Genomic DNA, 56,108 nt, shown 5'->3' with positions numbered 1-56,108 from the left:
AGTTCTTGTTTTAGCTCTTCTTCTGTTTTCGCATCTTCATCAGGGCGATCGCGGCCGATTTCAATAGCACGAACGACTCGTGAAACTTCCCCAACTTCCTCGGTTAAGAAATTTAAGCGAATAAAGGCATTATACTGTGACCAGCTTCGTTTTTCGTAAAATTCCTCAACCCATCTTTGAAATGCAACGATATCCATTTCTTCCTCATCTCCTCAATATGTTGTACAATGTCAATTGTATCATAACAATATATAGTTTCGGGGTGTAGGAATGAGAAAGATTTGTGTGTTTGCAGGTTCTAATTTAGGGGAGAAACCAGAATTCAAAGAGCAGGCAATTCAGTTAGGTAAAATGTTTGTTGAGAACGAGTATGAGCTCGTATACGGTGGTTCGTGCGTTGGATTAATGGGAGAAGTAGCAAACGAAGTTCTTCGTTTAGGTGGACGTGTAACAGGTGTTATGCCACGCGGTCTATTCCGAGGAGAAATTGTGCATACAGGATTAACAGAATTAATTGAAGTAGAGACGATGCATGAACGTAAAGCGAAAATGGCAGAGCTTGCAGATGCTTTTATTGCGCTTCCAGGCGGATACGGAACGTTTGAAGAACTATTTGAAGTTGTATGTTGGTCACAAATTGGTATACATAATAAGCCGGTTGGTTTATTAAACATAAAAGGTTTTTACGGACCAATTCTGCAAATGGTTGAACGTGCAGCAGAAGAAGGATTTATGAATCCATCAAATAAAGAATTGATCGTTTCAGCTGAGACGGCAGATAAACTAATTCATGCAATCCAAAATTATGAGCGTCCTGTTTTGGGAACGAAGTGGAAGCAACTATCATAGCAAATACGGAAACACATGTCGTTTTAATTTAAGATGGCATGTGTTTTTAATTTGGTTAAATATGTTAATGTTGAGATGTGATGTTTTTTGGAAAAGGAGAAATTGATGGAGGAGTTTGTGTATTTACGTCCTGTTTTTAAAAGTATTTTAGCAGCGTCTATTCTTGTTATGCTAATCGTTTCAATACAGAAGAAAGAGCTAATTAATGAATTTTCGCTTTGGTTTATTTCGATATTGTGTATCGGTGTTTCGGCGATAACACTCTTTATGATTGGCTTTATTGTTGATGAGTATAATTTGGCTGGAGATCCACAATCGTTTTGTATGTTTATTGCGATTGGTTGTATTAGTGGCCTGAATTTCATTATTTATTACAGAAGGCAATAAAAGAGGCATTCCATATTACTTTGGAATGCCTTTATCATTTTGATTGCTTTGTTTTTTATACAGGTACCAGCCACCCCAGCCGCCACCAATTGCTACGACAACGAGGAAAGCATAGTCTTTAACCTCGACACGTATATTGAAAATATTAGCTATAAGTAAGAGAATCCCAACTGTTATCAACGCAAAAAATGCTCTAATTAAGTAGTCTTTCAACTGAACCACTCCCGTCATTTAAGTAGTAAATGATGAATTTGGAAAAGCTTTTTTGATCTATGATACTAAAGGGTGTTTCCTATATTTTAACATAGATGAGATTGTAATATATTGATAAAAGTAGGGGAGAGGGGCGCTGATATTGTCTTGATTTGTCGGCAAATTGATATCCTTTGTCGAATCGTTGATATATTGCGGGTAATGATTGATATAATGAAAAAATCGTTGATATATTGCGAGTTATGATCGATATATTTGAAAAATCGTTGATATAATTTCGTGTACCGTTAAGTGCGACCATTACATAAAAAAGCGACTCTAAACGAGCCGCTTCCGCTTTTAAGTCTATTATTGATTCAAGAACGCACGTAGCATCCAAGCGTGTTTTTCTAGTTCTGTGTAGATACCTAGTAGTAGGTCAGATGTCATTTCATCGTCAGAGTCTTGAGCGATTTCCATGCCTTTTTTCAGTTCGACTAGCATCATTTCGTAGTCTTTCATGATTGCTTCGACCATCCCTTCTGCAGTTTCTCCGTATGCTGCTTCTTGAATAGAAGATAGTTCTAAGTATTCTTTCATTGTTGCTACTGGTTTGCCGCCAATTGCTAAAATACGTTCTGCAATTTCATCGATGTGAGTAGCTGATTCTGTGTAAAGTTCTTCGAATTTCTCGTGTAATGTGAAGAATTGAGGTCCTTTTACATACCAATGGAAGTTGTGAAGTTTTGTGAATAAAACGCTCCAGTCTGCTACTTGTTTGTTTAATACTTCGATTACTTGTTTGTTCATTATGATCAATCTCCTTTTGAGTTGTTATGTGATATCAATTACTAATTTATAATTATTATAATCTAGTAATCTCTATAAATCAACCCTTTTGCTGGAATTAATTTGAACAAATTATGAACTGTTGTAAATAAAAGGCCCTATTACGGTGAAGTAATAGGGCCTTTGTTTGAGATATGGCTCTTGTTCTAAACGAGCCGCTTCCGCTTTTATTTGTTAAACAGCCTTTTGTTTTTCTTCTACATCCTGTCCATCCCAGCACTCTGTATTCTTTAAGCCAGGGATAGAGTTTGCAACGAAGACAGGATCTTTGCCTTGTTTCTTTTGCTTCAAATAGTCTACTAATGCAGCGTAAGCAAATTTGCTAAGGAATGAGATGGCAATTAAGTTTGTGAATACCATTAGTCCCATGAATAAATCAGCTAAACTCCAAACTGTTTTAAGAGCAGCGATTGATCCGAAGAATACCATTCCGACAACTGCAACACGATAAATCATTAACCATGTTTTGCTTTCTTTAATGAATGCGATATTTGTTTCACCATAATAGTAGTTTCCTAGAAGTGAACTGAAAGCGAATAGGAAAATAATAATCGCTAAGAAAGTGCTTGCCCACGGTCCAATTTGTGAACTTAATGCGTTTTGTGTTAATTCGATGCCTTCTAAATTTGATCCTTTGTAAAGTCCAGAACATAATACGATAAATGCTGTTGATGTACATACTAAGAATGTATCTACGAAAACGCCTAACGCTTGAACAAGTCCTTGTTTTACAGGGTGAGATACATCAGATGTTGCGGCTGCATTAGGAGAACTACCCATTCCTGCTTCTGTAGCGAATAAACCGCGCTGAATACCGAACTTGATTGCTGCTCCAATACCACCAGCGATGGCTTGGTCTAAACCGAATGCACCGTTAAAGATTTCCATGAAAATGCTTGGTAACATACTGAAGTTGTTAATAACGACAAAAATAGCCACGCCGATATAAACGATTGCCATTGGCGGAACAATCATTTCTGTAATACGTGAAATGCTCTTAATACCACCAAAAATAATAACTGCAACTAATAAGGCTAATAGAGCTCCTACGATCGTTCGCTCTAGTCCAAAAGCATTTTCAAACGCTATTGTTACTGTATTCGCTTGAACTGAATTGAAAATTAATCCGTACGCAACTGTAATAAGAAGTGAAAACCAGACGCCCATCCAGCGTTTGTTTAACCCTTTTTCCATGTAATATGCTGGTCCACCACGGAACCTACTTCCATCTTTTACTTTATAAATTTGCGCAAGTGTACATTCTACGAAACTAGTAGCTGCTCCGATAATCGCGATAAACCACATCCAAAATATTGCGCCAGGTCCACCCATTGAAATTGCTAATGCTACGCCAGCTAAGTTCCCAATACCGATACGTGCTGCTGCACTTAAGCAAAATGCTTGGAATGGGGAGATGCTATCTTTCTTTTTTTCTTTTCGATTAAACCCTTTACTAATTAAGCTGACCATCTCACTGAAATGAGTAATTTGGACAAATTTTAATTTAAAAGAGAAGTAAAGACCGAAGCCGATTAGCATTGCAATAAGAATATATGACCATAAAATATTATTCGTTACCTCAAGGAATCTGCTAAAGATATCAACCATATAATACACTTCCTTTTTTTCGTAATAAGAAAATTATATGCAAAAAATATACGAGAATCAATTTTTCTAAAAAATTATGTTACTTAAGTCATTTTTGTGTTATGATTATGTTACATCGTAATATTTTTAGAATTATTTACATTTTAAAAAACTAAATTTAAAGCGAGAAGGTGGGGATAATTTGAAAGAAGATTCTTTATTGAAAGTAAGCCTTGAGAGTTTGAAAATGAGAAGTAATATATTTTTTATCATTACATCTTTAAGTATCTTTTTAGGGTCCACTTATTATTACAATAAAAGATTTCCAAATCACAAATATCCTGAGTGGTTAGAATTTCTAAAGCTGATTGGATGAATAAAAGACAGAAAAACAGAAAATTAAAATAAATAAGTTATGGAGGAGCTAAAAATGAATATTAGAGAAAGTGAACTTCCGGGTATTGGTTATAAGTTTCAAATCGTTACGAAAGGTAACGAAAAGATGGTAATTGTTATTCATGATGATGGACGTAGAGAAATGTATCATTTTGATTCAGACCATGAAGAAAGCATCTCAAGTATTTCACTACGTGACTCAGAGGCAAGACAAATTGCAGCAATATTAGGTGGAATGGTATATAAGCCTAGGGCGTTAGAAAATGTTGAGATGGTTTTTGAAGGTTTAGCGATTGAGTGGTTCAAAGTGGAGAATACAGCTCCAGCAATCGGAAAAACAATTGGCGATCTTGAAATAAGAAAAACATATAGCGTAACGATAATCGCGGTTATGAAGAAGAACATGAAGAAGCTATTTAATCCAGGACCAGAAACAGTAATTGAAGAAGGAGATATGCTGGTAGTTTCAGGTGAGAGAGAAGAAATTAAAAAAATCATTAATGAATTACTTTCAAATAGGGGGGACTGATTAGATGGATACGTTAATTTTTGAAGTTGGTACAGCTTTAGTTTTAGTGGCAATTGCAGCAGTAATTGCTGGAAAATTTAAGTTCTCAGTAATTCCTTTTCTAATCGTTCTTGGAATGTTAGTAGGACCGCATGCACCGACAATAGGTGTTATCGATCTCAAATTTATTGAAAGTGCAAGTGTAATTTCCTTCCTTGGACGGATTGGGGTTCTATTCCTTCTATTCTATCTAGGATTAGAATTTTCAATGAAAAAACTAATTAAATCTGGACGCTCTATTGCGATTGGTGGAACGATTTATATTTTAATTAACTTTTCACTTGGTTTGTTATACGGATTTATAATGGGATTCCCATTACTAGAAATCTTAATTATTGCGGGTATTATTACGATTTCTTCTAGCGCTATCGTTGCTAAAGTGTTAGTGGACTTAAGAAGAACTGGTAATAATGAAACCGAATTAATTTTAGGAATTATTATGTTTGAAGATATATTCCTTGCTGTATATTTATCAGTTGTTTCTGGTTTAGTACTTGGGGATCATGCTTCCTTCTTAGGTGCTCTTACTTCAATTGGAATTGCTTTAGGATATATGCTTCTATTCTTTATAGTAGCTAGAAAGGCTACGCCGTTATTAAATAAATTGCTCAACATTAGCTCAGATGAAATCTTTATTATTGTAGTATTTGCTTCGTTATTCTTCATTGCTGGTTTTTCAGAAACAATTCACGTTGCAGAAGCAATTGGAGCACTTCTTCTAGGATTAGTTTTCTCTGAGACAGAGCATAGTGACCGAATTGAACATCTTGTTGTTCCATTTAGAGACTTTTTCGGAGCTATTTTCTTCTTCAGCTTCGGGTTAAGTATTGATCCGTTCTCATTAGGCGGAGCGATATGGTTAACATTAGGCGCTGTCCTTCTTACGATAATCGGTAACTTTGTAGCAGGAATGATCGCAGGAAGACAAGCTGGATTATCTCATAAAGCATCAACAAATATCGGATTAACAATCGTTTCAAGAGGAGAGTTCTCCATCATTATGGCTAATATCGGTATCGCCGGTGGTTTAATGTCAGTACTGAAACCATTCTCAGCACTATACGTGCTTATACTATCCATTTTAGGCCCACTTTTGACAAAAGAGTCGAAGAATGTATATAAATTCTTAAATAAAATCTTTAAGTGGGATACGAAAACTAACTAAATTAAAAAAAATAAAAGTACAAGATATTTCCTGCTTGTACTTTTATTTTTGTAATGAAAACAGTAAAGAGAGGTAAATGATGTTAGGAGAGTTGATTCATTCGGTTTTAGTTTTTTTAGAAGGACTTGGTTATTGGGGAATTATGCTTGGATTAATGCTAGAGGTTATTCCAAGTGAAATCGTATTGTCTTATGCAGGTTATTTAGTATCAACAGGAAGCATTACATTTTGGGGCGCTGTCGCGTTCGGTACAATTGGTGGTGTAATTGCACAACTATTCATTTATTGGATTGGTCGATATGGGGGAAGACCTGTTCTTGAGCGATATGGAAAATATATTTTAATTCAGAAGAAACATATTGATTATGCTGAAGATTGGTTTAATCGTTATGGAACTGGCGTTATCTTTACCGCACGTTTTATTCCGGTTGTGCGTCATGCTATTTCGATACCAGCGGGTATTGCGAAAATGTCACATGCTAAGTTTATTACGCTAACTACATTAGCTGTTATTCCGTGGTCCATTGTGTTTGTATATTTAGGTTTTAAATTAGGAACAGAGTGGGAAAGTATTAATAAAGTTGCGGGGCCATATGTGAAATACTTTGCACTTGCTGCTATTGTTTGTGCAATTAGTTATTTTGTATTAAAAAAAATGATGAAAAAAAAGTGATTACAGAAAAGGAATCTATGTCGACGTAGATTCTTTTTTATTGGCATTTTTTCAAGGATGAAAGAATACGTTTAATATTTACCATATTGTGGCATACATATAGAAAAAGGGTGCTTGGAAAGGGGAATAAAGAGAAATGGAACTCCAGTTTGAAAATGTATATCAACAGGTAGAGAATTGGTATGTGTTGGATTCGGAGCTTCCTTGGGATGTCAAAAAGTTGAGAGAGGATTTGTTTTCTCTTATTGAAGTATGTAAAACGCCCGTTATTTTTTGTGATACGTGTGATGCAAACGATGTGCTTCTATCATTAGGAGAAGAGGAAGAAGAGTTCCTATTCCCAGTAGGTGGTTTTTATCATAAAGAAAAGCAATTAATTTTCGTTTGTATATGGGAAGAGTATGAGCAAGTTCTCAAAACGCTACTGCATGAATTCCGCCATGCGATGCAGCATAAGAGAGATATATTGTATGTGGGAAGTGAACGGTACGAAGAGCGATGGATTGAAAAAGATGCGAGGAAGTTCGCGGAGAGGAAATTGGATGAATATAAGAGTAGAAAGTTAATGTAAAGCATAGTGGAGAAATAGCGCTGTGCTTTCTTTGTACTTATTAAAAATAAGTATTTGACTTTTATAAAGTTTAGTTCTAAACTAATGGTATGAAACAAGCGAGGTGATGAAATGAAAACAGAAGATAGACTAGGGCTACTATTATGGTTTCGTTTATCACGTTTTTATAATAAGAGTATTCGTGAGACGAATCAGCATTTGAAGAAATGGAATGTATCTGCCGCCCAGTTTGATGTGTTAGCTCAAGTTGGAGGACATGATCGTTTAACGCAGCAAGAACTTGGAAATAAGCTATTTGTTACGAAAGGAAATGTAACGCAGCTTTTAAATAAAATGGAGCAGCTTGAATGGATTTCGCGTGAACAAGAGGGTACTACGAAATATATTTCTTTAACAGAAAAGGGAAGAGCTTTATATGAGGAAATCGTCCCACCTCAAGAAACGTTCCAAGCAGAGAAGTTTCATAATTTAAATATAGAGGAACAAAAGCAATTATTAACACTACTAAAAAAGTTACAGTAAGAAAAAATTTTAAAATAAATCTCGAATTCGAGATAGTATGAGGTGAAGGATATGTTTAGAAAAGTTGATCATAAAAATATGGGCAGAGCAAATCATGGCTGGTTAAATACACATTTTCATTTTTCTTTTGCCAATTACTATAATCCAAATAACATGAACTTCGGAGCGTTACGTGTTATTAATGATGATCTAGTAGCGGCACAAACTGGTTTTGATATGCATCCGCACCGTGATATGGAGATTATTTCTTACGTTGTAGATGGTGCTTTAACACATGAAGACAGCATGGGAAATCGCGGAACGATTGAGCGTGGACATGTTCAATATATGAGTGCTGGCACGGGTGTATTTCATAGCGAGCATAATTTAGGCGATGAAACGCTGCGTTTATTACAAATTTGGATTTTACCAGACCGTGCGGATCATAAACCAAACTATGGTGAGTTTAAATTTGATTGGAGCAAGCGCGAAAATGAATGGTTTCATATGGTATCTTCAGTAGAAGGAAATGCACCAATTCAAATTCACCAAGATGCGAATTTATACTCCTTATCATTAGAGGCTGGAAAAGAAATTCATTTTCCAGTGAAAGAAGGCCGTCAATTGTACCTTGTACAAATTGAAGGAAGCAGTGTAATCAATGGTGAAAATCTTGTTATGCGTGATGCAGCAGAAGCGGTAGAAGAAGATATTCACATTCAAGCGAAAGAGCAATCACACTATTTAGCAATTGAATTGAAAAAACAATAAAATGCGTAAAAAAAAGAGGACATCCGATAGGATGTCCTCTTTTTTTGATTGGAATTGTCTGAAAAATGTTTCTCAAATTTTGGGTAGAGGTATCAGCTGTAAAAATCAGAATTTTATAAAAGTGTCAAAATTCTTTATGGGAATGGGGAATGTTATAGTGAAAAAGCAAGTCATTTCATCAGCATTAGCGTTAACTGTTATCGCCGGGGGATTTGGAGCGTTTGGGGCAACGACAACGAAAGCGGAAGAACAAAAAATTCAATATCATCAAGAATTTAAAACACCTGCATACATAGGTGAAGAATGGAAAGCACCGGAAGGGCTAGATAAAAAAGAGACGGTCTTTCAATACTTAGAGAGTAAGAAAGATATGTTTAAATTAGCAGGAAATATTGAAAAGCATTTTAATATCGTTGGGGAAGAAAAAGACGCTGAATCTGATACGACACATGTAAAGCTAGTTGAGAAACATAATAACATTCCTGTGTACGGTTCTGATCAAACTGTTACACTTGATAAAGAGAATAATGTAAAAGCATTCTTCGGACAAGTTATTCCGAATTTAGATGATAAAAATATTCCTGCAGCTGCAAGCATTACTGCGGAACAAGCAGAAACAATTGCTAAGGCAGATATTGAGAAAGAAATTGGTAAAGTAAAGAGTTATGACGGTGTGAAAAAAGATTTATTTGTATATGAAAAGGACGGTAATTACTACCTTGCATACTTAGTTAAGGCATCGATTTCAAAACCAGCTCCAGGATATTGGCATTATTTTGTTGATGCAACGAATGGAAATGTTATTGAGAAATATAACGCTGTAGATAACATTACTGGATTTGGTTATGGAGTATTAGGTGCTAGACAATCATTTGAAATTGCTCAAGATACGAAAACAGGACAATTCAACTTGTTTGATGGTAAACGAGGACAAGGTGTTCATACATTTGATGCAGAGAATATGGACGAGAACTGGTTTAATTTATTCTCACAATGGCTTGGATATACAGGAGAAGAAGTTGAAAGTAAATCTAAGTTCTTCGAAGATAAAGCTGCAGTTGATGCGCATGTAAATGCAGGAAAAGTATATGATTACTACAAAAAGACATTTAATCGTAACTCTTTCGATGATAAAGGTGCGAAGCTTATTTCAACTGTTCATGTAGGGGAGAGCTGGAATAACGCAGCTTGGAATGGTGTGCAAATGATGTATGGTGATGGCGATGGAAAAACATTCATTCCATTATCTGCTGGACTTGATGTTATCGGTCACGAATTAACGCATGCTGTAACTGAACATACAGCAAACCTTGTTTACAAAAATGAGTCAGGGGCGTTAAATGAATCGTTATCTGACATTATGGGTGTTATGGTTGAGAAGAAGAGCTGGGATTTAGGTGCTGACATTTATACACCTGATAAACCAGGCGATGCACTTCGTTCATTAAAAGATCCAGCGTCTATTCCAAACCCATTAAAACCAAGTGAAGGTTACCCAGATCACTATAGTAAACGTTATACTGGAACAGCTGATAATGGCGGCGTTCATATTAACAGTAGTATTAATAATAAAGCTGCTTATTTAGTATCTGAAGGCGGAGATCATTACGGCGTGAAAGTAACTGGAGTGGGCCGTGAAGCGACAGAAAAAATTTACTACCGTGCGCTTACGAAATATTTAACTGCAAACTCTGACTTCAAAATGATGCGTCAAGCTGCTCTTCAGTCAGCTGAAGATTTATATGGTAAAAACTCTAAAGCTGTACAAGCTGTAACGAAAGCTTATGATGCAGTAGGCGTAAAATAATAAGAGAAAAAAACCTGACTAGAGTGTCAGGTTTTTTTTCTTTATCCCGCTAGTCGCGAATGCCTAATGCGATTTTCGCCATACGTGACATACGTTCTTTCGACCACGGTGGATTCCAAACGACATTTACTTCTATTTCATTAACTTCAGGTACGTTCGTTGATAATACTTTTTTAACGTCTGATACGATTTGCCCAGCCATTGGACAACCGATAGAAGTCATAGTCATCGTAATGACAGCATTATTATTTTCATCTGCTGTAACATCATACACTAATCCAAGGTTAACGATATCAACACCTAGTTCAGGGTCAATAACAGCTTCTAAATTGGCAAATAATTTATTTTCAAATGCTTCTTGTGACATAAGCAGCCCCTCCTACAATTTAATGATATCGATTCTCATTATAACGGAAATGAGTATAATGTGCAGGAAATGAGCTCAAAAAAATATCCCTCTTTGAAAGGGGGATATTTTTTTGAAAATCTATTCTGTTTTAAAATGAGATACGAGTTGATCTAACTCTTCAACTGTTTGTTTCATTTTTCCAGCAGTTACTGCCATTTCATTCATAACGATAACTTTTTTTTCAGCAGATTGTGCCGTTGCGGCAGTTTCGCTGGATACTTCAGTCGAGATAGAAGCGATGTTATTAAGTGAAGCGTTCATTTCTTCAGCACTTGCAGCCATCTCTTCAGCAGTTGCTGATATATCTTGCATCTGAGTAGATACTTTATTTACTTGTTCTACAATTGTTGAGAAAGAAGTACCAGCTTCACGAATAACATTAATGCCTTCAAATGCTTCAGAACGGCCTTGAGACATCATAGAGCTAGCAGTTTCTGTATCATTTTGAATTTGATGTAGTAATTGATTAATGTCTGTTGCAGCTGTTTTAGATTGTTCAGCAAGTTTTCGAACTTCGTCAGCTACGACAGCAAATCCTTTTCCTTGCTCGCCAGCACGAGCTGCCTCAATAGAAGCATTTAAAGCAAGTAAGTTTGTTTGCTCAGCAATATTAGAAATAGATTGTACAGCAGTATCAATATATTTCGTATGAGTGATTAGACGTTCAACCACTTCTGACGTAGCATTTACAGCTTCGTGTATCGTTGTCATTTGTGAAACAGATTTTTGGATAACGGTACTTCCATCGCTAGCATGTTCAGATGTGGCAACAGCAAGTTCCGCTACAGATGAAGCAGATTCAGCAATACGCTGAACACTTACTGCCATATCGTCCATTGCAGTTGAACTTTCTTCCATACTAGAAGTTTGTGATTGAATACTTGCATTTAAGTTAGACATCGAGCTTTGGACTCTTACTGTCGCCTCACGTGATGTATTCGTTTTTTCTAGCATATTTTCAGAAGCAGTTTGTACTTCCACTGATGTTTTTTGAACACGATTAATGATATGTTGTAGGTTTTCTAACATTTTATTAAATGATGTTGCGATAGCACCGATTTCATCGTTGCTATTTACTTGTAGACGTGCCGTTAAGTCACCTTCTTGAGAGGCTAATTCTTTTAGCTTCGTGTCAATTTGTTGAATTGGTTTCACAAGTTTACCAGAGAACCACCATGCAAGAATAATTGCAGCGACAATACAAATAACAAGTGATAAGAAAATAACATATTCGATTAAGAGTGCAGATTGGTCAATTTTTTCAATAGATTGTTCACGTAATTTAGCTTGTTCATTACTGTAATTTGTGAAGTCACCAATTACTTTATAGACAGTTCCGTTCTCTGAAGAAGCTACTTGTAAAGCTTCTTCCCATTTTTGTTCTTTTGCAAGAGTGAATACTTTTTCTTCAACGAACTTTCTCCAAGTAGACCCTAATTCCATTGTACTTTTTACGGACGAAGAAGCATTTGGATTAGAAAGAAGTTTATCTTTTGAATCCTCAAGACGTTTACTCATCTCATTAAACTTGTCTAATTCGACTTGATCATGTTGTAGTAAATAACCTCTTAAAGCAGAGAGCTGTACTTGATAAGCGTCTCCACGCTCTTTCAATTCTGTTGCCAGTGGAGAAATTTCTTTTTGTAATGTTTCAGCTTTACGAGATTGGTCGATAGCAAAAAATAAAATAAAAGCTAAGGCGATACCAAATAAAGCGCAAATCGTTCCCATCATGAACATAAGTTTTTTTCTGATACTTACAAAATTCATATGATAAAAAGCCTCCTTTGTGAAATCTTAGTATTAGAATTAATTAATGTAAAAAATTGAAAGAAAGCTTTACTCCAGTTGGAATAAAGCTTTCTTATTTCCTTTAGGAATTATAGCAGACGGAATGAGAGATAGAAAGAGATATTTTAAAGTGAAAAAAGAGAGACTGTAAAACTTTCTTTCTTATACCTTTGAGCTTGTGTCATTTTCACTTTAAGCGTTTGTTTTGAAATGAGAAACGAGAACTTCAAGTTCTTGTACGATTGTTTTCATTTCAGATGATTTGTTAGCCACGATACTCATTTTGTTTACTTGATCACCAGCCGAATGTGCTGTTTGTGATGTTTCTGCAGCAACTTCGTTTGAAATAGAAGCGATATTATTTAAAGCTGCGTTCATTTCTTCAGAGCTTGCAGCCATCTCTTCAGCAGTTGCAGACATTTCTTGCATTTGCGTAGAGACTTTGTTAATGTGGTTAACAATTTCTGAGAATGAAGATCCAGCGGTACGAATAACCGTAATTCCTTCAGAAGCCTCTGCTTGACCTTGTGTCATCATGTCATTTGCTATTTTTGTATCAGTTTGAATTTGATGCAGTAAATGGTTAATGTCAGTTGCGGCTAGTTGAGATTGTTCAGCAAGTTTTCTAACTTCATCGGCAACAACAGCGAATCCTTTTCCGTGTTCACCAGCACGAGCTGCTTCAATAGAAGCATTTAAAGCAAGTAAATTTGTTTGTTCGGCGATATTCGAAATAGATTGAAGTGCAGTATCGATATGATTTGTATGTGTAATGAGTCGCTCAACTACTTGTGATGTAGCGTTAACGGCTTCGTTAATTGTATGCATTTGTGTAATAGATTTCTCAATGACTTTATTCCCATTATCTGCTTTTTCTGAAGTTGTGACAGCTAAACTAGTAACAGAAGAGGCGGACTCAGCGATACGCTGAACACTCGTTGCCATGTCATCCATTGCGGTTGAACTTTCTTCAATGCTAGAAACTTGTGAACGAATATTGTGTTCAAGAGCATTCATAGTTTCTTGGGTCCTTGCGGTATTTTCCATAGAAGCGGTTGTTTCAATAAATACATTTTCGGAAGCTTCTTTTACACTTGTTGATGTTTGTTGAACTTGTTTTATTATATGCTGTAAGTTAGTGAGCATTTGATTAAAGGAATTTGCAATGTCACCAATTTCATCTTTACTCGTTACGTGTAATCTAGCCGTTAAATCTCCATCTTGAGAAGCTAATTCTTTTAACTTCTCATCAATTTGTCGAATTGGTTTAACGAGTTTACCAGAGAACCACCATGCTAATAAAATAGACGTTAATGTACATGTAATGAGTGAGAAGAAAATAATATATTGAATAAGTGATGAAGAAGACTCGACATCAGCAATTAATGCGTCACGTTTCTCATTTTCTTCATTTGTATATTTATTAAAACGACCTAAAAGATCATTTACATAATCTGTTTGTGCTAAAGCAATTCTAGATGCTTCGTCCCATTTTCCTTCACGCGCAAGAGGGAGTACCTCATTATCTATGACGCTACGCCATTTTCCTCCCATTAAAATGGCTTCTTTCATTCCTTCTGGGAGCTTTTTGTCACTTGTTACTTTCTCTCTAGTATCAGCTAATTTTTTCCCTTCTCGGTTGAACTTATCTAATCCTTTTTGATCATGTGATAGCAAATATTCTTGTAAACCAGCAACTTGTCCTTGGAACCAATCGCCACGTTCTTTTAAAATCGTCGCTCTTTTCGATACATCATTTTTTAACGTTTCGATTTCACTTGCTTGATTCATGGCGAATGAAAGAATAACAATAAGAGCAATGCTAAATAAAGAAGAAATGCTTAAGAGTGTGAACAGTAGTTTTTTTCGAATACTAACATATTTCATCGTTACCCCTACCCTCATTTAAACTATTTATTATGATTTATAGATATTTAAAACGAAATTAATAAAAACATTATTATGAAGTTATTAATCTGTTCAATAAAAATTATAGCAGATAATGGAAGGAGTCAGATTGGTATTAGAAAAAGTTCTTAAAATGTATACATTTGCATATCATAAAATTCATAAATAAATATTAGAAATGCTATTGAAATTTGAAATGACATCATGTATACTTCTAATTAGTTGATAACGATTATCAGTATCAACTAAAAACATTACTCTTCGTTATGTTGGTCATACCCCTTTTTGACGACGTAAGTCAGAGACGAAATGTTGAAATATCTTGTGTCCTATTCTACAGAATTATGGTAATCTCCAACCTCAACTTATATGCGTGAGCATGCAAAAAGGATCCTATCCGTGAAGGGATCCTTTTTTGCATGCTGTCGCAATTATTGTATATAGACCAGGGATACGTTCTTCGATTCCTTCTGGTGCAGTAGAAGGGAAGACCCATCTTTGATGAGATCCATGTTCTTCAACTAGTTTTTCAATTTTAAAACGTTCTTCCGCAAGTGTTGTAATGATTTCTCCTAGCGTCCAGCGACGGATGGTTGTTTTAGGTAGCGATTCTTTCTGTGCTTCTGTAAGAAGGATGCTATAAGCAACATCATCTTCAATTAATTCTTCATCGAAATAATTTCCACTTGCTCGAAATGATGGATGGTCTACTCCTAATAGCTTTGTGTATATTGGATGGTAATCGCGAAGGATAAGTATTCCACCTGGCTTTAGTAGTTGAGAAATTTTTTTGAAAAGTGGTTTTAAATCTAGAAAGTAATGAAGTACACCAAGCTCCAGTAATACGATATCAAATGATTTGGAGAGATTTACATCTAGTACATCAGAAACGATGTAATGAATAGAGACGTCTGCGGCGGCAGCAAGTTCATTTGCATATTTTGCATTACTTGCTGAAATATCAACAACTGTTACGTCAGAGCCTAAAAGGGCGAGAGCAACAGCTTTATTTCCTTTTGAGCCGAGTAAATTAATAATACATTTTCCTTTTGGAGATTGTATGTAAGGTAAATAATGTGCTACTTCGCGTGTGGGATCTTCCATGATTTTTTTCGCATAATCCTCCGGTGCCCCATGGCGATTCGTCCAAGCTTCATAAGCAGCTGTATTCCAGCTTTTTTCATTTATAGTGCTTAGTTGTTTTTGGTTCAATGTTATCACTCCTTTTGTGAACGTATAGGTATTCGGCGGGAGGATGGGATTTCCTTTTCGTTCTGGATAAAAGTTTGATTTTTCTGTGATTAAGTCGTAAAATACTTGTTATACGTAAAAGCGTTGAAAAGGAAAAGTAGGATGAACACATTCTTTCCAGAGAGCTTCGGTAGCTGAGAAGAAGCAAGAATATTCATTTGAACAATGGCCTTTGAGCTTCGTCCTGAACTTATCAAATGATAATAGTAGGCGGCGACGAGAGTTGGTACTCGTTATCAAAACCACAGTATAAGAGCATAGAGCTCCGTACTTGTTAAGGTTAATTATGTGAGTGATTGGCGAAATAAGGTGGTACCGCGACTGTTTATACAGCCCCGCCCTTATCTTTTTTAAGATAGGGGCGGGGCTTTTTATATTTTAAAGGAGGAATATAAGATGAGTATTTTTATTGGAGGCGCTTGGCCGTATGCAAATGGTTCGTTACACCTTGGCCATATTGCGAGTTTATTACCTGGAGATATTTTAGCGCGTTATTACAGGGCAAAAGGTGAGAATGTGCTGTATGTTTCAGGGAGTGACTGCAATGGAACACCGATTGCAATTAGAGCAAAACAAGAAGGTGTGACAGCAAAAGAAATTGCTAATAAGTATCATGAAGAATTTCAGCGATGTTTTCGTGATCTCGGTTTTACGTATGATTGCTATACACGTACCGATAGCGAGCATCATCATGAAACTGTTCAAAAAGTTTTTTTACGTTTATTAGAAGAAGGCTATATTTATAAAAAAACAGTGGAACAAGCGTATTGTGAAACGTGTACGCAGTTTTTACCGGATCGTTATGTAGAAGGAATATGTCCATATTGCCATGAAGCAGCAAGAGGAGATCAATGCGATGCTTGTTCTGCTATTTTAGATCCTCTTGATTTGTTAGAAAAGAAATGTAAGTTATGTGGTAGTACGCCATCTGTAGAGGAAACAGAGCATTTCTATTTTGCATTGCATACATTTCAGGAGCAAATTAAAAAAGTTGTAGAAATCGCAAAAGAAAAAGGAACATGGCGTGATAATGCAATTCAATTAACGGAAAGATATGTAAAGGAAGGGTTACAAGATAGGGCTGTATCAAGAGATTTACCAATCGGGGTATCAATTCCAGTGAAAGGGTATGAAGATAAAAAAATTTACGTATGGATTGAAGCAGTGGCAGGATATTATTCAGCGAGTAAACATTGGGCTGAAGAAACAGGAAAAGATGATCAAGAGTTTTGGAATAGCGATGCGCAAACATATTATGTACACGGCAAGGATAATATTCCATTTCACTCCGTCATTTGGCCAGCGGTATTACTTGGAATAGGGGAAGAAGCAATCCCGCGTCATATCGTTTCGAATGAATATTTAACAGTTGAAAAAAGAAAATTATCTACAAGTAAAAACTGGGCAGTATGGGTGCCTGACATATTAGAACGCTATGATCCAGATTCTATCCGTTACTTCTTAACAGTAAATGCACCAGAAAATCGTGACACTGATTTTTCATGGCGTGAATTTATTTACAGTCATAATAGTGAATTGTTAGGAGCATATGGAAACTTCGTGAACCGCACATTAAAGTTTATTGAAAAATATTATGATGGCACTGTACCAAAGGGGACTATTGATATAGAGCTGAAAGATAAAGTAGAAGGATTATATAAAAATGTAGGAGAGGCGATTGAGCAAACTAAATTTAAGGTGGCGTTAGAGACAATATTTGATGCAGTACGTTTTGCAAATAAATATTTTGATGAAAAGCAGCCTTGGAAACAAAGAGAAGATGATCCAGTTTCGTGTGAAGAAACGATTTATAACTGTGTGTATCTTATCGCTAATTTTGCAAATCTCCTTGAACCGTTTTTACCATTTTCAAGTGAAAGAGTTAGAAGCACATTGTCGATTATTAAACGAAATTGGGAACCGCAAAATACGTTGCCAAGTAGAATTGATAGCGTGCAGCCACTATTTGAGCGAATCGATGTAAAACAAATTGAGCATGAGGTAGGGAAGCTATATGGAGCGGTAAAGTGAAATATAGAAAAAGACCTTTCAAGTAAATGAAAGGTCTTTTGTTATGCAGTATGATTCTCTTTCTTATCTTTCAAAAAGAAAAGTACGGCAAGGATTACAAGAATAATAGCTGCAATATCATACGTTATTTTAAATGTAGTATTAAAGTTTAAGTACTCTACGAAAGGAGTTTTCACTGCTCCTGCATATATACAAACGGGAATGAGAAGTAAATCGTAAAATTTCTTTTCTTTCATATATCTTATTAGGAAGAAGATACACATAATAGCAAAAAATATGATGCTTAAAATAGTCATTTATACCTCCAGATAAATTTACTTATTTTAATTGCAGTTATATCTTTTATATAAATTCTGTATTTTTTCAAGCGCTATGCACGCGATTGTGTTTCCTTTCTTTCCTAGCCGTAAGCAGCTGAGGAGTGAAAATCCCAACCAATATAAAAATAATACCAATCCACTGCATGAATGTTACGACTTCATGTACAAGTGTAATAGAAGCGATAATAGCAGTTGGTAATTCAGCTGCACCTAATATTGTACCGAGTCCTGTTCCAACCTTTGGTACACCGATTGAAAAACAAATGACAGGTACAACAACGCCGAATAATCCGAGGAAGAAAGCATATTTCCATAGACCGGCTTGGAGGGCACCATCTGTTAAAAAGGTTGGTGGGAAGAATAGACATACGATAAGAGTCGCACTTGTTGTCATGAGAAAGCTTTTCGTATAAGGGGGAACATCTGTAGCAACGCGTCCGCTTGCAAAAACATAGAATGAAAAAGAGACTGCAGCTAATAGTCCAAAGATAATCCCTTTCGTAGAAAAACTTTGTCCGAGGCCTTCAAATACACCACCTGCAAACAATGTACCAGCAAATAAAATAAGGATAGATATGATCTTATCGCGGCTTGGAAAGGTTCGATTTGCAATCGCTTCGATAATGACACCAATCCAAGTGAACTGAAAGAGTAGGACGACAGCGATAGATGCGGGTAGTTCTTCTACAGAAATAGCGTAGAAAATCCCAGTCATACTCATTGTTGTTCCGACGGTTAGTAATGAAAAGAATTGTTTTTTTGTTACTTTATGACGTGAAAAGAAAAGAACGAGTAGAAATAGTCCAATCCATCCGAAGACATATTGTCCCCCTAATAGTTGATGTGCTGAAAATCCATTTATGAATCCGAGTTTGAAAATAGTTGAAAGTATGCCGTAGCTGCAAGCACCGAATAAAACGAGCAATGAATATTTAAACTTATCCATAAAAAATCCTCCTTTTAAGTAATAAAAAACGCCCGCTATCCAAATAAGGATAACGGGCGAACGAAACAGAGTAAGACACTCTACAAAATTCCGCCACTCACACATGAAGTATGAGTTTGGGGTATGTAATTATAGTGAATGTTACATTGCTTTTGGGAATACAATGGAGCATTTTACACCTTGAGCTGTGTTTTGTATCCCGTAAGGAAACTGATGTTTATCTAATATTTGTTTCACGATATATAATCCAAGACCACTACCTTGTACTAAACCGTGTTTATCAGGGTTTGCGCGATAGAAAGGCTCAAATAAATGAGCAAGTTTATCTTCATCAATTTGTGAACCTGTATTCAATACTTCTAATGCGTAACCGTTTGGTTTTTCATAAAGCTTTATATATACGTGCTGATGGTCAATTGTATAATGAATTGCATTTGAAATAATGTTAAAAATAGCAGTTTGAATAAATTTAGGATCAGCTAAAATTTGTACGTCGTGTTTAATATTAGATTGTACATTTAATTGTTTTACAGATACAAAGTAATCTACTTTCTTTATAACATCCTCAATAATATTAGATAAAGAAATGACTTCTAAATTCGGTTTAAATTGAGGGTTTTGTATTTTGGATAATTCCGACATTTTTTCCGTTAATATGTTAATGTCTTGCATCATCTCGTAGGAACGTTTCAAATACTTATCTCTATCTTTATAAGCTCCAATTCCGTGAATCATGCCATCTAGTTGTCCCATAACGGCTGCGATGGGTGTTTTTAATTCATGGGATACCATAGACATAAATTCTTTACGAGATTGTTCTAATTGTTGTTCCTTCTTGAGCTCATTTCTTAAATCTTGATTGCTTTCATGTAAATTCTTCACAATATTTGGTACTTGTGAAGCGGCTACTGACAAATTAAAATCTGTTTGATCTGTATTTTTGTTAAGTAGCTTTTTATCTGAGAAATCAAGATTCATAATATCTTTTAAAGCATCGCTCATATATTGAAAAGGTTTAGCAATTAGTTTTGCGTACATTAAAGATCCGAGTAGAGATAATGCAAGCATTGTCGCGCCAACCTGTGGAGCTAACTGCTGCAACGCATCTGCTAACTTTGGATTATCATTTGTATCATTTGTTTTACTTGCTGCATTTTGTGTATGTAAGGCAGCATTATTAGCGGCTTTCTTTTCTGCTTCTGTAAGCTGATTAGAAGTGCTATTTTTCCCCGAAAGGTTTTGTGTATGTTCTTTTGCTTTTGCAGTTTGGCTAGGCTGCAAAAGGTGATTGATAGCTGCAGAAAGAGATTTATAATCTACAATAGAAGATTGGAAATTAGAAATGTTCCCTTCTGACACAGCTTTATTTTGATTCGTTTTACTTTGATCGTTTTGCTTATCTGAATCCGCCTGTTCTGTAGTCGGCGTTCCATTTTCTTTCGCAAAACGTTCTTTATCGTAGTTTGAAGCTAGAAAGTAAATAATTTGATAAAGACAAAGTGATAAAAGAATACAAAATAATAAGGTTTTGATGAAAATATTTTTGGTGATGTTGTCTTTACTACGATTCGATTTTGTAGCCAATACCTTTCACCGTTTTAATATAAGTAATTCCTAATTTTTTTCTTAAGTTTTTAATATGTGTATCTATAACTCTTACATCACCATAATGTTCATAGCCCCATACCTTATTCAACAAATCACTTCTTGATAATACTTTTCCTCGATTTTGCAGTAAAGTATAAATAATTTCAAATTCTTTTGTTGTCAATTCAATTTGATTACCATGAACATAAGCTGCATATGCTGTAGAGTTTAACATCAATTCATGGAATTGTAGTATAGTTGCAGCTTCTGCTTCCTTCGTTGCTGCCCTTCTTAATACAGCCTCTACACGCTTAATAAATACAGTGTAATGGAACGGTTTCGTAATATAGTCATCAATACCTAACTCAAATCCTTTAATTTCACTTTCTTCATTATGTAAGCCTGTTAACATAATGATTGGTACATCAGATTGTCCTCGCATAATTTTACAAATACTATAGCCATCTATATCTGGTAACATTACATCGAGGAGGACAAGATCATATGAATTTTTTTGGAAAAGAAGAATACCTTCTGTTCCAGCACCAACTACATCAACGGTAAAGTTTTGTGCCATTAGAAATTCACGAATAAGTTCTTGTATATCTGGGTTGTCTTCAATCACCAGTATATGCGTCATAGTAACACCTCCTAAATAACGCTTTTTACTGCAATATTCGAATTCATCATTTTTCGAGTGACTCAGATTGTTTATACATATAATAAGCCCCCGCTATAAAATAATCATGAAGGTAGCAAGGGGAATAGTTTAGTGTTACTGAATAGTTCAGAATTACAGTAGTTCTATTATAGTATGTATTATAAAATTTATAAAACATTATAACTGTATAATTTTAATATCTACGTTTATCAATGTTTAGATATTAGCTAATCAAATCTATTCCTATTATATATGTAAATACAGTTGTTTTGCTACTGTAAATGAATAAATAAAATAAGCCAAGACATAAAATTCTTGGCTACACATAAATCTTGTTTTTGGGCTATTTGACAGTGACAGTAGCTTGCTGCTGAACGCGCTCAAATAACCAGTGTATATCATTATTATACATACGAATACAACCAAGTGTTGTCCATTTGCCGATTGCTTGATTATTGTTAGTTCCGTGAATCGCATAAGTTGTTCCGTAAGTTCCTGCCATATTTAATCCAAGCCAACGGTCACCAAGTGGATTACGTGGATCCCCGCCTTTAATTTTGCCTGTATAATAAGGGCGGTTTTTAATTTTATTTACGATTTGAAAAGTACCTTTAGGTGTAGGCGTTGCAGCTTTTCCAGTAGCGACAGTAAAACTTTTTATAAATTTTCCATCCTGATAATAATCCATTTTATTTAACTGAGTGTCTACAATTAATTGATCTTTCGTTGTAGCGGCCTCTGCGCTAGCGAATGGAAGAGTTAAAAATCCTAATGATAATAGTGCGCTTAATAATAATTTTTTCATTGTTATTCTCCTTTTACTATCGTAATAGTCTTACATACAATGAAGTTGTAATCCTCGTAATGCTTTATTTACATTTTCATCTAATGTTTCAAAGAATGTAGTGATTTTGCTGTTGTGTTTGTTGTTTTTATCAATAAGTAATCTTTCGTTCAATAAAAGCTCACCACGTAGTCCAAAACTTTGAACTTGAATATTTAGCTCATCTTCATTTTCAGAAATAATTGGTAAGAAATAGTGAAAAGCTTTCGTTGGAATGATGTAGCTTTTGCCAATCATGCTTTCTTGGTTTGAGTTAGTCCATTTTTTCGTGACAATTTTAATATTCTTTTTTGAAACGATAAAAGATAGTGTTGTAGATTTTGTTAAACTTACGTCAAATTCACTTGTTTCACATATGTGTAAATTAAAAACGGTTTCATTTTGATGAGATTCAACATTTGTATTAATAAAATCGTGCATTTTATATGCTTCCATTTCGTATTCACCCTTTTTTCAATTTCGAAAAACGACTTATATTTATTCAAATTAATGCTTAGTCATATATTAGTTAAATTTTTCAACAAATTCCGATATAATCTTACAATACGTATATGAAGCTAATATGAAGTTAGCATGAGTTTGTGGTGGTTTTTTATTGAGAACAAAATAAGAAAGGTTTTTCAGTGTTAAAAAATGGATAAAATTTGCATATTATTAATGCGTCTTTTTGTTATCTCGACTTGAAAAATGCTTTTAGCTACTTAATAAAGAACGGAAATCATTAGTGTGACCCTTACAAAAATGTAATAAAAATGTAAGCTATTGTGATAGTTATTTCGACAATTTTTTTATACAATAATAGTAAGAAGTTGTACGTGATTGAAAGGAGAGATGACATGGAATGGATTCATGAATTATTTCAGCAATACGGGTACTATGTTGTACTTGTAGGTTTGCTGTTAGAATATATTGCACTTCCGTTTCCGGGAGAGCCAACGTTAGCATATGCGGGATTTTTAGCACATAAGGGTGATTTAAGTTTACCGATTTTAATTATTCTATCCTTTATTGGGACAAGTGTAGGAATGACGATTCAATACTTTTTAGGAAATAAATTAGGTATGCCTTTCATTCAAAAGTATGGGAAATACGTATTTTTAACACAAAGAAAAATTGACTTAACGAGAATGTGGTTTGATAAGTATGGGTACTTCCTGATTTTTATTGGTTTCTTTATTCCTGGTGTACGTCATTTCACAGGATACTTTGCAGGAATTATTAATTTACCATTCCGTCGTTTTGCCATTACAATTTATTCAGGCGCTCTATTTTGGGTATCATTCTTCTTAATTGGTGGTTACTGGTTAGGTGGAAATTTACATGATATCTTTGGAGTGCTAGAAGGTCATATCGGTAAAATCATTTTTGGAGTTATTGTGATTGTAGCGGTTACGTTAGGTATTCGTTTCCGTAAGCAGCTAAAACGAGTATTACTACAAAACGCAAGCTAATATGAAATCCATTCTATGTCAGAATTTAGGAAGGCAGTGCAAAAGCACTGCCTTTTTTATTTTATTGTTAAGACTATGTTTAATGCACATTTTACATTCTTTATAGGAATTTGATACAGGATAAGAAATAAGTATCTTGTCAATTATTATAGTCGTAATGACAATTATAATTGACAAAAATAAGGATATTATTTACAATTTTAATTAAATAAATGAAAAAGAGGGAAGACATGAAGCTTCAAAATCGAGTGAGGGAATTGCGAGCAAAGCATCGTTTATCACAAGGGGATTTAGGAAAAGTGATTGGATCATCACGGCAAACGATTAGTTTAATTGAACGTGGGGATTATGCACCATCTATCGTATTGTCTTTAAAAATCGCGCAAATTTTCAATGTACCAGTGGAGGAAATATTTACGTTAGTAGAGGGGGAAGAGGACGATGAAGAGTAAGAGTAAGCGAAAAAAACAATTTGATTCTGTGGGGAAAATAGCATTAAGTATGATAGGAGGCTTTTTAACGTCTTATATAGCTTTAAATTTACTCTCGGATGAACCGAGAAAATTATCATCCAATACATTTATAGGTATATGTACTATTTTTGGAATTTTAATGATGTACTATACTTGGAAGAATACACGTATGTTAGCAGAGGCACGCGATGAAGAAGAGAGCGTACAAGGCAGAAAATTAGGCATTATAAGTATATATTTACGTGTAGGTGATATAGTTACGCAGGCATGGTTTGTATATGCAGTTATTACATGTAGACGTGCACTGTTGCAGGATACAAATGTTTCATTTGCGGTGTGGAATTTAGTAGCTTCTATTGTTTGTTTAACTACTGTAGTAACTATCGGACTCATAACAAAAAATCGTTATAACAAGCTATATCCTGAACAAGGTGTAACGTATATGGAATCTATGAAAATGTGGACGAAAAATGCAGATGAAGGATTAAAGCACATTGTGCATGAGGCTGGATATAAAGCGTATGAATTTACGAATACAATATTGGCATATGTATGGTGGGCTGCCGTTATATATACAGCTGCTAGTGATATCGATTTTGTGTTAATTGGTTTAATCTCATTTATTTGGATATTGCATCTCGGGAAGTTCATGTACGAAATGCAGAGAAAAATGATTTATTAAGGGGAGAAAAAGGTGGATATTTTAAGAAGGCCAGCTGGCTCAATGACAGTGGCGCTAATTCTGTCCATTTTATACGGAGTAATCCGAACTGGGAAATTAGAAGTAATTTTGAACCTATGGGCAATAGTTGGAATTTCATTGTTAGTGTTAGCCATTCATGAGCTAGGACATGTAGTATTTGGTGTAATAGGTGGTTTAACATTTAAATTTATGACAGTAGGACCCATTACTATTCAAAAAGAAAAGGGAAAATTACGCATTCGAGAAAATAAATTATGGGCGTACTTTGGAGGCGTTGCAACACTAGTACCACCTTCTATAGAGACACCGAATCTTTCGAAAAAATGGGCGTGGCTCACTTTAGGTGGACCGATTACGAGTTTACTATTTGGTATTACTTCCGGTTACATATACATGGTGAGTTATTATCAATATCTTTTATATTTTTCCTTTTTCCATTTTGCAATCTTTGTGGTTACAATTGTGCCGATAAAAGGAATGCTTATGAGTGATGGGATGCAATTTCTTATTTTAATTAAAGATGATGAAAGAGCTAGAAATCACTTATATGAGATTCAAATATCGAGTGAGTTATTTAGTTATAAAAGACCGAAAGATTGGGATGAAAGATTAGTAGAATTGAGTGAGGAGAAAATAAAAGAGAATAAAGGGATAAGAGAGATAATGAGTAGACTTATGCTCGTCTTTTTTGCTCGTGCAGATCAAGAGGGGATGGAAAGAGCGATACCGTATATAGAACGAATTGTTCAACTACCTGTAACGAAAGAAAATAAGTTTTTCGTTAGTAGTTTTCATAGTTGGTACCTTTTATATAAAGCCCTTTATCAGATGGATAGTCTTTCTTTGCAAGAAGCAAAGGAACATGCAAAGGCTATTACAAAAATGGACCTAAGTGGATATTACCGTACACAAGGAATTATTAAATATGTAGAGGGCAATATGGAAGCGTCCCGTACTTATATGAAGAAAGCTGATCAAGAATTAAAGAGCGCCGAGAAGAGTGAAATGGGATATTTACAATTAGAAAGAGAATGGTTTAAGCAGCTGAAAGAGAGGGTATCTTACGATGGGTGAGGTATCCTCTTTTTTATATGTCATCTTATGCCGTTCCATAAACAGCCTAGGGCGAGTAAAATGAGATAAGAAGAGCAAAGCTTGGAGGAAGTAAATATGGAAATCTTATCAATTATTTTGATAGTCTTGCTCATTTATGTTGTTTTTAAAGTGGCATATGTAGCATTAAAGATACTCGCGATCCTATTAATTATCTTTTTAATCGTAGAGTTCGGCAGTAAGTTGCTTGGGGGATAGGGTATGTTGTGCGTTTTGAGTGTCGAAGGATGTCGGTAAATCGATATCCTACGTCGAATCGTTGATATAATGAAAAAATCGTTGATATAAGTGGAGAAACAATCAATATATTTGAAAAATCGTTGATATATTTTAGTGAATACGAAGTGGGGTATATGGAAAAGAAGTTGCCGTGAGGGTAACTTCTTTTTATCGTGATGCGGGGATATGCAAACCAACATAAAAAAGCTGGAAGAGTATCTTCCAGCTTAAGAGTTACTTTCGATTTGGCGACCGCTATCTTCTTCATTGTCTTGTAATAGGTTGAATACGTCTGCTAAGCAGAATGCAATGAACCAAGTCCATAGACCGTGGAAGAAAGCTGAGCTTAATTGAAGTGGTAATGTATAGTTTGTCATTGAGTAGGAAATACATCCACCAACGATTCCAATCATTGTTAATAACATTGTTTTTTGAGCGTTTTCTTCTGGATTGAAGAGGAAGTAAATGTATCCGCCTAAAATTGAAGCGCTTACAAGTGTTTCGATTCCATTAAAAATGATATTCTCTCCAAGCTGTGTGTTTGTCCAGAAGCAGATTGTTCCGCCGATAATAGCAAACAGGACAGCTATTGTATATCGTATATATTGATTCATATGTTCATCTCCTTATGTAATAAGATGATTTGGAAGTCAAAAAGGTAGGTATAGTATATTGAAGTGAGTTTTAATTGTACGTATCTTTTTATAAAAAGATCATTGAAGAGTAACTAAGATGATCGGTTGTTTAAACCGTTACGTGTATGGTGTCTGAAATATACCCGACTGCTCGTTTCTTTTTGCTTGTAAAATAAGAGAAACTTCCAAGTCTATATACTCTTTTTTTGTGAGTCTGCTTTCATTATAACACATTTAGAGACATAATAATAGAATTATCTGATTTTGTAATAAGTGTAAAAAATAAAAAGCGCAAGGAAATACCATTAACGGTGCAGTTTAGTGGAAGAAGGATTTTAATTTATTATGATGAAATATGTAATCAAGGTGAGATCTAAGAAGGAGGCTTAAATACTATAAAAAATGTTTTATAGTATGAATGTAAGGGAGGAGAGCTAACTTGGAGTTCACAACAGAAAGATTAATAATTAGACCTTTTAAGAGTACTGATTTACAGGATGTATTTGTTATTTATAATAGTGATGATACATGTAAGTTCCTATTACATAATAAGTGGACTCATGAAGACATGCAGAAAAGATTTAATAAGAAGTTAGCAAATAATGTACTTACTAAAGAATCAATATTAAGTTTGGCAGTTATATACAAAACTAAAGTAGTTGGTGATTTATCCGTATGGTACACAAATATGAAAGACACTGTTGAGATTGGTTATAGTTTTTCAAATGAAGTAGCTGGGAGAGGTTTGGCGACAGAAGCAGTAAGTAGTTTGGTATTGAAATTATTTAATGAATTTAATGTACATCGTATACAGGCTAATCTTGATGCACGTAATACAGCTTCACAAAAATTGTGTGAACGAATAGGCATGAGAAAGGAAGCCCATTTCATACAAGATTTTTGGAATAAAGATGAATGGACAGATAGTATTGTATATGGGATGCTATCCTCCGATTTGTAGTAATAAACTTAGTGATTTTATTATGCTAAAAGGTACGTGAGTTGAATAACAAAGGGCATAACATATTATATATGACTAATATGTTATGCCCTTTAATTTATTAACCTTTTTTATATGCGTTTGAAACGGCCGACAATTTCAACTGTTTCAGTAATGTTCATAAATGCTTTGTTATCCACTTGACGGATAATACGTTTCATTTCGCCTAACTCATAGCGAGTCACGACAGTGTAAATCATTTTTTTCTTATGGTTTGTATAGCCGCCGACAGCGTCTACCATTGTCACCCCGCGTATGCCGTGATGTAGTAGTGCGCTTTTTATTTCCTCACCTTTTTCTGTAACTGTCATTATCGTTAATTTAATATGTTTCGTATGCACAGCATCGATAACTTTGCTGACTACAAACCGGCTAATTAACGTATAAAGTGTAATATCCCATCCGAAAATAAAACCTGCTGCAACAAGTAAGACTAAGTTGAATACAAAGATGATTGCTCCAATTGAAATATCTCGATGTTTCGCTACAATCAATCCAACAACATCAAAGCCACCTGTTGAAGAAGCAAATCGGAATATGATTCCGGAAGCTGCTCCGCAGATTACACCACCGAATACAGAAGATAGTAAAATATCGTCTGAAACCTGGTGTACAGGGATAATGTTCATCGCTAACGATGATACAGCTACAAAGTAAGCTGTTAAAAAGGTTGTCTTCTTGCCTAAGTAAAAGTGACTTAAAATAAGAAGAGGAATGTTTAGTAAAAAGATAAGTGCACCGATATTGTAGTGCATTAAATAACCGATAATCATCCCTACACCAGCGAATCCACCGCTAATCATGTTATGCGGGATAAAAAACATATTCATAGAAATTGCATACAAAATAGAAGCTATAAAAATAACAACCAACTGTATCATAAATTCTAAGTGAAATGTTTTAGCTGCTGGGAAGGATAAAAAGGCGGTGTCGGGAACGTAATCGGCGTCTCCTAGTTGACCCATAGTATGTTTCATCTCCATATTCATTTTTGATTACAAGAAGAGAATAAAGGTTTTTTCAAAAACTGGCAATAGTTTTATTATAATGCAAAAATTTTATAAATTTCTAATAAATCAAGCCTATTCATTGATGTGCGTGAATATACTAAAGAAAGCGAATACAACGTTTCTTAATTATTATTTTCTTGAGAAAATATGCAAAATACTTTTTTTGAAAATAAAAGGAAATAGAGAATGTTTGCCTAATGTGCTAAAATGACCTTATTAAGGATGTGAAGCGATGGAATTTTTATTGCAGGATGCAATTCTATATATATCGTTTGTAACGACGGCACTTTGTTTATTAGAAGTTTTCTTCCTTGCTAATGTTTCTCGCTTTGTGCGTCAACAAGCGTCAAGCGGTAGACAAAGAGCTTTTGCGCTAGTTGATACATGTGAAGATAGTGCGGGAAATGTACCGCTATTTTCTATTTTTTATAAATATGGAATGATTCGTTCTGTACGCAGACAAGAATCAAGTGAAGAGAATGACGAGGTCGGTCCGTATACACCAATGTTTCGCTAAATAATTACGAAACATTGGAGGAATGAACATGTTAAAATCATACCGAGCTGTGCTCGTTAGTTTATCATTATTATTTGTTTTTGTTTTATCTGGTTGCAGTAATGCAGCCCCAATTGATGCACATAGTACTGGGATTTGGGATCATTATTTTGTATATCCAATCTCGTTTATGATTCAATTTGTTGCTCATCATATACCTGGAGCTAGCTTTGGGATTGCTATCATTATTATGACGCTCGTTATTCGTTCAGCAATGATTCCATTAGCTGTTTCGCAATATCGCAGCCAAGCGAAAATGAAGAAAATGCAACCTGAATTGCAGAAGTTAAAGAAAAAGTACGGTGATGTAGGCAAAGATCTTGAAAAACAAAAGCAGTATCAAAAAGAAATGTCAGAACTAATGAAATCAGGCGGTTGGAATCCACTTGCTGGTTGTTGGCCAATTTTTATACAAATGCCGATTTTCTCTGCTTTGTATTATGCGATTAGCAGAACCGAAGAGATTCGCACATCTTCGTTTTTATGGGTGAACCTAGGACATGCAGATCCATATCATATATTACCGATTATTGCAGCGTTAACGACATTTATTCAGATGAAAGTTTTCCAATCGAATATTACACCTGGAGAACAAGTACAGATGCTAAAGATGCAGCAAATTATGATGCCGGCAATGATTCTATTTATGGGGTTTGCGGCGCCATCAGGACTTGTGTTGTACTGGATAACAGGTAACTTATTTACAATGACACAAACAATTGTATTAAGAAAAATAATGGAACGTGAAGAGTTACAATTACAAAAAGCATAGAGAAACACCGCTCATTACGAGCGGTGTTTTTTTGTTAAGTCGTTAAGGAAATGTTAAGAAACCGACATTACTATAGGCATTGTATACGAAAGTGTACATGCATTAGAAATATGAAGGAGGAAATTTCCTATGAAGAAGAAAACAGTTGGGTATTTAGCGATTGCAGGTGCTTTATCATTCGGAATCATTGGAGGAGTCGGTATTCCGGCATTCGCGGCAACGAATACTCCAGCAGTGGATCAGCCTGCAAAAACGGCGAAAAAGGATTTGGATGACGCTACAAAACAAAAAGTAAAAACAATTATGGACGATACAAAGAAACAGTTAGAGGAACTAGGTGTAAAGCTTCCAGAGAAAGAGAAGCGTAAAGACATGTTTGCAGGATTAGATGAACAGGCGAAAGAAAAAGCGAAGTCCATTTTAGAGCAAGAGAAATCCGGAAAACTAACACGTGAACAAGCAAAAGAGGAATTAACAAAGCTAGGCGTGAAAATGCCGGAAAAAGGTAAGCATGGAGACATGTTTGCTAACTTAGATGAACAGGCGAAAGAAAAAGCGAAGTCCATTTTAGAGCAAGAGAAATCTGGAAAATTAACACGTGAACAAGCGCAAGAGGAATTATCAAAGTTAGGTGTGAAAATGCCAGAGAAAGGTAAGCGTAAAGATATGCTTGCTAATTTAGATGAACAGACGAAAGAAAAAGTGAAGTCAATTTTTGAGCAAGAAAAATCCGGAAAATTAACGCATGAGCAAGCAAAAGAAGAATTAACGAAGTTAGGCGTGAAACTTCCAGAGAAAGAGAAGCGTGAAGACATCTTTGCGGGATTAGATGAAGCAACAAAAGAAAAAGCAAAAGCGATTTTAGACAATGAAAAGAAACAATTAGAGGCATTGAATGTTGATTTACCGCACCATAAGTTTTTTATGAAAAAAGAAGATAAATAATTGAATGAAGTCGTATCTTTCGTGTGGGCAACAGGAAGGTACGTGCAAGGGCCGATTTCTATAAGTAGAAATCGGTCCCTTTTAATGAGGCATTGAAATTCTTTTTATTGTTAGTATGTATCCGAAGACGCAGTAGAAGATTGCAAAACCGATAAACACTTCCGTATATTGATATTTACCCAATACGTAGAAGGAAACAGCTGGTATAATAGCTACCGCTAAAATGCTATAACCAGGATACTTGTTTCGATACATGATAGCGAATAGAACAGAGAGAAACGTAGCGATGATACAAAAGACAGCAATCATTATTAGTACACCTCCTAAAAGAATTATACCATTTTTAGGGAATTAGAGAAGTTTTGTATGTTCTGTTATAATATAAGAAGAGAAATATTTCCTATGTTATATAAAAAAATATATTGATTTTTTCTAACAATTCAATATAATGAACAATAACTACAAAATTCGACATCAAGAAGTGATGATGAGGACATGATCAATTTTTTACGATTCTCAGAGAGGGAAGCCTTTGGCTGTGAGCTTCCTAATACGGAAAAATGGATTACCACCTCTGAACTGCAGCAGTGAACGAGCATCTAGTAATTGCTTGCCGGCAAAAACCGTTATTTAGACTTGAGAAATTGGTGAAGTGTGTTACTTTGCGAATTGAAACAAGGGTGGAACCACGAATAAAACACTCGTCCCTTTTTTAGGGAGGAGTGTTTTTTTATTTCATTTTTGCATCACACTAGGATTGGAAGGAGGATACGCAGCATGCATCATGATGAGAAGAACAAAATTGGTTTAACAGTAGCACTTTCTATCGTAGTAGGAACGATTATTGGATCTGGTGTGTTTATGAAACCAGGGAGCGTATTAGATTACTCGGGGAGTTCTAATATGGCCATTCTTGCTTGGGTAATTGGTGGTCTGTTGACGCTAGCAAGTGGTTTAACAGTAGCTGAAATTGGAGCGCAAATCCCGAAAAATGGTGGGTTGTATACGTATTTAGAGGAGATTTACGGGAGTTTTTGGGGATATTTATCAGGTTGGATGCAAACAATTGTTTATGGACCTGCTATTATCGGAACATTAGGTTTATACTTTAGTTCTTTAATGATTAATTTTTTCTATTTAGATAAAGTGTGGAATTTACCAATTGCAATTGGAACGGTTGTGTTCCTTGGCGTTATAAATAGTATGGGAACAAAATACGGAGGTATCGTCCAAACAATCACGACAATTGGGAAGATGATTCCGATCATATTAATTGTCGTGCTAGGTTTTTGGAAAGGGAATAGCGATATCTTTAACGTAGTAGTGCCGATATCAGAAAATCAAAGTATCGGTATGGCAATTTTAGCAACGTTATTTGCTTATGACGGATGGATTTTACTTGCTTCGATTGGCGGAGAAATGAAGAATCCAACAAAGTTATTACCGAAAGCAATGACAGTGGGGATTTTAATCGTAACTGCTGCTTACGTATTAATTAACTTGGCGTTATTAAATGTATTACCAGCAGCGAAAATTGTAGACCTTGGAGAAAATGCGACAGCGACAGCTGCGGGTATGTTACTTGGAGAATATGGCGGGAAAATTATTAGTATCGGTATTATCGTTTCTATTTTCGGCTGTTTAAATGGAAAGATTTTAACGTTTCCACGTATCCCAATGTCTATGGCAGAGCGTGGACAACTTCCATTTTCTAAGTTTATTGCAAAGGAAAGTCCGAGATTTAAAACACCAGCAAATGCGATTACTGTTGAAATCATTTTAGGAATTATTTTAATGATTATTAGTGATCCAAATAAGCTATCTGAGATTTCCGTATTCATTATTTATATTTTCTATGTAATGACGTTTATTGGTGTCTTCATTTTAAGAAAACGTAATAAGAATAAAGAGCGTGCATATAGTGTACCGTTATTCCCAATCGTACCAATCGTAGCGATTTTAGGTTCGTTCTTTGTAATTGGTAGTGCGATTATTAACGATCCAGTAAGTTGTTTCTTATCGATTGGAATTGTATTTACGGGACTGCCGGTGTATTGGTACTTGAATAAGAAGAAAGAAACAGAATGATGAAAAGGTAGGCGTATTATACGCCTACCTTTTTTACTGTAAAAAAATTGTACTTGCTTCCACTTTCTATTTTGGTTACCATGATGGTAGTAACCAAAATAGAAAGCGTGGGGAAAGACTTGAATTTTCGTGTTTATATTTTAGCTATCGCGGCTTTTGTAGTCGGAACGGTTGAGCTAATTATAGGAGGAACGCTCGATTTAGTTGCCAATGATTTAGGAGTATCTATTAGTGCAGCTGGTCAGCTTATCACAATATTTTCGGTAGTATTTGCTTTGTCAGGTCCAGTTTTATTAGCTTTGACAGGGAAGTTTGAAAGAAAAACATTGTATGTTGGAGCATTATCGATTTTCTTAATCGGAAATATTATTTCGGCATTTAGTGTGAATTACGGAATGCTGATGTTCTCAAGGGTTATTTGTGCGGCCAGTGGTTCATTAATTATTGCACTATCGGTAACACTTGCTTCTAGTGTAGTAGAACCGCATTTTCGTGCGCGTGCAATTGGAATCATTTTTATGGGAATTAGTGGATCACTTGTACTTGGAGTACCGCTTGGTCTTGTACTCGGAAATGCATACGGATGGCGTGCGCCATTTGTATTAATTTCTGTATTAACAGTTATGGCAATAGCTTGTATTTCATTGTTCTTAACGAAAGTACCACCGACATCGGTATTATCAATAAAAGAACAACTTGCTACTTTAAAAGATAAAAAAATTGTAAGTGCACAGTTAACATCATTTTTGTTTTTAACGGGGCATTTAACATTGTATGCATATTTAACACCGTTTTTAAAAGATGTCATGCATGTTGAAGCAAATTGGATTAGTGTGTTTTACTTCATTTTCGGAATCGCAGCAGTAATTGGCGGCGGATTCGGTGGATGGCTTGCTGATAAATGGGGATCGAAGAAAAGTATTATCTCGATTATTATCGTATTTGCATGTGCAATCTTCATGTTGCCATTAATGACATTCTCATTCCCGCTCTTCATCATTATGATGGGACTTTGGAGTATGCTGAGCTGGGCGATTTCACCAGCGCAGCAAAATTATTTAATTGAAATTGCACCGGAATCAGCTGGTATTCAACAAGGTTTAAATAACTCTGCGCTTCATTTAGGAATTGCACTTGGTTCAACAGTAGGTGGAGTTGTTATTGAAAAATCATCTGTTATATATAATGCTTGGGTAGGTGGTGGCTTTATTATATTAGCACTGCTTTGCGCGATTTTCTCGATTACGAGAGGACGCTCTACTCAGTTCGTGAAAGAAGAATCTATCGTTTGATAGGTTCTTTTTTATTTGTAAAATATTGCAGGTTTTAGTAGGTAAATGGAGAAAAGGGTATATAGCGAGGTGAGGTATATGTATACGAATTTTTCAATTATTGGTTTTCTAATTTCAGTAATCCCGTTGTTTCTTATTATTCTTGCACTTAGATGGGTTCGTTTCATCTATAAAAATTCTGAGAAACAGGTAGAGCAAAATGAGAAAATCATTGAGCTGTTGATGGACATAAAGGAACAAAACGAAAAGGAGTCTAAGTGAAAAACTAGACTCCTTTTTATTATTTAATTAGTACCTCAATTTCATCAGCAAACTCTTAATTTCCTCATCTTCCATAAAGAGATCATGATGTTTCTGAGTAATCTTTGCAAGTGCAACGTCGTGATAGAAAAATTCTGTAAAGAACTTTACGAAAGGTTGTGACATTGTTTTCATCGCTTGCCATGATTCTTGTTCTACGCCAGCAAATAAAATTTCACGATCGTCAACGATGAGTAGCAAGTAGCGCTCTAATGCATTAGGCTCTTCAGCTGGGATTAGAAAATGCATGTTTTCTAAGTCTGTTTCTACTTCTCCAACAATAAGAGATTCAATTTGAACACCTTGTTTTGCTTTTTGTTCTAGTAAAGGGAGATATTCTAAAAGAGTATCATTCCAAGCTGAAATACGGATGGATTCTTGTGCACTTTCAATGAGTTCTTTACTTTGAACTCGAATAGAAGATTGCATTTTTAAGCTCCACACACGGTCATCTGTAAATGATTTTTTTGATATGTTTGTTTCCAGTTCTTTAATATTTGATTGGAATTCTGTCGTTAATTTTTCAATTGCTAGTTTTAGTGGTAATGCTGTATACAATTTTTTCTTTTCTGAAACAGAATCCATTACCATTCCTTTATCGATTAGGCGTGCTAGTACTTCATATATTTTTGCTTTTGGAACACCTGAATGCTTCACAATTGTTGTAGCATCTAATGGTTCATTGCTTGATACGACAACTTCATAAGCTTGGCTTTCATATTGTGAGAAACCGAATTTTTGTAACATAGTTCCCTCCGAACGAATGAGATTATATTTTAAGGATAATGAACTATTTGTTTTTGCACAAGTGGTAGTCCGTTTTCTAATTGTATTAAGGTGAGAATTAATTTCAATTTTTTAATTTTATCTATTATACTTAATATAATGATTAATAAGATTTCAATTTAATGCGAAGGGGATGCTGGGGGGAAGATGTTAAGAAGTTTACGTTTAAAAATTGCGGTAGTGTTTTCAGTACTTATTTCTATGATGTTCGTAATATTGGGTACAGCTGTGTATCAATTACAGAAAGAAAAGGAAGTGCGTTCCTTAGACGAGTATTCTCAAAATGCGATGGATCTTGTGACAGAGCAACTTACGACATTTGTTCAAAGAACGGATGAAGATATGGGGTATTACGCGAACAGTGAGATGATTCGTAATATGCTTCAAGGTGGGGTTACTCCGGAAGAGGAAGCGTTTTTAACGAAAGAGTTTGCAGAGTATAAAAAGAATCATCCTGGTATTTTAGATTTATATATTGGTACGAAAGATAAAAAAACATTAAGTGCCAATCTTGCTGAAGGTGGGCAAGTGCCAGAAGGATATGATCCAACGACAAGACCATGGTATAAAGATTCAGAGGCTGATGTAAAAAAGGTCTATTGGGGACAACCTTCTTATGAAATTGCAACAGGAAAGTTAAGTGTAGGTGTTTCTAAAGCAATTACAGCTCAAGATGGATCTGTATTAGGCGTTGTTGCGATGGATGTATCGCTTGGGACGATTCAGAAGTTGCTTCACAATATTCAATACAATAATGACGGAGAAATGTTTATTATAAATGATAAAAATATGGCTCTTGTTTATCCAGAAAAGATAGGAAAAGATGTTTCTAAAGAGCCACTTATAAAGAGCTTGAATAAAGAGGTAACAAAATATGCGGGCAGTACAATAAAAGGTGAAGATGTAGTAGTTTATAGTCAATCATTTGATACGATGAAATGGACGATAGGAATCTTTTATCCGAAAGAAACGATCGATGGGTTATTAAATAGTACGAGGAATACAGTTATTATAATGGCATGTATTAGTTTATTAGTTGGAATCGTAGCTTCCTACTTGTTCTCAAGAAGATTAGCAAGACCACTGCAACTATTAAAGAATCACGTGCAAAAAGTAGCAGAAGGCGATTTAACGCTGCGAATGAAAGTGACAAGTAAAGATGAAGTTGGAGAGTTGACTAAGCACTTTAATGATATGGTTGAACAAATGAATGAAATGGTAAGTAAAATTAAAAACAGCGTATCAACGGTGCAACAATCAACGAATAGTTTACATTATTTAACGAACGAAACAGTAGCGGCTAGTAGAGAAGTTTCAGGAGCGATGGATGATGTGAGCGGAGGAGCTTCTACTCTTGCGAATAGTGTGGATGAAGTTTCAGCTCAGCTCGAGAATATGGCGGAGTCAGTGGAACAAATGAATAGCTCCGTTGGTGAAATAAAAGGAGTGGCTGGCAAAGCGGAAGAGGCATCTAAGCAAGGATTAAATACAATGAGGAATTTAATCCGTACGAGGGGACAATCATCTTCGATTGTTGTTCATACAGAAGAAGCATCGGATAAGTTAGAACAAAGAGTTGGATCGATTCAAAATGTTGTTGAGCTTATAAAAGGTATTTCGGATCAAACAAATTTACTTGCTTTAAATGCTTCGATTGAAGCTGCCCGTGCAGGTGAGCAAGGTAAGGGATTTGCGGTTGTTGCTGAAGAGGTTCGGAAATTAGCGGAACAATCAAAAGAGGCAACAGGAGAAATTACAACGATGATTGGTGATGTGCAAGTAGAAGTAAAAAGAGTTGTAGAAGTTGTAAGTAAATTGAAAGACATTGCAGATGTGCAAAATAAAGTGACGACAGAGGCAGAAATGGAGTTCCGCACAATTATGTCAGTTGTAAATACGATTAGTACTTCAGTTGAAAAAATTGTAGAAGAGGTACATAACATAGGTTACGAGCAAGGAGAGATTACAGCGGTAATGCACACAATTGCTGGTACGAGTCAAGAAAGTGCAGCTGTTTCCGAAGAGGTACATGCTGCAACGGAATCACAGGTGAATCATTTAGAAAAGGTAGCTCACACGATGGAAAGTTTGACAGAACATATGAGAGATTTAGAAAGATTAGTCGAGCAGTTTAAAGTGGAAGAGTAACATATTAGTAAAATGATGAGGATTTCGGTAAAATAGACAATGGATATATAAGAAACGATTATAGGAGGAAGACTACTATGGCAATTGTTGATGTATCGATTATTCCAGTAGGAACAGGTAATCCAAGTGTTAGTGAATATGTAGCAGAAGTACAAAAGGTGCTAGAGAAAAATGCGGATCGCGTGAAGTATCAATTAACACCGATGAATACAATTATTGAAGGAGATCTTCCTGTCATTCTAGAAGTAATTCAACAAATGCATGAAGTGCCTTATACGAAAGGTGCACAGCGTGTTGCAACAACAATTCGTATTGATGATCGTCGTGATAAAGTAAGCACAATGGAGAAGAAATTAAACTCTGTTCGATCAAAATTATAAGAAAAAGCAGCGATCTTCGCTGCTTTTTTCATATAGGAGGTAAATGAAATGAGTGAAAAGTTTAACGAGCAGTTTGACGGGTTACTAGAGAAATACACTGAGCTGTTACTTGGAGAGAGTAGTGAAGAGCGAAAAGAACAGGTGCAGAAGTGGGCACTTTATTCTTACATAGCGAAGACGATGCCAGCTTTAGTGAAGCATTGGAATGAGACATATCCAGATGCGAAAGAAGAGATGGTTCAGTTAATTACGGATATTAAAAGGCTGAATGAAGAGAAGCGAAATGAGCAGTGAGAAAACTTGAGGTGAATGTTACCTCAAGTTTTCTTTATTAATATCCTTATATAATTTACATGGAATATTAAGGGTTTTATAGGCATGTCGAATATTTTCGGTATGCCTATTTTTGCCCTAGTAAACCCGTTTTTTCTAAATGTCGAAAAATATTCCCTTCATATTTACATGCGAGAATATAGGTTTTTAAATGTTTTTATAGTATTTTATAAATTATCTAAATAATTATTTGTATCCAATAATTTTAAACAATGATATAATTTTGAAGAGGGGTAAAAAACAGATAAATTACAGTCATAGGGGTGAATTACATGGAACAATTAATGCGAAATTCGTTTCTTTTCTTATCTAAAAATAAAGCGCTAACAAAACTGGCTAAAAAGTACGGTTTACGCTTTGGTGCAGGTCGCTTCGTCGCAGGGGAGACGATTGAATTAGCGACAGCTGCCATTCAGGCATTAAATAAGCAAGGACTTTGTGTAACAATCGATTATTTAGGTGAATTCGTTGATAATGAAGCGGAAGCAAATGAAATGGCTAACCAATCGATTGAAGCGATCCGTGCAATTGGAAGAGAAGGTCTTGATTCGCAGCTTTCTTTAAAGATGACTTCTATGGGATTAGATATCTCTGATGAAATCGTAATGAACAATATGCGCCGTATTTTAGAAGCGGCAAAAGAAAATGGTGTGTTCGTTACAATTGATATGGAAGACTATACACGCTGCGGGAAAACAATTGATATCTTTAAACAATTAAAATCTGAATACGATAATATTGGTACTGTTATTCAAGCTTACCTATATCGTACAGAAAAAGATATTGAAGATTTAAATGCTTATAATCCTAATTTACGTCTTGTAAAAGGTGCTTATAAAGAACCTGAAGAAGTGGCATTCCCAGACAAGAAAGATGTAGATGACAATTATAAAAAAATTATTAAAATGCACTTATTAAATGGAAATTATACTGCAATTGCTTCACATGATGAAGCGATTATTGAATATACAAAAAAACTTGCTGAAGAACACAACATTCCAAGGGATCAATTTGAATTCCAAATGTTATATGGTATTCGTAATGAGCGTCAACTTGAGCTAGTAAAAGAAGGCTACAAAATGCGTGTTTACGTACCTTATGGAAACGACTGGTATGGATATTTCATGCGTCGTCTAGCAGAGCGTCCAGCAAACGTTGCGTTCGTATTAAAAGGTATGGTTAAAAAATAACCAAGGAGAAAATACTCCTTGGTTATTTTAATTGCTGAAATGCATAATGTGCCATTTTCTTCGTATCAGGATACAGTTGCTTGCGGGTAGAAGATAATACAACATTAATGACACGTTTACCGTCTTTTTCATCCACTGTTACGACTGTATATTTGCCAAGTGCTGATAGACCGCTTTTACTTCCAATCGCATATGGATCGTCATATAGTTCTTCTCGTCCGTAGTTTGCGATGTTTGGAGAGCGTTCTGAAGTATGTAGAGTTGTACGCGTTGAATTCATATATTCTAAAACAACTGGATACTTTAATGCTTCTTTCGTAATAATAGCAATGTCATATGGTGATACTTTATTCCCAATTGCATCAGCACCACTTGCGTTTTTGAAAGTCGCATGCTTTGTACCAAGTTCCTTCGCTCTAGCATTCATCATTTTCACAAATTCATTTTTTGATCCTGCAATATGTTCTGCAATTGATTCAGCTATTGGATCTGCACTAATGATAAGCATAAGTTTTAATGCCTCATCACGCTTTAATTTTTCTCCAGCACGAAGTTTAATTTTCTTGCTTTGACTTTCTGTTTTAATTGCGTTTTCTGTAACCGTAATTTCTTCATCTTCTTTTACATTCTCTAGTAAAAGAAGGGTTGTCATCATTTTGGCTATACTAGCCGGATAAGAGCGTTCGTCTTCGCGTTTCCCATACAAAATTTCACCTGTGTTTGCATCGATTGTAACCCCATATTGCCCAGTAATGTTGGGTTGATCAGCTCTTACAGCTTGTTGTCTTTGTGCATAAGAGAAGAAAATCATCCCTGTAAATAGTGTGGCAATCATTACAATCATAACTATTGTTCGTTTCATTATAATTCCCTCATTTGTTACAAATAAATTGGGCAGAAAAAGCAGCCATTAATCATTATGCCACGTTCTCTGCCCAAAAATATAGCGTTATTTTTCGCCCATATTATGCTTCTTATATTGTTGGTTATTACCTTGGCGTCCTTTTTCAACACCGTGATTATGTGGACCTGCGTTTCCAGTTACACTAGCTGCACTAATTCCAGCCTTTGAAGGGTTCTTCTTAAGTTTTGCCATATATATTCCTCCAGTTTCGTCAGATTATAAAAAGGAAAAGTGTATTTTAGTGAAGAAAATACATATATAGCATGGCCAAATGAAAGAAAAATATTTATTTCAGAAAATTTTATCAATAAATATATTGCGAAAATTTAAACAGTATCATATATTTATTAGTAGAGGCTCACTCATTGATTGCGACTTATGTCGAAAAATTGAATGAGCATTCATTCAAGAATAGGGGGAGAATTGGATGTTCCAAATTAAAAAGGCTGCTGTTCTAGGTTCAGGCGTAATGGGTTCGGGAATTGCGGCACACTTAGCTAATATTGGTATTCCGACATTATTGCTTGATATTGTACCACCTGCGCTTACGAAAGAAGAAGAAGCGAAGGGACTTACATTAGAACATAAAAGTGTGAGAAATCGTTTTAGTAATACGGCTGTGCAAAAACTATTAAAGCAAAAACCAGCTCCTCTGACAGTGAAAGGGAATCTAGCACTGATTGAAGCAGGTAACTTAGAAGATGATCTTGAGCGTCTAGCTGATGTAGATTGGATTATTGAAGTAGTAGTTGAAAACTTAGATATTAAAAAGAAATTATTTGAAAAAGTAGACGCTGTTCGTAAACCAGGCTCAATTGTAAGCTCGAATACGTCAGGCATTTCAGTTGAAAAAATGGCAGAAGGTCGTTCAGACGACTTCCAGAAACACTTCTTAGGCACACACTTTTTTAACCCACCACGATATTTAAAACTTCTAGAGGTAATACCGACGAAAGAAACAGATCCACAAGTATTAAGCTTCATGAAACTATTTGGCGAAGACGTTCTTGGAAAAGGCGTTGTTATCGCAAAAGACACACCAAACTTTATTGGAAACCGCATCGGTACGTACGGTTTATTAGTAACTCTTCAAGAGATGATAAAACGCGGCTACAGCATTGGGGAAGTTGATTCTGTAACAGGCCCACTTATTGGTCGTCCGAAGAGCGCAACGTTCCGCACATTAGATGTTGTCGGTTTAGATACATTCGTACACGTTGCAAATAACGTATATGAAAATGTGCAAGAAGAAGAGCGTGATGTATTTAAAGTACCAGCTTTCATGCATGACATGCTTGATAAAAAATGGCTTGGAAGCAAAACAGGTCAAGGCTTCTTCTTAAAACAAGGAAAAGAAATTTTAGAATTAAATCCTGAAACGATGGAATATGAAGCGCGTAAAAAATTAAAAGCTGCATCCGTAGAGTTAAGTAAACAAGAAAAAGGATTAGCGAATAAATTGAAAGCGCTTGTATACGCAAAAGACCGCGCAGGAGAGTTATTATGGAACATCATTACACCAACTCTTTTATACTCTGCAAAACTTCATAAAGAAATTGCTGACGATATCGTTGCAATTGACCAAGCGATGAAGTGGGGCTTCGGCTGGGAGCAAGGACCGTTTGAAGTGTGGGATGCAATCGGCGTTGAAAAATCTGTTCAAAAGATGGAAGAAAACGGCGTAGTTGTTCCTACTTGGGTGAAAGAAATGTTAGAGAAAGGTTTCACTACTTTCTATAAACATGATAACGGCGATAGCTACTATTACGATAATGGCGAATATAAGCTAATCGAGCGTAATAAAAAAGCAATTTCTCTTAAGCAATTAAAAGCGAAAAATGGTGTATTAAAGAAAAATAGCGGAGCGAGCTTAATTGATTTAGGCGACGGCATCCTTTGCTTAGAGTTCCATTCGAAGAGCAATGCAATCGGTATGGATATTACGCAAATGATTAACTACGCTGTTGATGAAGTAGAAAAGAATTATAAAGGTCTTGTTATCGGTAACCAATCGAAGAACTTCTGCGTTGGTGCGAACCTAGCAATGATCTTAATGGAAGCACAAGACGACAATTACTTTGAAATTGAGTTGGTTGTGAAAAACTTCCAAGATGCAATGACGAAAATTAAGTACTCTTCTAAGCCAGTTGTAGCAGCACCATACGGTATGACGCTTGGCGGAGGTACAGAAGTTTGCTTACCAGCAGCTAGCATTCAAGCTTCTAGTGAAACGTATATGGGCTTAGTAGAAGTTGGTGTTGGCTTAATCCCTGGCGGAGGCGGTAATAAAGAGCTATACATTAAACACTTAAATAAAATGCCAAACGGTGTAGAGTTTGATCTGCAAAAAGTTGCGAATAAAGTGTTCGAATCTGTAGCGATGGCGAAAGTTTCTACATCAGCACAAGAAGCTGTATCGAACAACTTCTTAGGCGATAAAGACGGTATTAGTGTGAATGGTGATCACTTACTATATGATGCGAAACAGAAAGCACTTGCTTTATATGAAGCGGGCTATAAAGCACCGATTCGTAAAAAGATACCAGTTGTTGGTGAAACAGGATATGCAACTCTTGTACTTGGTGCAGAAGCAATGCATTTATCAGGTTACATTTCTGAACATGATCTTCACATTGCGAAGAAACTTGCATATGTCATTGCGGGCGGAAAAGTGCCGTACGGAACAGAAGTTGATGAGCAGTATTTATTAGATGTAGAACGTGAAGCATTTATTAGCTTAGTAAGTGAGATGAAATCACAAGCAAGAATGCAGCACATGCTTGTAAAAGGAAAGCCATTACGTAACTAATAACGAGGGGAGATATCGTTCATGAGAGAAGCTGTCATTGTTGCGGGAGCAAGAACACCAATTGGAAAAGCAAAGAGGGGTTCATTAAAAACAGTTCGTCCTGACGATCTAGGGGCGTTAGTAGTAAAGGAAACGTTAAAGCGTGCAAATTATGAAGGACCAATCGATGATTTAATTTTCGGTTGTGCGATGCCAGAAGCAGAACAAGGTTTAAATATGGCTCGTAATATCGGCGGACTAGCAGGACTTTCTTACGATGTTCCAGCTATTACAATTAACCGTTACTGTTCTTCTGGTTTACAAAGTATCGCTTACGGAGCAGAGCGCATTATGCTTGGTCACTCTGAAGCTGTATTATCAGGCGGAGCGGAATCAATGAGTTTAGTTCCAATGATGGGACACGTTGTTCGTCCGAATAGTCGCCTTGTAGAAGCGGCTCCGGAATATTATATGGGTATGGGACATACAGCAGAGCAAGTTGCTGTGAAATATGGAATTTCTCGTGAAGAGCAAGATGCATTTGCAGTAAGAAGTCATCAACGTGCTGCCAAAGCATTAGCGGCAGGAAACTTTGCTGATGAAACAGTATCTGTAGATGTGACGTTACGCTCGGTTGGCTCAAACAATAAACTGCAAGAAGAAACAATCATTTTCGCACAAGATGAAGGTGTAAGAGCAGAGACGACGCTAGACATTTTAGGTAAATTACGTCCAGCATTTAACGTTCGCGGTTCTGTAACAGCTGGTAACTCTTCACAAATGAGTGACGGTGCAGCATCTGTACTATTAATGGATCGTGAAAAAGCAGTGAGCGATGGCATGAAGCCACTTGCGAAATTCCGTTCATTTGCAGTAGCTGGCGTACCACCAGAAGTAATGGGAATCGGCCCAATCGCTGCAATTCCAAAAGCGTTAAAACTAGCTGGCTTAGAGCTATCTGATATTGGCTTATTCGAACTAAATGAAGCATTCGCTTCTCAATCGATTCAAGTTATTCGTGAACTTGGTTTAGATGAAGAAAAAGTAAACGTAAACGGTGGTGCAATCGCACTTGGACATCCACTTGGCTGTACAGGAGCAAAACTAACACTATCTCTTATTCACGAAATGAAACGCCGCAACGAACAATTCGGTATCGTAACAATGTGTATTGGCGGCGGAATGGGAGCAGCGGGAGTGTTTGAATTACTATAAAAAAAGTGGAAGCGGCTTGTTCAGAATGTGAGGGGGATGGAGCTTCAGACGTAGAGGCGCTCTTTGCCTCGTAGGAAGAAGCGAAGCCACCGAACATTCTAGCCGCTGGAACTGGATTATAAAAAAAGTGCAAGCAGTTCGCTCAGAACGAGACGACGCTAAAGCAAAGAATGGAAGCAACAAAGGTTTATAAAAAATAAACGGGAGAGCCAGCTTCTTTCAAAAAGAGAGAAGCTGCTCATGAAAATATGAAGGAGGAAATTTTCATGGAAAAAACAGTAGGAAATGCGGTTAAAGGCGGTAGCTTTTTAGTTGATGAGATTACGATTGATCAAGTGTTTACGCCAGAAGATTTTTCATCTGAGCATAAAATGATTGCAAAAACGACAGAGGACTTTATCGTAAATGAAGTTCTTCCAGAGCTTGAATATTTAGAGCAACATGAATTTGATCGTTCAGTTCGTCTTTTAAAAGAAGCTGGGGAGCTTGGTTTATTAGGCGCTGACGTACCAGAAGAGTACGGCGGAATTGGTCTTGATAAAGTAAGCTCAGCGTTAATCGCAGAGAAATTCTCTCGCGCTGGCGGCTTTGCAATCACTCACGGTGCTCACGTAGGTATCGGATCTTTACCAATCGTATTATTCGGTAACGAAGAGCAAAAGAAAAAGTATTTACCATTACTTGCAACTGGTGAAAAATTAGCTGCATACGCATTAACTGAGCCAGGTTCAGGATCTGACGCATTAGGCGCAAAAACAACTGCACGTTTAAATGCAGAAGGTACACATTATGTATTAAACGGTGAAAAACAGTGGATTACAAACTCTGCATTCGCTGACGTATTCGTTGTATATGCAAAAATTGATGGAGAGCATTTCTCAGCATTTATCGTAGAGAAAGAATACGCTGGTGTATCTACAAGCCCTGAAGAGAAGAAAATGGGTATTAAATGTTCTTCAACTCGTACGTTAATTTTAGAAGATGCGTTAGTACCGAAAGAAAACCTACTTGGTGAAATCGGTAAAGGTCATATTATCGCATTCAACATTTTAAATATCGGTCGTTATAAATTAGGTGTTGGTACAGTTGGATCTGCAAAACGTGCAGTAGAAATTTCAGCACAATATGCAAACCAACGTCAACAGTTCAAGCAACCAATCGCTCGCTTCCCATTAATTCAAGAGAAACTTGCGAATATGGCAGCAAAAACATATGCAGCTGAAAGTTCTGTATATCGTACAGTAGGTTTATTCGAAAGCCGCATGAGCACATTATCTGAAGAAGAAGTAAAAGACGGTAAAGCGGTAGCAGCTTCTATCGCTGAATATGCAATCGAGTGCTCTTTAAACAAAGTATTCGGTTCTGAAGTATTAGACTATACAGTAGATGAAGGTGTTCAAATTCACGGTGGTTACGGATTCATGGCAGAATACGAGATTGAAAGAATGTACCGCGATTCTCGTATTAACCGTATTTTCGAAGGAACGAACGAAATTAACCGCCTAATCGTACCAGGTACGTTCTTACGTAAAGCGATGAAAGGTGAATTACCACTTCTTCAAAAAGCACAAAAATTACAAGAAGAGTTAATGATGATGATGCCAGAAGAAGTAGGCGATGAGCCATTAGCACTTCAAAAATATTTAGTAACTAACGCGAAGAAAATCGGCTTAATGGTAGCTGGATTAGCTGCTCAAAAATACGGTAAAGCATTAGATAAAGAGCAAGAAATTCTTGTGAATATCGCTGACATCGTAAGCAATCTATACGCAATGGAATCAGCTGTTCTTCGTACAGAAAAAGCAATCAAAACAACTGGTCTTGAAAAGAATAAACAAAAAGTGTTATACACTGAAGTATTCTGCCAAGAAGCATTTAACGAGATCGAAGCAGATGCGAAAGAAACACTTATCGCAGTTGAAAACGGCGACATGCTGCGCATGATGTTATCATCATTACGTAAATTAACTCGCCACACACCACTTAACGTAATTCCGAAGAAACGTGAAATCGCTGCGAAAATTTTAGAAGATGAGCGTTACACAGTTTAATATCTTTAAAGAACAGTAGTCGTTTATACGGCTACTGTTCTTTTTTTTGAAAAAAAGAAATTTTTAGTGACATAAAACTAATAGCATTAGTATAATAAAACTAATGGTGTTAGTTTTTGTGAAAAGGGAGATGGGACTATGAGGATGATACATGAAAAAACGTTATATCAATTGTCATTTTTGCCAAGAGCGTTTCCTGTAAATTGTTACTTTGTAGAGGAAGAAGATGGTTTAACTTTAATTGACGCGGCTTTGCCATATAGCGCAAAAGGTATTTTACAGGCGGCTGAGAAAATAGGAAAACCAATTAATAAGATTGTATTAACACATGCGCATGATGATCACATCGGTGCATTAGATGCATTAAAGGAAGTACTTCCTCATGTTCCAGTCCATATTTCTAAGCGGGACGCAAAGCTGTTAGAAGGAGATACGACGTTACAAAAGGATGAACCGAATATACCGATAAAAGGCGGTGTACCTAAAAAAGTAAAAACGGTACCTGATGTTTTATTAGAAGATGGCGACCGAGTTGGATCGCTTCTTGCAATTATGACACCGGGACATACACCAGGATCCATGTCGTTTCTTGATGTACGAAATAAAGCTCTTATTGTTGGGGATGCATTTCAAACAAGAGGAGGTATGGCTGTTTCGGGACAAATGAAATTTTGGTTTCCGTTTCCAGCGATGGCAACGTGGAGCAAAGAAATATCATTACAAAGTGCACAGAAGCTAAGCGAATATGAACCTTCCTTGCTTGCGGCAGGGCACGGAAAAATGATAAAGAATCCAGGGGCCGTCATAGAGCTTTCTATTAAGGAAGCGAAGCGGAATATAGAAAGTAAGAAAGAGGGGTAATTTATGTCACCGAGAATCGGACTTACATTGCAGAAAATTGTAGAAACAGCTGCAGAAATTGCAGATACAAATGGAATACAAGAAGTAACGTTAGCTTCATTAGCGCAAAGGTTAGGGATACGTTCGCCCTCACTATATAATCATGTAAAAGGGTTACAAGATGTACGGAAAAATCTTGGTATTTACGGAATAAAACAGCTGCATAACAAACTGGAAGAAGCGGCCGAGGATAAACAGATGGATGAAGTAATTCATGCATTAGGAGAAGCGTATGTAGCATTTGTCCGAAAACATCCTGGACTATATGAAGCAACTTTTTTACGAGATGAAGAAGTAAGAAAAGCAGGTGACGGAATTGTAAAGCTTTGTCTTCAGGTTTTACAACAGTATGGCTTAGAAGGAGAGAATGCACTTCATGCGACACGCGGATTCAGAAGTATTTGTCATGGATTTGCTTCGATTGAACAGCAAGGCGGATTTGGTTTGCCGTTAGATCTGGATATAAGTTTACATGTATTATTGGAAACGTTTATTAAAGGATTACGTGAATAAGAAGCGAGGCAAACAAAAACCTTAGAAGTGATTCTAAGGTTTTTTAGTGCATATAATTCGAAAAGAGCGGTAGGCTTTTTCTCATTACATGATATTATTTAGCAGGTTTGAAAAATGTGTATATAGCTACGGAAAGGCAAACGAAAATAAAAGCAATAGGATCTTGATATGGACTAGGCTCAGAGCCCTTCTGGATTTCTGTAAGGAAGTCATGTGTTTTCATGTTCATTGCTCCTTTAACTAATAAGTTTTATATGATGCGAGGGTTATGGTGGATATATAAGAAATTTTTGGAATTTCATCTAATAATTATTCTATAGTAATCTAATTCCAAAAACTATATAATACAAAGCTTTCATGATATGTAAAATTGCATATTATTCTTTTTGAAAAATTTGTTATATTATCTATATATTTGTATTAAAGGGTTTTTGTTAAGGTAATGAAAACAAATGGAGGAATAGTATGAGAAAAACAGTATTAGACGCGTATAATGCAGAAAGAGAAGTAGATAACATAACATATAAAAATCTAGTTGTAACGATTGCAAGCATTCTAGGGTTCTCACTCTTAGGGGGATTATTCCTTGCTTTAGCCCTTGGGATTTTTGGAGAAGAGGTATTACGTGCTAATTTAGAGGGATATTATTTACTTCTATTTGATGCAGCTGTTGTTACTATTGTTTTATTTGCGTATAAACCAGTGCTTCATTTTATTAAGAACATATGGGATGTATCTATTTTAAAAAATGGGAAAACCTACTTGTATTTATTAATAGGTTTTATCATCATTGCATTAACTCAGTATGTAATGTTAGAGTTGTTTAGCTTTGAAAGTGCAGAGCAGCAACGAGATCAATTAGGGAGCTTAGGACTTCAAAATAGTCTACAAAGTATTATATATGTGTTAAGTGTTGCTATAATTACACCAATTAAAGAAGAAATTTTATATAGAGGTATTTTGTATCGATTTTTTGAAAAGAAATATAGTTTTCTAGTTGGTATCATTATTTCTTCCTTTATCTTTGGGATTCTTCATGGTGGTTTTCCGGTTACGGCAATGATTATGGGGATTGTATTTGCTATGTTATATAAGAAAACACAATCTATTTTACCTAGCATCATTTTACATATTGTATGGAACCTACTTGTGAGTATAAGTATGATTGTTTCTTTATAAAATTGAATGAATATTTAGCATAAAAGATGAATGGCCTAGCTATTCATCTTTTATTTTGTTTATATGTGCGAAAAGTTGATGAATACAATCCAAAAAGAACCAAATACTAATGATGAATGAACAAAGAAAGGCGGGTATGTTATATGCAAAACTTAACAGAGCTTGAAGTAGAAAACTTACGTCATTTAATTGGTGGACACGCAACAATTATTAACAAGTTGGAGCAGTATGCACAGACGTGTACAGATCCACAACTGAAACAAATGCTACAAAAAGATGCGCAAGATGCACGAAATACGAAACAGCAATTAATGACTTTCCTAGGATAGGAGGAAGAGAAAGATGAATGAAAAAGATATGGTAAATGATTATTTAGCAGGATTGAATGCAAGTTTAACAAGCTATGCAAATTATATTGCTCAGTCTGATAATGAACAGTTACATCAAACGTTAATTCAAATTCGTAATCAAGACGAGGCGCGCCAACGTAATATGTATGAGTACGCAAAGCAAAAGAGTTATTACAAACCGGCAGCACCTGCTAATCCAATGATTGTACAGCAATTAAAAAGTCAATTAAGTGCGGAACAATAGTGAAAAGAAAACGAGCGAATTTATTCGCTCGTTTTCTTTTTGTATATGTCAATAAATACATAATAAATATTTTTCCAGTTGTAACAAATATGACGAAAATGGAATATAACAATTCACAAAAAGGACAAAAACTTTGTTCAATATTTCACAAAGTATCCATGGTTTCTATCGTGAGAACCTCTATAATTAGGAGTGTAAAGAGCAAAAGAAATAGATTATATGATCAATTAGGAGAGATTGCTATGAAAAGACATACAAGAAAAATTGCAATTATCGGTACTGGATTAGTTGGATCAAGTTGTGCGTATTCTATTGTGAATCAAGGTATTTGCGAAGAGCTATTATTAATTGATATAAATCATGAACGTGCAGTTGGGGAAGCAATGGATTTATCACATTGCATTAACTTTACAAATACAAGAACAAAAGTATATGCAGGAAACTATGAAGACTGCAAAGATATGGACATTGTCATTATTACAGCAGGACCAGCACCAAAACCAGGGCAAAGTCGCTTAGATACTTTAGGAGCGAGTGCGAAGATTATGGAAAGTGTTGTTGGTGGCGTAATGGAAAGTGGATTTGATGGTATTTTCTTACTTGCATCGAACCCAGTTGATATTATTACATATCAAGTTTGGAAATTATCTGGATTACCTAGAAATCGCGTAATCGGTACTGGTACATCACTAGATTCTTCTCGCTTAAGAACAATTTTATCTGAAATGCTACATGTAGACCCTCGTAGTATTCATGGGTATTCATTAGGAGAACATGGTGATTCTCAAATGGTTGCTTGGTCTCATGTAACTGTTGGTGGAAAGCCAATTCTGCAAATTTTAGAAGAACAAAAAGAACGATTTGGAGAAATAGATTTAGATGAAATTGTTGAGAAAACTGCAAAAGCTGGCTGGGAAATTTATAAACGTAAAGGAACTACTTATTACGGAATCGGAAACTCTCTAGCGTATATTGCGAGTTCAATCTTTAACGATGATCACCGTGTCATTGCTGTATCAGCCATTTTAGATGGTGAGTACGGTGAATACGATATTTGTACAGGAGTACCAGCTATTATTACTAGAGACGGTATAAGAGAAGTTGTAGAACTCAATTTAACAGAGGATGAAGAATCTCGATTCGCAAAATCAAACGATATTTTACGTGATTATATGAAAACAATTGGTTACTAACTTATAGAAGAAGGTGAAACAAATGAAGGAATATATAATGTCTCGTGTATTTAAAGCATCTGCTGGTATCGCACAAGGTATTTTCGTATCCCTCGGAATTGGTTTACTAATCGAAAATATAGGAAGAATTGTTGATATTCCGTTGCTTATTACAATTGGAGTTGTTGCAAAATCACTTATGGCACCAGCCATTGGTGCTGGAATTGCTTTTATGCTCGGTGCAAATGGTCTTGTAATCTTCTCGGCTATGGTGGCTGGAGCAATTGGTGCCGGATCCATTTCAATTACTGAAGCTGGTCTAATTATTAAAACAGGTGAGCCAATCGGTGCTTTATTAACAGCAACTTTAGCTGTATATATTGGTAAACGTTTAAGCGGAAAAACTGCTTTAGATATGATGCTCGTTCCATTTGCGGCCATATTAGGTTCTGGTTTAGTTGGTATTTGGTTATCTCATAATATTACTCCTGTTTTAAATGCAGTTGGAGCGTTCATTAAAGATAGCTCAGCTGGTAGCCCGTTTATCGCTTCTATCGTCATTGCAGTAGTTTGGGGACTATTACTTATCTCTCCAGCTTCATCAGCTGCGTTAGCGATCGCACTTAGCTTAGACGGTGTTGCAGGTGGTGCAGCTCTTGCCGGATGCGTCGCTCAGTTTATCGGATTCTCTGTCATCTCAGCAAAAGAAAACAATTTAGGTGGCATATTAGCTCAAGCTCTTTGTACTCCGAAAGTACAGTTGCCAAATATCACTAAAAATCCAATGATTCTCGTCCCAACTGTCGTCGCCAGTGCTATAGTTGGTCCGGTATCCGCATTAATTTTCCAACTGGAAGCAGGAAAAGAAATTGCAGGTCTTGGATTAAGTTCTCTTATCGCACCAATTAATTTAATTTCCAGCGAAGGATGGGAAGTTCTCCCGGCCATGGTAATTACTTATATCGTCATTCCAGTAGCTGTTTCTTATATACTTTACATTGCTCTTAAAAAAGCAGGTCGTATTCATTCTGGTGATATGACTGTACCGCAATCTTAAATTGAAAATCTCCTTAATAATAGATAAAAGCAGACTGAGAAGCCACAGTCTGCTTTTTTGTCATGTTACATTCTATGATTTTGTTTTACTGGAACTCTTATTGGTTCTTTGGCCAATAAGAGTTGAACGCCGAAGTAAAGTATGCTTGCAAGTGTCATTCCAGAAACGGCATCTACAAAGGCATGTTGCTTCGTAAATAGCGTTGATAAAATAATAAGTGTACCGAAGAAAGTAAGGATGTAATATTCAAAAGCATGTTGTTCTCTACGCTTAAAGACAGCTAACATAATTACAAATGTAGTAAGAACGTGAATGCTAGGGAAACAGTTTACTGGCTGGTCGATACTATAAATATAGCGAACTAGTTCAGAAAATACATCTGTTCCAACGACAGTCGGACGCGGTACAGTTGTTTGCCAAAAATAATAAATAGAAAAACAAGCAAGTTTTCCAAAAATAACACTACTTAAAGTGACATAATATTGCTTTCGGTCAGCGAAGCAGTAATAAATAAGTGCGCCGTATAAGTATGGAAACCAAAGTAAATAAGGAATAATAAATGCTTTTACAAATGGAATCCAATCATCTACTACAGTTGTAACGTCTACTGCGTGAACAGTCGATTTATTTAATACGTCGTAAAGGGGACTTACGAGTACGAGTAGAAGTATATAACTTAACGGAAGAAAAGATGAAAGTTTAAATTTCTTCATGTTGATCTCCTATGTTTAGTAATGTAAGTAAATTCAATTGATTATAATATAGAAACGTGAATTGGGCTATCGATTTTACTTACATTTTCTTGAATTAACCTTACGTTTTTGTCACTTGACTAAAAAGAAGGGTGAGGGTGCTAAATGAAGCGTTTATCATATTTTTTAGTTTTTATATTGTTATGCCTAGTAGGTGCTGGGTGTGCAAAGAATAACGAAGGAGAAAAATTAGAATATAACGGAAGAGCACTCGTAATTGGAGTTGTTGGAGAAAAGCCGAAAGATACGTTTAGGAATGTAAAGTTTGAAAGTATAAAGTTAGAAGAAATGCAGGAGAAATCAGCAAAAGTTGATGGTTTTTTCGTTATGAAAGAATACTTTAAAGAGGCATCAAAGGAGCAGTATACGGACTTATTTTTATCGTTAAAGAAGCCGGTATTTTTTATTGGTTTGCAAGATAGACCGTATTTAATTTTTACTAACAAGGATTTAGATTATGATAATACCCCAAAGGATAAAACGATGACTTATACGCAAGGGTTTGTAAATATGGGGAACCCTGAAGGGCAATATTGGGGTATGGGATTATATAATGATACTGTTTCCGATCGAAATATTCATAATATGTATATAGTAGTATTTCAAACCATTTCGGATTACTTAAGTCGATGATGAAGGAGCCTGTAAAAAAGGCTTCTTATTTTTTAAAAATAAACGTTTGTTTAAGCTGTATGTTCGGTAGAAAGAAACTCATGTAGTTCAAAGGTTAAGAAAGAAAAATAAGAAATTAATCAAACGTTTGTTTAAGCTGTATGTTCGGTAGGAAGAAATCGATGCAGCTCAAAGGTTAACAAAGAAAAATGGAGAATTAATCAAACGTTTGTTTAAGCTGTATGTTCGGTAGAAAGAAACTCATGTAGTTCAAAGGCTAACAAAGAAAAATAAGAAATTAATCAAACGCTTGTTTAAGATATATGTTTGGTGCAGAATCTAAAAAAATTTATATATTTATTTTTTTCTTAACAAATGGCGGAAAAATAAGAAAAATTCGCAGGATTATTAAAAATTATCACGAAATAAGTAAAAGTTTAGCGAATAATGGTTTGAAATAATAAAACGTTTTCTATATGATAAAGGTAAAGGTTAGTAAAAAAGTAGGTGAATTTATGACAGTAACATTTTATTCATATCCAAAGTGTGGCACATGTCAAAAGGCAAAGAAATGGTTTGAGGCAAACGATGTAGCATATGAGATGATTCATATTGTTGAAAATCCACCATCAAAAGAAGATTTACGTAATTTACATGAAAAAAGTGAATTACCATTAAAAAAATTCTTTAATACAAGTGGAATGCGTTACCGTGAACTTGGTCTGAAAGATAAGTTGAAAGATGCAAGCGAAGACGAAATGTATGAGCTTTTAGCATCTGATGGCATGTTGATCAAACGTCCAATTGTAACAGATGGAACGAATGTAACACTTGGTTTTAACGAAGAGCAGTTTGAAAGTGTGTGGAAAAAGTACCAATAAGGTATTTTTACATAATTAATACATTCACTGGAGGTACAGTCATGAGCATTCCAAATAATTTACGTTACTCTGAAGAACACGAATGGGTAAAAACTGAAGGTAATGAAGTTGTTATCGGTATCACTCACTTTGCACAAGGTGAGCTAGGTGATATCGTATTCGTTGAACTTCCTGAAGTAGGTGCAACAATCGAAGCTGACGAGCCATTCGGAAGCGTAGAATCTGTTAAAACAGTTTCTGAGTTATACGCACCTGTAAGCGGTAAAGTTGTAGCAGTAAACGAAGAATTAAGTGACCAACCAGAACTTGTTAACGAATCTCCATACGAGGGTGCATGGATGGTTAAAGTTGAACTTTCTGATGCAAGCCAAGTTGAGAAGTTATTAACTGCAGAAAAATATGCAGAAATGACAAACCAAGACTAATTATAGTCGACTAAAGGACAGCCTTTGTGCTGTCCTTTTTTATTTTGTGTAAAATAATGAATGTAGAATCATATACTAATTATCGTGTAGGAGAACGTTTTTTGAAAAAACTTTTTCGTTTAATCTTTATGCAGGTCTAGCCGTTTTTGTTTTTCGTTGTCTAGCTCCAGCGACTAGATTGTTCGGTGGCTTCGCTTCTTCCTACAAGGCAAAAAGCGCCTCTACGTCAGAAGCTCCATCCCCCTCACAATCTAAATGAGCCGCTTGCGCTTTTCATTGTCTAGCTCCAACTCCTAGCCCTTCATGTCTAAGAACCTTCTGCACGAGAAGACAAAAAGCGTCTTCTGTACGGAAGAACCTTAGCCAACAGGGCTAAACAGTCGGTTTCGCTTTTCTTTTGCAAAAATAAACAGGAAACAACATGAAAATAACGAATATACTATATACTAAGTTCAAGGTTGTATAGTATATGGTGATCGGGTGATGACATATGATTTATGTGGAAAAAGTCATTATTGTAGAAGGTACATCAGATAGAAGAAAGATTGAATCTATTATTCGTGAACCAGTGGAAATTGTTTGTACAAATGGTACAATTGGTTTGTCGAAAATGGATGAGCTCGTTGATCAGTTTTTTGATAAGGAAGTGTATGTGCTAGTGGATGCTGATGATGCTGGAGAAAAGTTAAGGAAACAATTTCGAAAAGAATTTCCGCAAGCCGAGCATATCTATATTGATCGCTCGTACCGAGAAGTGGCAACTGCGCCATCTACACACTTAGCAAATGTATTATGGGGAGCCGACATTGACGTTTATACAGAATATTTACGGTAAGGAATGATAGAAGTGATCGATTGGACAGGAGCCGAAGCTACAGCCCTAATAGAGAATGAAGAAAAAACAGTGTTATATGTATATACTCCAATGTGTGGAACATGCCAATTAGCAAAAAAGATGTTAACAGTCGTTGAGATGACAATTGAAGGCCTCAAAATTGGGATGTTAGATTTAAATTATGCTCCGCATTTAGCGAAAGAGTATGGGATTGAAAGTGTACCTTGTTTACTTGTTTTTGAAAATGGGACACTGATGAAGAAGATATACGCATTTCATTCGGTTGAATATTTATATACGGAATTAAAGTAGGCGGCAAAATTTTTGCCGCCTCGACATATTTCTTGGGAAATATGTCGAGATGCAGGGTGGATACAGTATTTGTCGAGCGAAAATAACAGGATTGCTCTTTAGTGAGAGGGAATGGTATGTAATAGAAAGTGATATGAAGGATGTGATTTAGGGTGAGATTATATTCTTTGCTTCAATCATTTGTAAATTACGCTAATGGTCAATATCATTTAGAACCACTTTTAAGACAAGAAGAAAAAACTGTTAATTTCCGCTTTAGAGATGAAAGTTGTTCGTTACAAATTTCAAGAGATTATATAGAGCTGGTACATGAGGAAAGAGGAACGGAACAAATCATTTGCTTAGACGAAAAGGATATAGAACAATTGGTGAATGGAAATGTACGATTGCAAATGTTAATGAATGATGGACGTGTACAATATTCAGGAACGTACCGAACGATGTTATTAGTGGAATCGAT

The 56,108-nt window shown here is 35.7% G+C and carries 63 protein-coding genes and 2 other annotated features (2 of these 65 cut by a window edge); of the genes, 42 read left to right on the top strand and 21 right to left on the bottom strand.

The genetic code is table 11. The annotated features are described in order from the left end of the window. Window positions 1–197 carry the 5' portion of a MazG nucleotide pyrophosphohydrolase domain-containing protein gene (locus tag AC1Q51_RS15980; RefSeq protein WP_000355746.1) on the bottom strand. Its footprint begins 127 nt before the window's first position, so the window shows 197 of its 324 coding nt (coding positions 1–197); its start codon is at window positions 195–197; its stop codon lies off the left edge, out of view. Window positions 198–270: 73 nt separating this feature from the next. On the opposite strand from AC1Q51_RS15980, the gene AC1Q51_RS15975 reads away from it, so the two are divergent. Beyond that, window positions 271–849 (top strand): LOG family protein, encoded by a 579-nt coding sequence (locus tag AC1Q51_RS15975; protein WP_001225717.1) that lies wholly within the window; start codon window positions 271–273, stop codon window positions 847–849. 105 nt (window positions 850–954) lie between these two features. After that, window positions 955–1,236, top strand: a complete 282-nt coding sequence (locus AC1Q51_RS15970; RefSeq protein ID WP_016513205.1) for a hypothetical protein — start codon at window positions 955–957, stop codon at window positions 1,234–1,236. 15 nt (window positions 1,237–1,251) lie between these two features. Here the strand turns inward: AC1Q51_RS15970 and AC1Q51_RS15965 are convergent, their stop codons facing one another. From AC1Q51_RS15965 to AC1Q51_RS15955, 3 genes are all read right to left on the bottom strand, one after another. Next, the gene (locus tag AC1Q51_RS15965; RefSeq protein WP_000656312.1) at window positions 1,252–1,449 is read right to left on the bottom strand and encodes a hypothetical protein; all 198 of its coding nucleotides are present in this window, start codon (window positions 1,447–1,449) and stop codon (window positions 1,252–1,254) included. Between the two features lie 348 nt (window positions 1,450–1,797). Further along, a complete protein-coding gene (locus AC1Q51_RS15960) occupies window positions 1,798–2,238 on the bottom strand; it encodes a Dps family protein (protein ID WP_001041895.1) in 441 nt (146 codons plus the stop codon). A 213-nt stretch (window positions 2,239–2,451) separates the two neighbouring features. Next, complete coding sequence (locus AC1Q51_RS15955) at window positions 2,452–3,885, bottom strand: alanine/glycine:cation symporter family protein (RefSeq protein WP_000227591.1); 1,434 nt, start codon at window positions 3,883–3,885, stop codon at window positions 2,452–2,454. 409 nt (window positions 3,886–4,294) lie between these two features. On the opposite strand from AC1Q51_RS15955, the gene AC1Q51_RS15950 reads away from it, so the two are divergent. The 7 genes from AC1Q51_RS15950 (at window position 4,295) to nprB (ending at window position 10,316) form a co-directional block, all read left to right on the top strand. After that, complete coding sequence (locus AC1Q51_RS15950; RefSeq protein WP_001026075.1) at window positions 4,295–4,789, top strand: cation:proton antiporter regulatory subunit; 495 nt, start codon at window positions 4,295–4,297, stop codon at window positions 4,787–4,789. Window positions 4,790–4,793: 4 nt separating this feature from the next. Beyond that, window positions 4,794–5,993, top strand: coding sequence for a cation:proton antiporter (locus tag AC1Q51_RS15945; protein ID WP_000380223.1), 1,200 nt, complete (start codon window positions 4,794–4,796; stop codon window positions 5,991–5,993). Window positions 5,994–6,072: 79 nt separating this feature from the next. Then, on the top strand, window positions 6,073–6,666 hold the full coding sequence (gene uptA, locus AC1Q51_RS15940; protein WP_000900218.1) for an undecaprenyl phosphate transporter UptA: 594 nt from the start codon (window positions 6,073–6,075) through the stop codon (window positions 6,664–6,666). Window positions 6,667–6,802: 136 nt separating this feature from the next. Next, window positions 6,803–7,237, top strand: a complete 435-nt coding sequence (locus AC1Q51_RS15935) for a DUF3920 family protein (RefSeq protein ID WP_097912945.1) — start codon at window positions 6,803–6,805, stop codon at window positions 7,235–7,237. A gap of 111 nt (window positions 7,238–7,348) precedes the next feature. Continuing rightward, window positions 7,349–7,759 carry a MarR family winged helix-turn-helix transcriptional regulator gene (locus AC1Q51_RS15930; protein ID WP_000845480.1) on the top strand — a complete coding sequence of 137 codons (411 nt, stop codon included), beginning with the start codon at window positions 7,349–7,351 and terminating at the stop codon, window positions 7,757–7,759. A 51-nt stretch (window positions 7,760–7,810) separates the two neighbouring features. Then, window positions 7,811–8,509, top strand: coding sequence for a pirin family protein (locus AC1Q51_RS15925; protein ID WP_017657013.1), 699 nt, complete (start codon window positions 7,811–7,813; stop codon window positions 8,507–8,509). A 157-nt stretch (window positions 8,510–8,666) separates the two neighbouring features. Further along, complete coding sequence (nprB, locus tag AC1Q51_RS15920) at window positions 8,667–10,316, top strand: neutral protease NprB (protein ID WP_000745123.1); 1,650 nt, start codon at window positions 8,667–8,669, stop codon at window positions 10,314–10,316. A 49-nt stretch (window positions 10,317–10,365) separates the two neighbouring features. Here the strand turns inward: nprB and AC1Q51_RS15915 are convergent, their stop codons facing one another. The 4 genes from AC1Q51_RS15915 to AC1Q51_RS15900 all read right to left on the bottom strand — a co-directional run bounded on the left by AC1Q51_RS15915 (window position 10,366) and on the right by AC1Q51_RS15900 (window position 15,636). Beyond that, window positions 10,366–10,683 (bottom strand): metal-sulfur cluster assembly factor, encoded by a 318-nt coding sequence (locus tag AC1Q51_RS15915; RefSeq protein WP_000076418.1) that lies wholly within the window; start codon window positions 10,681–10,683, stop codon window positions 10,366–10,368. Between the two features lie 120 nt (window positions 10,684–10,803). Next, window positions 10,804–12,495: a methyl-accepting chemotaxis protein gene (locus AC1Q51_RS15910; protein WP_001012193.1), complete on the bottom strand. Its 1,692-nt coding sequence runs from the start codon at window positions 12,493–12,495 to the stop codon at window positions 10,804–10,806. 213 nt (window positions 12,496–12,708) lie between these two features. Continuing rightward, entirely contained in the window at window positions 12,709–14,403 is a 1,695-nt protein-coding gene (locus tag AC1Q51_RS15905) for a methyl-accepting chemotaxis protein (RefSeq protein ID WP_016513202.1), read from the bottom strand. Window positions 14,404–14,817: 414 nt separating this feature from the next. After that, window positions 14,818–15,636: a class I SAM-dependent methyltransferase gene (locus AC1Q51_RS15900; RefSeq protein WP_075718585.1), complete on the bottom strand. Its 819-nt coding sequence runs from the start codon at window positions 15,634–15,636 to the stop codon at window positions 14,818–14,820. A 114-nt stretch (window positions 15,637–15,750) separates the two neighbouring features. After that, window positions 15,751–16,021: a binding site (T-box leader), on the top strand. A gap of 50 nt (window positions 16,022–16,071) precedes the next feature. On the opposite strand from AC1Q51_RS15900, the gene metG reads away from it, so the two are divergent. Continuing rightward, complete coding sequence (metG, locus tag AC1Q51_RS15895) at window positions 16,072–17,706, top strand: methionine--tRNA ligase (protein WP_000021585.1); 1,635 nt, start codon at window positions 16,072–16,074, stop codon at window positions 17,704–17,706. Window positions 17,707–17,747: 41 nt separating this feature from the next. Here the strand turns inward: metG and AC1Q51_RS15890 are convergent, their stop codons facing one another. The 6 genes from AC1Q51_RS15890 to AC1Q51_RS15865 all read right to left on the bottom strand — a co-directional run bounded on the left by AC1Q51_RS15890 (window position 17,748) and on the right by AC1Q51_RS15865 (window position 22,499). Continuing rightward, window positions 17,748–18,002 carry a hypothetical protein gene (locus tag AC1Q51_RS15890; protein WP_000154123.1) on the bottom strand — a complete coding sequence of 85 codons (255 nt, stop codon included), beginning with the start codon at window positions 18,000–18,002 and terminating at the stop codon, window positions 17,748–17,750. A 67-nt stretch (window positions 18,003–18,069) separates the two neighbouring features. Then, window positions 18,070–18,972, bottom strand: a complete 903-nt coding sequence (locus AC1Q51_RS15885) for an EamA family transporter (protein WP_000357148.1) — start codon at window positions 18,970–18,972, stop codon at window positions 18,070–18,072. Between the two features lie 141 nt (window positions 18,973–19,113). After that, window positions 19,114–20,556, bottom strand: coding sequence for a sensor histidine kinase (locus AC1Q51_RS15880; protein ID WP_492331594.1), 1,443 nt, complete (start codon window positions 20,554–20,556; stop codon window positions 19,114–19,116). Further along, on the bottom strand, window positions 20,534–21,199 hold the full coding sequence (locus AC1Q51_RS15875) for a response regulator transcription factor (RefSeq protein WP_000148834.1): 666 nt from the start codon (window positions 21,197–21,199) through the stop codon (window positions 20,534–20,536). The genes AC1Q51_RS15880 and AC1Q51_RS15875 overlap by 23 nt, the downstream gene beginning before the upstream one ends. A 364-nt stretch (window positions 21,200–21,563) precedes the next feature. After that, window positions 21,564–22,025, bottom strand: coding sequence for a L,D-transpeptidase (locus tag AC1Q51_RS15870; RefSeq protein ID WP_000735058.1), 462 nt, complete (start codon window positions 22,023–22,025; stop codon window positions 21,564–21,566). A gap of 30 nt (window positions 22,026–22,055) precedes the next feature. After that, window positions 22,056–22,499, bottom strand: coding sequence for a DUF3978 family protein (locus AC1Q51_RS15865; RefSeq protein ID WP_000388762.1), 444 nt, complete (start codon window positions 22,497–22,499; stop codon window positions 22,056–22,058). Window positions 22,500–22,900: 401 nt separating this feature from the next. Between AC1Q51_RS15865 and AC1Q51_RS15860 the strand changes: the two genes are divergently transcribed. The 5 genes from AC1Q51_RS15860 to AC1Q51_RS15840 all read left to right on the top strand — a co-directional run bounded on the left by AC1Q51_RS15860 (window position 22,901) and on the right by AC1Q51_RS15840 (window position 26,002). Further along, on the top strand, window positions 22,901–23,515 hold the full coding sequence (locus tag AC1Q51_RS15860) for a DedA family protein (protein WP_000454754.1): 615 nt from the start codon (window positions 22,901–22,903) through the stop codon (window positions 23,513–23,515). 230 nt (window positions 23,516–23,745) lie between these two features. Further along, window positions 23,746–23,967, top strand: coding sequence for a helix-turn-helix transcriptional regulator (locus AC1Q51_RS15855; RefSeq protein WP_000776173.1), 222 nt, complete (start codon window positions 23,746–23,748; stop codon window positions 23,965–23,967). Continuing rightward, entirely contained in the window at window positions 23,957–24,670 is a 714-nt protein-coding gene (locus AC1Q51_RS15850) for a DUF3169 family protein (RefSeq protein WP_075719344.1), read from the top strand. Before AC1Q51_RS15855 ends, AC1Q51_RS15850 begins: the two co-directional genes overlap by 11 nt. Window positions 24,671–24,712: 42 nt before the next feature. Further along, window positions 24,713–25,765 carry a zinc metalloprotease gene (locus AC1Q51_RS15845; RefSeq protein ID WP_053565466.1) on the top strand — a complete coding sequence of 351 codons (1,053 nt, stop codon included), beginning with the start codon at window positions 24,713–24,715 and terminating at the stop codon, window positions 25,763–25,765. A gap of 96 nt (window positions 25,766–25,861) precedes the next feature. Then, window positions 25,862–26,002 carry a DUF3985 family protein gene (locus tag AC1Q51_RS15840; protein WP_000404758.1) on the top strand — a complete coding sequence of 47 codons (141 nt, stop codon included), beginning with the start codon at window positions 25,862–25,864 and terminating at the stop codon, window positions 26,000–26,002. A 248-nt stretch (window positions 26,003–26,250) separates the two neighbouring features. On the opposite strand, the gene AC1Q51_RS15835 is transcribed toward AC1Q51_RS15840, so the two are convergent. Next, entirely contained in the window at window positions 26,251–26,637 is a 387-nt protein-coding gene (locus AC1Q51_RS15835) for a DUF3938 domain-containing protein (RefSeq protein WP_001077773.1), read from the bottom strand. A 460-nt stretch (window positions 26,638–27,097) separates the two neighbouring features. On the opposite strand from AC1Q51_RS15835, the gene AC1Q51_RS15830 reads away from it, so the two are divergent. Further along, complete coding sequence (locus tag AC1Q51_RS15830; RefSeq protein ID WP_000397315.1) at window positions 27,098–27,619, top strand: GNAT family N-acetyltransferase; 522 nt, start codon at window positions 27,098–27,100, stop codon at window positions 27,617–27,619. Between the two features lie 110 nt (window positions 27,620–27,729). Here AC1Q51_RS15830 and AC1Q51_RS15825 read toward each other — a convergent pair whose 3' ends face one another. After that, the gene (locus AC1Q51_RS15825; RefSeq protein WP_000530043.1) at window positions 27,730–28,623 is read right to left on the bottom strand and encodes a YitT family protein; all 894 of its coding nucleotides are present in this window, start codon (window positions 28,621–28,623) and stop codon (window positions 27,730–27,732) included. Window positions 28,624–28,900: 277 nt separating this feature from the next. Here AC1Q51_RS15825 and AC1Q51_RS15820 point away from each other — a divergent pair, with 277 nt between their 5' ends. From AC1Q51_RS15820 to AC1Q51_RS15810, 3 genes are all read left to right on the top strand, one after another. Beyond that, window positions 28,901–29,185 carry a hypothetical protein gene (locus tag AC1Q51_RS15820; protein ID WP_000394930.1) on the top strand — a complete coding sequence of 95 codons (285 nt, stop codon included), beginning with the start codon at window positions 28,901–28,903 and terminating at the stop codon, window positions 29,183–29,185. A gap of 28 nt (window positions 29,186–29,213) precedes the next feature. Next, a complete protein-coding gene (yidC, locus tag AC1Q51_RS15815; RefSeq protein ID WP_090978075.1) occupies window positions 29,214–29,996 on the top strand; it encodes a membrane protein insertase YidC in 783 nt (260 codons plus the stop codon). A gap of 129 nt (window positions 29,997–30,125) precedes the next feature. After that, entirely contained in the window at window positions 30,126–30,941 is an 816-nt protein-coding gene (locus AC1Q51_RS15810) for a hypothetical protein (RefSeq protein ID WP_090978073.1), read from the top strand. Between the two features lie 81 nt (window positions 30,942–31,022). Here the strand turns inward: AC1Q51_RS15810 and AC1Q51_RS15805 are convergent, their stop codons facing one another. Continuing rightward, a complete protein-coding gene (locus AC1Q51_RS15805; RefSeq protein ID WP_053563416.1) occupies window positions 31,023–31,250 on the bottom strand; it encodes a hypothetical protein in 228 nt (75 codons plus the stop codon). A 166-nt stretch (window positions 31,251–31,416) separates the two neighbouring features. Continuing rightward, window positions 31,417–31,653, top strand: a binding site (T-box leader). A gap of 65 nt (window positions 31,654–31,718) precedes the next feature. Here AC1Q51_RS15805 and AC1Q51_RS15800 point away from each other — a divergent pair. From AC1Q51_RS15800 to AC1Q51_RS15790, 3 genes are all read left to right on the top strand, one after another. After that, window positions 31,719–33,029 carry an APC family permease gene (locus AC1Q51_RS15800; RefSeq protein ID WP_023523356.1) on the top strand — a complete coding sequence of 437 codons (1,311 nt, stop codon included), beginning with the start codon at window positions 31,719–31,721 and terminating at the stop codon, window positions 33,027–33,029. Between the two features lie 107 nt (window positions 33,030–33,136). Continuing rightward, a complete protein-coding gene (locus AC1Q51_RS15795) occupies window positions 33,137–34,321 on the top strand; it encodes an MFS transporter (RefSeq protein WP_025118115.1) in 1,185 nt (394 codons plus the stop codon). Between the two features lie 78 nt (window positions 34,322–34,399). Beyond that, window positions 34,400–34,582: a hypothetical protein gene (locus tag AC1Q51_RS15790; protein WP_071714577.1), complete on the top strand. Its 183-nt coding sequence runs from the start codon at window positions 34,400–34,402 to the stop codon at window positions 34,580–34,582. A gap of 27 nt (window positions 34,583–34,609) precedes the next feature. Here the strand turns inward: AC1Q51_RS15790 and AC1Q51_RS15785 are convergent, their stop codons facing one another. Further along, a complete protein-coding gene (locus AC1Q51_RS15785; RefSeq protein WP_000939481.1) occupies window positions 34,610–35,368 on the bottom strand; it encodes a TrmB family transcriptional regulator in 759 nt (252 codons plus the stop codon). Between the two features lie 186 nt (window positions 35,369–35,554). Here AC1Q51_RS15785 and AC1Q51_RS15780 point away from each other — a divergent pair, with 186 nt between their 5' ends. The 4 genes from AC1Q51_RS15780 to AC1Q51_RS15765 all read left to right on the top strand — a co-directional run bounded on the left by AC1Q51_RS15780 (window position 35,555) and on the right by AC1Q51_RS15765 (window position 39,458). Next, entirely contained in the window at window positions 35,555–37,555 is a 2,001-nt protein-coding gene (locus AC1Q51_RS15780; protein ID WP_492331593.1) for a methyl-accepting chemotaxis protein, read from the top strand. 77 nt (window positions 37,556–37,632) lie between these two features. Beyond that, entirely contained in the window at window positions 37,633–37,935 is a 303-nt protein-coding gene (locus tag AC1Q51_RS15775; protein ID WP_001018860.1) for an MTH1187 family thiamine-binding protein, read from the top strand. Window positions 37,936–37,983: 48 nt separating this feature from the next. Next, a complete protein-coding gene (locus tag AC1Q51_RS15770) occupies window positions 37,984–38,229 on the top strand; it encodes a YusU family protein (protein ID WP_001290600.1) in 246 nt (81 codons plus the stop codon). 311 nt (window positions 38,230–38,540) lie between these two features. Next, window positions 38,541–39,458 (top strand): proline dehydrogenase family protein, encoded by a 918-nt coding sequence (locus AC1Q51_RS15765; protein ID WP_000436780.1) that lies wholly within the window; start codon window positions 38,541–38,543, stop codon window positions 39,456–39,458. A 22-nt stretch (window positions 39,459–39,480) separates the two neighbouring features. On the opposite strand, the gene AC1Q51_RS15760 is transcribed toward AC1Q51_RS15765, so the two are convergent. Both AC1Q51_RS15760 and AC1Q51_RS15755 read right to left on the bottom strand, forming a co-directional pair. Beyond that, a complete protein-coding gene (locus AC1Q51_RS15760) occupies window positions 39,481–40,320 on the bottom strand; it encodes a D-alanyl-D-alanine carboxypeptidase family protein (RefSeq protein WP_000831466.1) in 840 nt (279 codons plus the stop codon). Window positions 40,321–40,407: 87 nt separating this feature from the next. After that, on the bottom strand, window positions 40,408–40,554 hold the full coding sequence (locus AC1Q51_RS15755) for a YuzL family protein (protein WP_001096344.1): 147 nt from the start codon (window positions 40,552–40,554) through the stop codon (window positions 40,408–40,410). A 235-nt stretch (window positions 40,555–40,789) separates the two neighbouring features. On the opposite strand from AC1Q51_RS15755, the gene AC1Q51_RS15750 reads away from it, so the two are divergent. The 10 genes from AC1Q51_RS15750 (at window position 40,790) to AC1Q51_RS15705 (ending at window position 51,831) form a co-directional block, all read left to right on the top strand. After that, window positions 40,790–43,171: a 3-hydroxyacyl-CoA dehydrogenase/enoyl-CoA hydratase family protein gene (locus AC1Q51_RS15750; RefSeq protein ID WP_272762795.1), complete on the top strand. Its 2,382-nt coding sequence runs from the start codon at window positions 40,790–40,792 to the stop codon at window positions 43,169–43,171. A gap of 21 nt (window positions 43,172–43,192) precedes the next feature. Continuing rightward, window positions 43,193–44,365 (top strand): acetyl-CoA C-acetyltransferase, encoded by a 1,173-nt coding sequence (locus tag AC1Q51_RS15745; RefSeq protein WP_001206331.1) that lies wholly within the window; start codon window positions 43,193–43,195, stop codon window positions 44,363–44,365. A 266-nt stretch (window positions 44,366–44,631) separates the two neighbouring features. Beyond that, complete coding sequence (locus tag AC1Q51_RS15740; RefSeq protein ID WP_000416293.1) at window positions 44,632–46,416, top strand: acyl-CoA dehydrogenase FadE; 1,785 nt, start codon at window positions 44,632–44,634, stop codon at window positions 46,414–46,416. Window positions 46,417–46,554: 138 nt separating this feature from the next. Further along, a complete protein-coding gene (locus tag AC1Q51_RS15735; protein WP_098365881.1) occupies window positions 46,555–47,277 on the top strand; it encodes an MBL fold metallo-hydrolase in 723 nt (240 codons plus the stop codon). 3 nt (window positions 47,278–47,280) lie between these two features. Beyond that, window positions 47,281–47,829: a WHG domain-containing protein gene (locus AC1Q51_RS15730; protein WP_168410380.1), complete on the top strand. Its 549-nt coding sequence runs from the start codon at window positions 47,281–47,283 to the stop codon at window positions 47,827–47,829. A 465-nt stretch (window positions 47,830–48,294) separates the two neighbouring features. Continuing rightward, window positions 48,295–49,008 (top strand): CPBP family intramembrane glutamic endopeptidase, encoded by a 714-nt coding sequence (locus AC1Q51_RS15725; RefSeq protein WP_001232991.1) that lies wholly within the window; start codon window positions 48,295–48,297, stop codon window positions 49,006–49,008. A gap of 143 nt (window positions 49,009–49,151) precedes the next feature. Further along, the gene (locus AC1Q51_RS15720) at window positions 49,152–49,337 is read left to right on the top strand and encodes a hypothetical protein (RefSeq protein WP_001180555.1); all 186 of its coding nucleotides are present in this window, start codon (window positions 49,152–49,154) and stop codon (window positions 49,335–49,337) included. A 13-nt stretch (window positions 49,338–49,350) separates the two neighbouring features. After that, a complete protein-coding gene (locus AC1Q51_RS15715) occupies window positions 49,351–49,602 on the top strand; it encodes a spore coat protein (RefSeq protein WP_001002982.1) in 252 nt (83 codons plus the stop codon). A 242-nt stretch (window positions 49,603–49,844) separates the two neighbouring features. Continuing rightward, window positions 49,845–50,795: an L-lactate dehydrogenase gene (locus tag AC1Q51_RS15710; RefSeq protein WP_046393068.1), complete on the top strand. Its 951-nt coding sequence runs from the start codon at window positions 49,845–49,847 to the stop codon at window positions 50,793–50,795. Between the two features lie 22 nt (window positions 50,796–50,817). Beyond that, window positions 50,818–51,831, top strand: coding sequence for a PTS sugar transporter subunit IIC (locus AC1Q51_RS15705; RefSeq protein WP_000666168.1), 1,014 nt, complete (start codon window positions 50,818–50,820; stop codon window positions 51,829–51,831). A gap of 65 nt (window positions 51,832–51,896) precedes the next feature. Here AC1Q51_RS15705 and AC1Q51_RS15700 read toward each other — a convergent pair whose 3' ends face one another. Continuing rightward, window positions 51,897–52,544, bottom strand: coding sequence for a phosphatase PAP2 family protein (locus AC1Q51_RS15700; RefSeq protein ID WP_492331592.1), 648 nt, complete (start codon window positions 52,542–52,544; stop codon window positions 51,897–51,899). 144 nt (window positions 52,545–52,688) lie between these two features. Here AC1Q51_RS15700 and AC1Q51_RS15695 point away from each other — a divergent pair, with 144 nt between their 5' ends. The 6 genes from AC1Q51_RS15695 to AC1Q51_RS15670 all read left to right on the top strand — a co-directional run. Continuing rightward, window positions 52,689–53,216 (top strand): hypothetical protein, encoded by a 528-nt coding sequence (locus AC1Q51_RS15695; RefSeq protein WP_000826910.1) that lies wholly within the window; start codon window positions 52,689–52,691, stop codon window positions 53,214–53,216. Between the two features lie 494 nt (window positions 53,217–53,710). Further along, window positions 53,711–54,076 (top strand): arsenate reductase family protein, encoded by a 366-nt coding sequence (locus AC1Q51_RS15690; RefSeq protein ID WP_000218968.1) that lies wholly within the window; start codon window positions 53,711–53,713, stop codon window positions 54,074–54,076. A gap of 41 nt (window positions 54,077–54,117) precedes the next feature. Next, entirely contained in the window at window positions 54,118–54,501 is a 384-nt protein-coding gene (gene gcvH / locus AC1Q51_RS15685; protein ID WP_000026896.1) for a glycine cleavage system protein GcvH, read from the top strand. 490 nt (window positions 54,502–54,991) lie between these two features. Then, window positions 54,992–55,336 carry a toprim domain-containing protein gene (locus tag AC1Q51_RS15680; RefSeq protein ID WP_000640870.1) on the top strand — a complete coding sequence of 115 codons (345 nt, stop codon included), beginning with the start codon at window positions 54,992–54,994 and terminating at the stop codon, window positions 55,334–55,336. A 3-nt stretch (window positions 55,337–55,339) separates the two neighbouring features. After that, the gene (locus AC1Q51_RS15675; protein ID WP_002025020.1) at window positions 55,340–55,648 is read left to right on the top strand and encodes a thioredoxin family protein; all 309 of its coding nucleotides are present in this window, start codon (window positions 55,340–55,342) and stop codon (window positions 55,646–55,648) included. Window positions 55,649–55,800: 152 nt separating this feature from the next. Continuing rightward, on the top strand, window positions 55,801–56,108 hold the 5' portion of the coding sequence (locus AC1Q51_RS15670) for a hypothetical protein (RefSeq protein ID WP_001242140.1). Its footprint extends 37 nt past the window's final position; only the first 308 of its 345 coding nucleotides appear in the window; its start codon is at window positions 55,801–55,803; the stop codon falls past the right edge of the window.

The sequence above is a fragment of the Bacillus sp. MT94 genome, assembly GCF_058792475.1.
Note: the sequence above shows the minus strand (reverse complement) of the source record. Positions and strands in the feature narration are given on the sequence as shown.

What these genes read in the sequence shown, in the direction of transcription:
- metG (WP_000021585.1), top strand. Translation starts at nt 16,072, where the DNA reads ATGAGTATTTTTATTGGAGGCGCTTGGCCGTATGCAAATGGTTCGTTA.
- AC1Q51_RS15925 (WP_017657013.1), top strand. Translation starts at nt 7,811, where the DNA reads ATGTTTAGAAAAGTTGATCATAAAAATATGGGCAGAGCAAATCATGGC.
- AC1Q51_RS15890 (WP_000154123.1), bottom strand. Translation starts at nt 18,002, where the DNA reads ATGACTATTTTAAGCATCATATTTTTTGCTATTATGTGTATCTTCTTC.
- AC1Q51_RS15720 (WP_001180555.1), top strand. Translation starts at nt 49,152, where the DNA reads ATGCAAAACTTAACAGAGCTTGAAGTAGAAAACTTACGTCATTTAATT.
- AC1Q51_RS15725 (WP_001232991.1), top strand. Translation starts at nt 48,295, where the DNA reads ATGAGAAAAACAGTATTAGACGCGTATAATGCAGAAAGAGAAGTAGAT.
- uptA (WP_000900218.1), top strand. Translation starts at nt 6,073, where the DNA reads ATGTTAGGAGAGTTGATTCATTCGGTTTTAGTTTTTTTAGAAGGACTT.
- AC1Q51_RS15865 (WP_000388762.1), bottom strand. Translation starts at nt 22,499, where the DNA reads ATGGAAGCATATAAAATGCACGATTTTATTAATACAAATGTTGAATCT.
- AC1Q51_RS15870 (WP_000735058.1), bottom strand. Translation starts at nt 22,025, where the DNA reads ATGAAAAAATTATTATTAAGCGCACTATTATCATTAGGATTTTTAACT.
- AC1Q51_RS15680 (WP_000640870.1), top strand. Translation starts at nt 54,992, where the DNA reads ATGATTTATGTGGAAAAAGTCATTATTGTAGAAGGTACATCAGATAGA.
- AC1Q51_RS15905 (WP_016513202.1), bottom strand. Translation starts at nt 14,403, where the DNA reads ATGAAATATGTTAGTATTCGAAAAAAACTACTGTTCACACTCTTAAGC.
- AC1Q51_RS15780 (WP_492331593.1), top strand. Translation starts at nt 35,555, where the DNA reads ATGTTAAGAAGTTTACGTTTAAAAATTGCGGTAGTGTTTTCAGTACTT.
- AC1Q51_RS15770 (WP_001290600.1), top strand. Translation starts at nt 37,984, where the DNA reads ATGAGTGAAAAGTTTAACGAGCAGTTTGACGGGTTACTAGAGAAATAC.
- AC1Q51_RS15855 (WP_000776173.1), top strand. Translation starts at nt 23,746, where the DNA reads ATGAAGCTTCAAAATCGAGTGAGGGAATTGCGAGCAAAGCATCGTTTA.
- AC1Q51_RS15835 (WP_001077773.1), bottom strand. Translation starts at nt 26,637, where the DNA reads ATGAATCAATATATACGATATACAATAGCTGTCCTGTTTGCTATTATC.
- AC1Q51_RS15885 (WP_000357148.1), bottom strand. Translation starts at nt 18,972, where the DNA reads ATGGATAAGTTTAAATATTCATTGCTCGTTTTATTCGGTGCTTGCAGC.
- AC1Q51_RS15745 (WP_001206331.1), top strand. Translation starts at nt 43,193, where the DNA reads ATGAGAGAAGCTGTCATTGTTGCGGGAGCAAGAACACCAATTGGAAAA.
- AC1Q51_RS15825 (WP_000530043.1), bottom strand. Translation starts at nt 28,623, where the DNA reads ATGGGTCAACTAGGAGACGCCGATTACGTTCCCGACACCGCCTTTTTA.
- AC1Q51_RS15750 (WP_272762795.1), top strand. Translation starts at nt 40,790, where the DNA reads ATGTTCCAAATTAAAAAGGCTGCTGTTCTAGGTTCAGGCGTAATGGGT.
- AC1Q51_RS15910 (WP_001012193.1), bottom strand. Translation starts at nt 12,495, where the DNA reads ATGAATTTTGTAAGTATCAGAAAAAAACTTATGTTCATGATGGGAACG.
- AC1Q51_RS15690 (WP_000218968.1), top strand. Translation starts at nt 53,711, where the DNA reads ATGACAGTAACATTTTATTCATATCCAAAGTGTGGCACATGTCAAAAG.
- AC1Q51_RS15875 (WP_000148834.1), bottom strand. Translation starts at nt 21,199, where the DNA reads ATGACGCATATACTGGTGATTGAAGACAACCCAGATATACAAGAACTT.
- AC1Q51_RS15930 (WP_000845480.1), top strand. Translation starts at nt 7,349, where the DNA reads ATGAAAACAGAAGATAGACTAGGGCTACTATTATGGTTTCGTTTATCA.
- AC1Q51_RS15695 (WP_000826910.1), top strand. Translation starts at nt 52,689, where the DNA reads ATGAAGCGTTTATCATATTTTTTAGTTTTTATATTGTTATGCCTAGTA.
- yidC (WP_090978075.1), top strand. Translation starts at nt 29,214, where the DNA reads ATGTTAAAATCATACCGAGCTGTGCTCGTTAGTTTATCATTATTATTT.
- AC1Q51_RS15850 (WP_075719344.1), top strand. Translation starts at nt 23,957, where the DNA reads ATGAAGAGTAAGAGTAAGCGAAAAAAACAATTTGATTCTGTGGGGAAA.
- AC1Q51_RS15960 (WP_001041895.1), bottom strand. Translation starts at nt 2,238, where the DNA reads ATGAACAAACAAGTAATCGAAGTATTAAACAAACAAGTAGCAGACTGG.
- AC1Q51_RS15710 (WP_046393068.1), top strand. Translation starts at nt 49,845, where the DNA reads ATGAAAAGACATACAAGAAAAATTGCAATTATCGGTACTGGATTAGTT.
- AC1Q51_RS15810 (WP_090978073.1), top strand. Translation starts at nt 30,126, where the DNA reads ATGAAGAAGAAAACAGTTGGGTATTTAGCGATTGCAGGTGCTTTATCA.
- AC1Q51_RS15765 (WP_000436780.1), top strand. Translation starts at nt 38,541, where the DNA reads ATGGAACAATTAATGCGAAATTCGTTTCTTTTCTTATCTAAAAATAAA.
- AC1Q51_RS15705 (WP_000666168.1), top strand. Translation starts at nt 50,818, where the DNA reads ATGAAGGAATATATAATGTCTCGTGTATTTAAAGCATCTGCTGGTATC.
- AC1Q51_RS15840 (WP_000404758.1), top strand. Translation starts at nt 25,862, where the DNA reads ATGGAAATCTTATCAATTATTTTGATAGTCTTGCTCATTTATGTTGTT.
- AC1Q51_RS15945 (WP_000380223.1), top strand. Translation starts at nt 4,794, where the DNA reads ATGGATACGTTAATTTTTGAAGTTGGTACAGCTTTAGTTTTAGTGGCA.
- AC1Q51_RS15845 (WP_053565466.1), top strand. Translation starts at nt 24,713, where the DNA reads ATGACAGTGGCGCTAATTCTGTCCATTTTATACGGAGTAATCCGAACT.
- AC1Q51_RS15730 (WP_168410380.1), top strand. Translation starts at nt 47,281, where the DNA reads ATGTCACCGAGAATCGGACTTACATTGCAGAAAATTGTAGAAACAGCT.
- AC1Q51_RS15915 (WP_000076418.1), bottom strand. Translation starts at nt 10,683, where the DNA reads ATGTCACAAGAAGCATTTGAAAATAAATTATTTGCCAATTTAGAAGCT.
- AC1Q51_RS15800 (WP_023523356.1), top strand. Translation starts at nt 31,719, where the DNA reads ATGCATCATGATGAGAAGAACAAAATTGGTTTAACAGTAGCACTTTCT.
- AC1Q51_RS15975 (WP_001225717.1), top strand. Translation starts at nt 271, where the DNA reads ATGAGAAAGATTTGTGTGTTTGCAGGTTCTAATTTAGGGGAGAAACCA.
- AC1Q51_RS15785 (WP_000939481.1), bottom strand. Translation starts at nt 35,368, where the DNA reads ATGTTACAAAAATTCGGTTTCTCACAATATGAAAGCCAAGCTTATGAA.
- AC1Q51_RS15860 (WP_000454754.1), top strand. Translation starts at nt 22,901, where the DNA reads ATGGAATGGATTCATGAATTATTTCAGCAATACGGGTACTATGTTGTA.
- AC1Q51_RS15950 (WP_001026075.1), top strand. Translation starts at nt 4,295, where the DNA reads ATGAATATTAGAGAAAGTGAACTTCCGGGTATTGGTTATAAGTTTCAA.
- AC1Q51_RS15970 (WP_016513205.1), top strand. Translation starts at nt 955, where the DNA reads ATGGAGGAGTTTGTGTATTTACGTCCTGTTTTTAAAAGTATTTTAGCA.
- AC1Q51_RS15935 (WP_097912945.1), top strand. Translation starts at nt 6,803, where the DNA reads ATGGAACTCCAGTTTGAAAATGTATATCAACAGGTAGAGAATTGGTAT.
- AC1Q51_RS15805 (WP_053563416.1), bottom strand. Translation starts at nt 31,250, where the DNA reads ATGATTGCTGTCTTTTGTATCATCGCTACGTTTCTCTCTGTTCTATTC.
- AC1Q51_RS15790 (WP_071714577.1), top strand. Translation starts at nt 34,400, where the DNA reads ATGTATACGAATTTTTCAATTATTGGTTTTCTAATTTCAGTAATCCCG.
- AC1Q51_RS15760 (WP_000831466.1), bottom strand. Translation starts at nt 40,320, where the DNA reads ATGAAACGAACAATAGTTATGATTGTAATGATTGCCACACTATTTACA.
- AC1Q51_RS15735 (WP_098365881.1), top strand. Translation starts at nt 46,555, where the DNA reads ATGAGGATGATACATGAAAAAACGTTATATCAATTGTCATTTTTGCCA.
- AC1Q51_RS15820 (WP_000394930.1), top strand. Translation starts at nt 28,901, where the DNA reads ATGGAATTTTTATTGCAGGATGCAATTCTATATATATCGTTTGTAACG.
- AC1Q51_RS15740 (WP_000416293.1), top strand. Translation starts at nt 44,632, where the DNA reads ATGGAAAAAACAGTAGGAAATGCGGTTAAAGGCGGTAGCTTTTTAGTT.
- AC1Q51_RS15755 (WP_001096344.1), bottom strand. Translation starts at nt 40,554, where the DNA reads ATGGCAAAACTTAAGAAGAACCCTTCAAAGGCTGGAATTAGTGCAGCT.
- AC1Q51_RS15715 (WP_001002982.1), top strand. Translation starts at nt 49,351, where the DNA reads ATGAATGAAAAAGATATGGTAAATGATTATTTAGCAGGATTGAATGCA.
- AC1Q51_RS15700 (WP_492331592.1), bottom strand. Translation starts at nt 52,544, where the DNA reads ATGAAGAAATTTAAACTTTCATCTTTTCTTCCGTTAAGTTATATACTT.
- AC1Q51_RS15775 (WP_001018860.1), top strand. Translation starts at nt 37,633, where the DNA reads ATGGCAATTGTTGATGTATCGATTATTCCAGTAGGAACAGGTAATCCA.
- AC1Q51_RS15675 (WP_002025020.1), top strand. Translation starts at nt 55,340, where the DNA reads ATGATAGAAGTGATCGATTGGACAGGAGCCGAAGCTACAGCCCTAATA.
- gcvH (WP_000026896.1), top strand. Translation starts at nt 54,118, where the DNA reads ATGAGCATTCCAAATAATTTACGTTACTCTGAAGAACACGAATGGGTA.
- AC1Q51_RS15955 (WP_000227591.1), bottom strand. Translation starts at nt 3,885, where the DNA reads ATGGTTGATATCTTTAGCAGATTCCTTGAGGTAACGAATAATATTTTA.